General features: G+C 34.3%; 37 protein-coding genes (1 of these 37 cut by a window edge). 16 read left to right on the plus strand and 21 right to left on the minus strand.

Annotation, left to right across the window (positions count from 1 at the left end; all coding sequences use genetic code 11):
- From AVL50_RS20385 to AVL50_RS20410, 6 genes are all read right to left on the minus strand, one after another.
- Nucleotides 1-271, minus strand: partial view of a 4Fe-4S dicluster domain-containing protein gene (locus AVL50_RS20385; protein WP_063850809.1) — the 5' portion only. The gene continues 437 nt to the left of window position 1, outside the view; only the first 271 of its 708 coding nucleotides appear in the window; it begins with the start codon at nucleotides 269-271; the stop codon falls past the left edge of the window.
- A gap of 178 nt (nucleotides 272-449) precedes the next feature.
- The gene (locus AVL50_RS20390; RefSeq protein WP_063850816.1) at nucleotides 450-1,634 is read right to left on the minus strand and encodes an efflux RND transporter periplasmic adaptor subunit; all 1,185 of its coding nucleotides are present in this window, start codon (nucleotides 1,632-1,634) and stop codon (nucleotides 450-452) included.
- Between the two features lie 10 nt (nucleotides 1,635-1,644).
- Nucleotides 1,645-6,003, minus strand: a complete 4,359-nt coding sequence (locus tag AVL50_RS20395) for a CusA/CzcA family heavy metal efflux RND transporter (RefSeq protein ID WP_062618330.1) — start codon at nucleotides 6,001-6,003, stop codon at nucleotides 1,645-1,647.
- 281 nt (nucleotides 6,004-6,284) lie between these two features.
- Nucleotides 6,285-6,725, minus strand: coding sequence for a hypothetical protein (locus tag AVL50_RS20400; RefSeq protein WP_062618331.1), 441 nt, complete (start codon nucleotides 6,723-6,725; stop codon nucleotides 6,285-6,287).
- A gap of 114 nt (nucleotides 6,726-6,839) precedes the next feature.
- Entirely contained in the window at nucleotides 6,840-7,160 is a 321-nt protein-coding gene (locus tag AVL50_RS20405; RefSeq protein WP_062618332.1) for a hypothetical protein, read from the minus strand.
- Between the two features lie 80 nt (nucleotides 7,161-7,240).
- A complete protein-coding gene (locus AVL50_RS20410; protein ID WP_062618333.1) occupies nucleotides 7,241-8,155 on the minus strand; it encodes a hypothetical protein in 915 nt (304 codons plus the stop codon).
- A 171-nt stretch (nucleotides 8,156-8,326) separates the two neighbouring features.
- On the opposite strand from AVL50_RS20410, the gene AVL50_RS20415 reads away from it, so the two are divergent.
- Nucleotides 8,327-8,890, plus strand: coding sequence for a Crp/Fnr family transcriptional regulator (locus AVL50_RS20415; RefSeq protein WP_062618334.1), 564 nt, complete (start codon nucleotides 8,327-8,329; stop codon nucleotides 8,888-8,890).
- 84 nt (nucleotides 8,891-8,974) lie between these two features.
- Complete coding sequence (locus AVL50_RS20420) at nucleotides 8,975-9,664, plus strand: hypothetical protein (protein ID WP_062618335.1); 690 nt, start codon at nucleotides 8,975-8,977, stop codon at nucleotides 9,662-9,664.
- Here the strand turns inward: AVL50_RS20420 and lpxK are convergent.
- The 3 genes from lpxK to topA form a co-directional block, all read right to left on the minus strand.
- Nucleotides 9,619-10,635: a tetraacyldisaccharide 4'-kinase gene (gene lpxK / locus AVL50_RS20425; protein ID WP_062618336.1), complete on the minus strand. Its 1,017-nt coding sequence runs from the start codon at nucleotides 10,633-10,635 to the stop codon at nucleotides 9,619-9,621. The two genes, AVL50_RS20420 and lpxK, sit on opposite strands and share 46 nt — an antisense overlap.
- Before the next feature lie 70 nt (nucleotides 10,636-10,705).
- Nucleotides 10,706-11,896 carry an ADP-forming succinate--CoA ligase subunit beta gene (gene sucC, locus AVL50_RS20430; RefSeq protein ID WP_062618337.1) on the minus strand — a complete coding sequence of 397 codons (1,191 nt, stop codon included), beginning with the start codon at nucleotides 11,894-11,896 and terminating at the stop codon, nucleotides 10,706-10,708.
- Nucleotides 11,897-12,158: 262 nt separating this feature from the next.
- Entirely contained in the window at nucleotides 12,159-14,600 is a 2,442-nt protein-coding gene (topA, locus tag AVL50_RS20435; protein ID WP_062618338.1) for a type I DNA topoisomerase, read from the minus strand.
- A 409-nt stretch (nucleotides 14,601-15,009) separates the two neighbouring features.
- On the opposite strand from topA, the gene AVL50_RS20440 reads away from it, so the two are divergent.
- From AVL50_RS20440 to AVL50_RS20450, 3 genes are all read left to right on the plus strand, one after another.
- Entirely contained in the window at nucleotides 15,010-16,290 is a 1,281-nt protein-coding gene (locus tag AVL50_RS20440) for a citrate synthase (protein ID WP_062618364.1), read from the plus strand.
- Between the two features lie 79 nt (nucleotides 16,291-16,369).
- Nucleotides 16,370-17,767, plus strand: coding sequence for a hypothetical protein (locus tag AVL50_RS33410; RefSeq protein ID WP_062618339.1), 1,398 nt, complete (start codon nucleotides 16,370-16,372; stop codon nucleotides 17,765-17,767).
- 78 nt (nucleotides 17,768-17,845) lie between these two features.
- The gene (locus AVL50_RS20450; RefSeq protein ID WP_062618340.1) at nucleotides 17,846-20,758 is read left to right on the plus strand and encodes a glycosyl hydrolase; all 2,913 of its coding nucleotides are present in this window, start codon (nucleotides 17,846-17,848) and stop codon (nucleotides 20,756-20,758) included.
- 59 nt (nucleotides 20,759-20,817) lie between these two features.
- Here AVL50_RS20450 and AVL50_RS20455 read toward each other — a convergent pair whose 3' ends face one another.
- The 6 genes from AVL50_RS20455 to AVL50_RS20480 all read right to left on the minus strand — a co-directional run bounded on the left by AVL50_RS20455 (nucleotide 20,818) and on the right by AVL50_RS20480 (nucleotide 25,580).
- Nucleotides 20,818-21,186 (minus strand): DUF983 domain-containing protein, encoded by a 369-nt coding sequence (locus tag AVL50_RS20455; RefSeq protein WP_062618341.1) that lies wholly within the window; start codon nucleotides 21,184-21,186, stop codon nucleotides 20,818-20,820.
- A 9-nt stretch (nucleotides 21,187-21,195) separates the two neighbouring features.
- The gene (locus AVL50_RS20460) at nucleotides 21,196-21,900 is read right to left on the minus strand and encodes a cell division ATP-binding protein FtsE (RefSeq protein WP_062618342.1); all 705 of its coding nucleotides are present in this window, start codon (nucleotides 21,898-21,900) and stop codon (nucleotides 21,196-21,198) included.
- A 2-nt stretch (nucleotides 21,901-21,902) separates the two neighbouring features.
- Nucleotides 21,903-22,106 (minus strand): hypothetical protein, encoded by a 204-nt coding sequence (locus tag AVL50_RS20465; RefSeq protein ID WP_044204043.1) that lies wholly within the window; start codon nucleotides 22,104-22,106, stop codon nucleotides 21,903-21,905.
- Between the two features lie 146 nt (nucleotides 22,107-22,252).
- Complete coding sequence (gene fsa, locus AVL50_RS20470) at nucleotides 22,253-22,909, minus strand: fructose-6-phosphate aldolase (protein ID WP_062618343.1); 657 nt, start codon at nucleotides 22,907-22,909, stop codon at nucleotides 22,253-22,255.
- A gap of 177 nt (nucleotides 22,910-23,086) precedes the next feature.
- On the minus strand, nucleotides 23,087-24,412 hold the full coding sequence (hemG, locus tag AVL50_RS20475; protein ID WP_062618344.1) for a protoporphyrinogen oxidase: 1,326 nt from the start codon (nucleotides 24,410-24,412) through the stop codon (nucleotides 23,087-23,089).
- 235 nt (nucleotides 24,413-24,647) lie between these two features.
- Nucleotides 24,648-25,580 (minus strand): malate dehydrogenase, encoded by a 933-nt coding sequence (locus AVL50_RS20480; protein WP_062618345.1) that lies wholly within the window; start codon nucleotides 25,578-25,580, stop codon nucleotides 24,648-24,650.
- Nucleotides 25,581-25,774: 194 nt separating this feature from the next.
- On the opposite strand from AVL50_RS20480, the gene murF reads away from it, so the two are divergent.
- Complete coding sequence (gene murF, locus AVL50_RS20485) at nucleotides 25,775-27,055, plus strand: UDP-N-acetylmuramoyl-tripeptide--D-alanyl-D-alanine ligase (RefSeq protein WP_062618346.1); 1,281 nt, start codon at nucleotides 25,775-25,777, stop codon at nucleotides 27,053-27,055.
- Nucleotides 27,056-27,063: 8 nt separating this feature from the next.
- On the plus strand, nucleotides 27,064-28,182 hold the full coding sequence (locus AVL50_RS20490; protein WP_062618347.1) for a DegT/DnrJ/EryC1/StrS aminotransferase family protein: 1,119 nt from the start codon (nucleotides 27,064-27,066) through the stop codon (nucleotides 28,180-28,182).
- 32 nt (nucleotides 28,183-28,214) lie between these two features.
- On the opposite strand, the gene AVL50_RS20495 is transcribed toward AVL50_RS20490, so the two are convergent.
- The 3 genes from AVL50_RS20495 to pdxA are packed head-to-tail and all read right to left on the minus strand — an operon-like array spanning nucleotide 28,215 to nucleotide 30,492.
- On the minus strand, nucleotides 28,215-28,679 hold the full coding sequence (locus AVL50_RS20495) for a Fur family transcriptional regulator (RefSeq protein WP_062618348.1): 465 nt from the start codon (nucleotides 28,677-28,679) through the stop codon (nucleotides 28,215-28,217).
- Between the two features lie 3 nt (nucleotides 28,680-28,682).
- Nucleotides 28,683-29,171 (minus strand): hypothetical protein, encoded by a 489-nt coding sequence (locus AVL50_RS20500; protein WP_062618349.1) that lies wholly within the window; start codon nucleotides 29,169-29,171, stop codon nucleotides 28,683-28,685.
- Nucleotides 29,122-30,492, minus strand: coding sequence for a 4-hydroxythreonine-4-phosphate dehydrogenase PdxA (gene pdxA / locus AVL50_RS20505; protein WP_063850811.1), 1,371 nt, complete (start codon nucleotides 30,490-30,492; stop codon nucleotides 29,122-29,124). The genes AVL50_RS20500 and pdxA overlap by 50 nt, the downstream gene beginning before the upstream one ends.
- 370 nt (nucleotides 30,493-30,862) lie before the next feature.
- Here pdxA and AVL50_RS20510 point away from each other — a divergent pair, with 370 nt between their 5' ends.
- The 6 genes from AVL50_RS20510 to AVL50_RS20535 all read left to right on the plus strand — a co-directional run bounded on the left by AVL50_RS20510 (nucleotide 30,863) and on the right by AVL50_RS20535 (nucleotide 42,606).
- Nucleotides 30,863-34,375, plus strand: a complete 3,513-nt coding sequence (locus AVL50_RS20510; protein ID WP_062618350.1) for a T9SS type A sorting domain-containing protein — start codon at nucleotides 30,863-30,865, stop codon at nucleotides 34,373-34,375.
- 130 nt (nucleotides 34,376-34,505) lie between these two features.
- On the plus strand, nucleotides 34,506-35,288 hold the full coding sequence (gene rsmA, locus AVL50_RS20515; protein ID WP_062618351.1) for a 16S rRNA (adenine(1518)-N(6)/adenine(1519)-N(6))-dimethyltransferase RsmA: 783 nt from the start codon (nucleotides 34,506-34,508) through the stop codon (nucleotides 35,286-35,288).
- A gap of 130 nt (nucleotides 35,289-35,418) precedes the next feature.
- Nucleotides 35,419-36,534 carry a DNA-processing protein DprA gene (gene dprA, locus AVL50_RS20520; RefSeq protein WP_062618352.1) on the plus strand — a complete coding sequence of 372 codons (1,116 nt, stop codon included), beginning with the start codon at nucleotides 35,419-35,421 and terminating at the stop codon, nucleotides 36,532-36,534.
- A 7-nt stretch (nucleotides 36,535-36,541) separates the two neighbouring features.
- Nucleotides 36,542-37,687, plus strand: a complete 1,146-nt coding sequence (locus AVL50_RS20525) for a glycerate kinase (protein ID WP_062618353.1) — start codon at nucleotides 36,542-36,544, stop codon at nucleotides 37,685-37,687.
- A gap of 259 nt (nucleotides 37,688-37,946) precedes the next feature.
- On the plus strand, nucleotides 37,947-40,286 hold the full coding sequence (locus AVL50_RS20530) for a M1 family metallopeptidase (RefSeq protein WP_062618354.1): 2,340 nt from the start codon (nucleotides 37,947-37,949) through the stop codon (nucleotides 40,284-40,286).
- A gap of 58 nt (nucleotides 40,287-40,344) precedes the next feature.
- A complete protein-coding gene (locus tag AVL50_RS20535; RefSeq protein ID WP_062618355.1) occupies nucleotides 40,345-42,606 on the plus strand; it encodes a M1 family metallopeptidase in 2,262 nt (753 codons plus the stop codon).
- A gap of 95 nt (nucleotides 42,607-42,701) precedes the next feature.
- Here AVL50_RS20535 and AVL50_RS20540 read toward each other — a convergent pair whose 3' ends face one another.
- Both AVL50_RS20540 and gldG read right to left on the minus strand, forming a co-directional pair.
- The gene (locus AVL50_RS20540) at nucleotides 42,702-43,337 is read right to left on the minus strand and encodes a hypothetical protein (protein WP_157491463.1); all 636 of its coding nucleotides are present in this window, start codon (nucleotides 43,335-43,337) and stop codon (nucleotides 42,702-42,704) included.
- Nucleotides 43,338-43,510: 173 nt separating this feature from the next.
- The gene (gene gldG, locus AVL50_RS20545; RefSeq protein ID WP_253764309.1) at nucleotides 43,511-45,178 is read right to left on the minus strand and encodes a gliding motility-associated ABC transporter substrate-binding protein GldG; all 1,668 of its coding nucleotides are present in this window, start codon (nucleotides 45,176-45,178) and stop codon (nucleotides 43,511-43,513) included.
- 207 nt (nucleotides 45,179-45,385) lie between these two features.
- Between gldG and AVL50_RS20550 the strand changes: the two genes are divergently transcribed.
- From AVL50_RS20550 to AVL50_RS20560, 3 genes are all read left to right on the plus strand, one after another.
- Nucleotides 45,386-46,801: a CCA tRNA nucleotidyltransferase gene (locus tag AVL50_RS20550; protein WP_062618365.1), complete on the plus strand. Its 1,416-nt coding sequence runs from the start codon at nucleotides 45,386-45,388 to the stop codon at nucleotides 46,799-46,801.
- A 37-nt stretch (nucleotides 46,802-46,838) separates the two neighbouring features.
- Nucleotides 46,839-47,864, plus strand: coding sequence for a uroporphyrinogen decarboxylase (gene hemE / locus AVL50_RS20555; RefSeq protein ID WP_062618358.1), 1,026 nt, complete (start codon nucleotides 46,839-46,841; stop codon nucleotides 47,862-47,864).
- Nucleotides 47,865-48,646: 782 nt separating this feature from the next.
- Nucleotides 48,647-50,992, plus strand: a complete 2,346-nt coding sequence (locus AVL50_RS20560) for a carboxypeptidase-like regulatory domain-containing protein (protein WP_062618359.1) — start codon at nucleotides 48,647-48,649, stop codon at nucleotides 50,990-50,992.
- A gap of 210 nt (nucleotides 50,993-51,202) precedes the next feature.
- On the opposite strand, the gene AVL50_RS20565 is transcribed toward AVL50_RS20560, so the two are convergent.
- The gene (locus tag AVL50_RS20565) at nucleotides 51,203-52,081 is read right to left on the minus strand and encodes an Rpn family recombination-promoting nuclease/putative transposase (RefSeq protein WP_062618360.1); all 879 of its coding nucleotides are present in this window, start codon (nucleotides 52,079-52,081) and stop codon (nucleotides 51,203-51,205) included.
- Nucleotides 52,082-52,256 lie beyond the last annotated feature (175 nt).

Consider the following 52,256-nt stretch of genomic DNA (forward strand, 5'->3'; position numbering starts at 1 on the left):
TGTCACAGACAATACAATCATCTATCTCAAGATCTAATTTATATCTACCATTATCAGGAACGGGAAGTACCTCCTCAGGATACTTAAGAGTTACAATAGCATTTTGTTTCTCAAAATAATTATCATCACTCGTTCCAACGGGATCTCTCCTCTCATTTTTCAAAGCATCTTTAAGGTGGTCGATTGTTAGTTTAAGACCGTGTTTGGATGTTTTGAATGCTTCTTTAATATTTCCGAAGTATGAATTATTTGCTCCTATTTTTTTACTCATTCGCAAATCTTTATAATAATTATTGTAAAGTTAATAATTTCTTGGAGTAAAGTAACCGTTTGATGGGAAATTATGTTTTAGTGGCAAAAGAGATAGATTGACTTTGAATACAAAAAGTAAAAAAAACGCATCAAAAGAAATAAATCCTCAGATGCGTTGTGGATAGAACTAAATAATATTAATGATGATGTTCGGCTTCTGCCTTTTTCATCTCAGCCATCAAATAATAAGCATTATTTAAGGCTACCTTTTGATTTTTATCTATGTCTTCTAAGAATTTTACTTCAACAAAACCATTATCTTTTTCTCCAATGACTACTTTATGGGGTTGGAAAGTGTATTGATCATTTTCAATTTTTGCTGTAAAGAAATACATAGAGTCTCCTTCTCGAACAATAGCATCTTCTGGTAATGCTGGGGTATAATCATTATTAATCATGATCTTCCCTTTACAATACGTTCCTGGAATTAATCCATTTTTATCACCTTCAATATCAGCATGAAGATGAATTGCTTTTGGTCCTTGTTCAAAAGATTTCCCTACATTAAAAACACTCGCTTTCATCTTTTGATTAGGGTTTGCCTCTGTTGTAAAGATTACTTGCTGACCAACCTCAATCTTGGAAATATCTTTTTCAAAAACCATCAAATCCACATGAATATCGTCTAAATTGATGACTTCAAACATTTCCTTCTGAGGATCTACATATTGTCCTGTTTTTACTTCTACCAATTTGATGTAACCACTCATTGGACTTACCACCGGAATATTCTCGAAAATCTGTCCTTCTTTTATCTTATTTAAGTTTAAATGAAGCATTTTTAGCTGTGCTTCCAAACCCCTCACTTCACCCTTGGTTGAGTAATAAATAGAGCTAGCTTTTTGATATTCTTTTCCAGATCCCACCTTTTCATCATAGAGTTTTTTCTGTCTTTTGAATTCATCTTCCAAATAATTAAGCTCATTTAGTTTAGTGACATAATCAGTTTGAATTTTAATCAAATTGGGATGGTTTAAGTAAGCCAAAACCTGTCCCTTCTTGATTTTTTCTCCTTCAATCACTTTGATTTTTTTGATATTGGCTCCAATAACGGCTGTGATTGAAGCTTGATTTTGTGGAGGAACTTCAAGTGTGCCATTCGTCAAAACATACTCACCTATATTCATTGTAGGTATTTCTGCAATTTCCATGGCTAAACTTTTAAATTGTAGTTGCGAAAGGTGTACTTCATTAGCATGGTCATCATGTCCTTCGCCATGTTGGTGTTCATCTTCTGTATGATGATGTTTTGCGGAAGTTTGACAGCTTTCCAGAAAAATACTTAGTAATAGTAAAACGAATATATATTTATACTTTTTCATTGTTCCTTTTTTATTGTCCAGTGATGTATTCCATCTCAATCATAGTTTGATTGAAATTATTGAGTGTTTGTAAGTAATTATATTTCATTTCCAGACTCTGGTTAATATTCTGGAAATACTCTATATAATTGATAGCCCCATGCTCAAAACTTTTTTGAGCATTTTCTATGATTCTATCCACTTGAGGAAGTGCCTTAGATTCATAATAATTTAAGCTTCCATTTAGTTGATTGATCTCTTGTTCAAGCCGAATATAATCCCCTTCTAACTGAATTTTATATTGTTGTTGTTGAGTAACTGCATTTTGTGCTTTCAATTTTGAAGCATTAATTTTTGCTTTGTTAGAGCCATAGAAAATAGGAATAGCCAACCCAACAGAAACACCCTGAAAACGGTTAGAAGAACTTGCTATCCCTCCTTCATTTGAAAGCGGAACACCGTTCATTGAATTATTAAAATAACCCAAATTGATTTCAGGCAACATTTCAGCAGATGCAATCTTTTGTTGAGCTTCTGCCACGTTGATTTGTTGATTGATATAGGCTAAAGTCGGATTGCTTTCAAGTGAATTAGTATTCAATCCCGACCTCTTTTGAAGTTTTTCTGGCTTGAAGCTTAAACCAATAGTATCCTGTAATAATACTCTAAGCGTATTTTTCTGGATATTTATTTCAGATTGTAATACAAACAGCTTGTTTTCAATTTCCATCACTTGAGTTTCAGCTGATGCTTTTTCTAAATAATTGGTAGCTTCTGTTTCAAATCTAATGGTAGACGCGTGTAAGAACCTCTTAAACAAACTATCTTGAAATAACATCAGATCCATTTCTTCATTCAGATAACTTAATTGATACCAGGCTTTTTTAATCTCTCTTTTGATTTGATTTTCTGTCATTTTAAACTTCAACTGACTTCCAATTAGATTCTCTTTCGCTAAATCTTTTCTTTTAGAATAAACAGTTGGAAACTCAATATTTTGAGAAACTTCAAAACCTAAATCATTTCTAAAAGAGTTGTATTGACCATAGGTGGTGTTGAATTGTGTCTTTTGAAGATTAATAGCTTCTTTCTTTCCTAATTCTGCAATTTCAATTTCTGAACTAGCCATTTTCATATTCCCATTTTGTTCTAATCCAATCGTAATCGCTTGATCTATAGAACCTATTATTTGGGGCTGGGTTTGAGCATAATTTTTATTGCTTGAAAAGAATAAAATAAACCCTAAAAAGACGGCGACAATTGGTTTTGGATTCAATTTCACAACATCAGGTTTTTCAATCATTGAGTACAAAATTGGCAAAACAATCAATGTCAATAATGTAGAGGTGATCATTCCTCCAATCACCACAGTAGCCAAAGGTTGCTGTACCTCTGCTCCTGCTGATGTAGAAATGGCCATTGGAAGAAACCCTAAAATGTCAGTCAGTGCTGTTAATAAGATAGGTCGGATTCTTCTTTTTGCACCGATCTTAATTCTTTCTTTAAGATCTAGTATTCCTTCGGTTTTCAGTTCTTTCCAACCTTCAATCAATACAAGTCCATTGAGTACTGCTACTCCAAATAATACTACGAATCCTACTCCTGCTGAAATACTAAATGGCATTCCTCTGAGCCATAAAGAAATAATACCTCCGATGGTTGCAAATGGAATCGCCATGGCTATCATGAGTGTTTCTTTGATTGATTTTAAGGCTAAAAAGAGTAAAATAAAAATAGATAAAAGTGCTATTGGTACTACAATTTTCAGCTTCTTAGAAGCTCTTTCCAGGTTCTCAAATTGTCCTCCATAGCGAATAAAATAACCAGCGGGCAACTTTAATTCTTGATCTAGTTTCTCTTTAATATCATTGACAACAGATTCAATATCTCTTCCTCTAACCATTAAACCAACATATGTTCTGCGTTGGGTATTATCTCGACTGATTTGCATTGGACCAGGCTCATAAACCACATCAGCAATTTGATGAAGTGGAATTTGTCGTCCATTATGCAGGCTTACATAAAGACTTTTTAAATCATCAATATCACTTCTTTTATTTTTTTCGAACCTCAAAACCAAATCAAATCTTTTTTCACCTTCGAAAATCACTCCGGCTGATTTGCCGGTAAAAGCCGTTTGCACTAATTCATTCAACTCATTGATGTTGAGTCCATATTGTCCTAATTTATCACGATTATAATGCACAACAATCTGAGGTAAACCAGCAGTGGCTTCGACTCTTTTATCTGCTATTCCTTCAATGTCCCCGATAATGGTACTGATTTCCTCTGCCTTTTCCGCTAAAACCTCTAGATCTTCTCCGTAAAGTTTGATGGCAACATCTTCTCTTACTCCAGAAATCAATTCATTAAAACGCATTTCAATAGGCTGGGTGAATTCAAAATTAACACCAGGCACAACGGAAATTTTCTCTTTAATTTTATCAATTAATTCTTCTTTTGATGAAGCAGACGTCCATTCACTTTTAGGTTTCAAAATCACAAGGCAATCTGCTACATCCATTGGCATTGGATCTGTTGGGACATCTGCTACACCAATTCTACTCATTACTTGCTCAATTTCGGGAAAGTTGGCTTTCATGATGTTTTCAATTTCTGTAGTCGCCTTAATTGTCTCATCTAATGACGTACCGGGCTTCATAATTACATGATAGGCTATATCACCTTCATCTAATTGCGTCATAAATTCACCTCCTAAAGTGGAGAAAATATAAAAGGAAGCAATAAGTACAGCTACCGATGATACTAATATTACTTTGCCTTTTCTCAAAGAATTTAATAGAATGGGTTCATAGAGATTCTCAATACGTTGAATAATCTTATCTCCAAATGATAAAGAGTTTACATTTTTGACGTTGATAAACAAGGATGAAACCATAGGGACATAAGTCAAACAAAGGATCATCACACCGATCATGGCAAACATAAATGTCAATGCCATGGGGATAAACATTTTTCCTTCTACTCCCTCCAATGTTAAGATTGGAGCAAAAACAATTAAGATGATCATTTGTCCAAAGAATGCAGAGTTCATCATTTTTGTTGAAGCTTCCTGACTTATTTCATCTTTCTTTTTCTGAGAAAGCCCAATAGTACCTACCACATTTTTATGCATCATAAAAACAGTTGCTTCAACAATAATGACAGCTCCGTCAACAATGATCCCAAAATCGATAGCACCAAGACTCATTAAGTTGGCCCAAACATCAAATTGATACATCATCATAAAAGCGAAAAGCAATGATAATGGAATAGTTGAAGCTACTACTAGGCCACCTCGCCAGTTACCTAACAATAGCACAAGGATAAAAATGACAATGAGTGCACCTTCAATGAGGTTGTTGGATACCGTTGATGTTGTTTGTTCAATTAGCTTATTTCTAGCAAGAAACTCCTTGATTTGTACTCCTTCAGGTAATGAAGCTTGAATCAATTCGACTCTTTCTTGAACCGCCGTGATGACTTGATCAGAATTAGCTCCTTTAAGCATTAATATCATACCGCCAACAGCTTCACCTTTCCCTTCTTTTGTCAAGGCTCCGTATCTAACTGCATGTCCAAATTGTACATTGGCAATATCACCAATTCTAACAGGAATATTCCCTTCTTTTTTTACAAGAATATTTCTAATGTCATCAAGTGATCGTATTAATCCTTCTCCTTTGATATAATTGGCCTTATAGTCTTTTTGGATATAAGAAGCACCAGAATTTTGATTATTTAAAGTAAGTGCAGTATAAACATCACTAATTGTAATACCCATTGCATTCAGCACATCCGGGTTCACCGCTACTTCATATTGTTTTATATATCCCCCAAATGCATTGACCTCTACAACACCAGGAACCATTGCCATTTGTCTTCGAATGATCCAATCTTGAATTGACCTCAGATCAGTTAATGAGTACTTGCTTTTATAAGCAGGATCAACTTCAAGAGTATATTGATAGATCTCTCCCAAGCCAGTACTTATTGGGCCAACGAATGGTTCTCCAAAACCAGCAGGGATATTTTCTTTCACTTCATTTAACTTCTCGACAACTAATTGCCTAGGTAGATAAGTACCTACTTCATCTTTAAAAACAATCGTAACTAATGACAAACCGGAACGGCTTACTGATCTGATTTCTTCCACATCTGGAAGGTTTGACATGGCCAACTCCACAGGGTAAGTAATAAATTGTTCTACCTCCTCTGTACCCAAACTTGGTGCTTGAGTGATAACCTGTACTTGATTATTGGTGATGTCTGGAACGGCATCAACAGGTACTTTTGTTAATGACCAAATACCACCGCATATCCAAACGGCAATAAATAGAGCAATAATAAGTTTATTCTTGATTGAAAAAGATATGATATTATTTATCATCTTTCTTCTGTATTATTAATTGTGTATACTACCCCCATTTCCGGTTTTTAATAAAAATGCTAAGTGTTTTTGGAAAAAATAAAACTGTAATAGCAGTATAAAATGACCTTATGTTTTATTAGAGGTCTATTCATTGGACTACTTTTAAACCTAAATATTATTACAGTTTCCTTCTATTTTAGCACTTATTTTTGAAAACCTGATTAGGAGAAAAAAATTAGATATAGCAACAAAGGCTAATCTTTTCAGAGAAGCTTAATATTGTATATCAAAAAAAGAAATTAAAGTAATACAGGAGGTCCGCGTTTACCGGAGCTGGTAATGTAGAGGAGTGATTTTACAGAAATATCATCATCAACAAAATGTGAAATGGTTTCTGTAAAAGTTTTGGGGATACTCCAAATGACATAAAAAGCGATGGCTTCTCGAATCACTTTGGGAGCTTTCAAGATCATTTCATTGTCGGTAGAGATCTTTGTATCTACCACGGCAGAATGATTAATGTGACCTAAAAGGCATGCTAACAAATCATACAAATCTAATTCTGAATGATTGGTAAAGTTATATGACTTATGGTCCTGACTATCATTTTTAACGCAACAGCCCTTCTGCTCTGCTGAGCATTGTATATCAAAATCTGAATGTTCAATAAAAGTATGAGCTACTCCAATCGAATAGATTAATAATATAAAAAATGATATGTACTGTTTAGCATTATTCATCACAACAAATTTAGAAATTAATAATGTGCAACAGTTAGGCAATAATATAAAAAGAATTTAAATTTATGTTAAAACAAAAGCATCTACCCTTTTAAAGGATAGATGCTTATCTGTTTATATAATTTTTATATGCTCAATATCATTCCCAAACTTCACTTCATCACCATCTTTTTTGTTTTTGAAAAAACGATAAAATGGCGAGTCGGTTGTTAGGCCAATGATATTCTTACCTTCATATTTCAGTGCAGGTAGTTTCACTCCAACAACAAATAAAGAGCTCTCCGTTTCAAAAATACTTCCTTTTCCAATGCCTTCATTGAGGTAAGGCTGATGCATTAGCCTTACAACATTGTTAAAATTGGTTTGTGTACTTTCTTTAGATTCTTTGATTTTAGATTGTAAGAATGATAGTATCTTTTCTTTTGACGTTTTCATTTCAGTGTACTTCGGTTAATTGATATTATATATACTCTAATTGGTCAACCTTAATATACTAAATCAAACATCAAAAAACACTATTTTTTTATCCAAATTTCGATATTGGAAGCGTCTCTCCATAAATAGTTCAATCCTTTAGAAGAATAGGACTTATTCGGATCGTTGTTGAAGAAGATGGCAACTTCTGGTACTTTTGTACCCCATTTTGATGACATTTTTCCTTCCCCTTTTCTGATGAATGAAAGTTGGATAAATCCTTTAAAAGCATAAGCTACAACAACTAACTCATCATTATTAGCTTTCTCAATAGCTTGAGCTAAAGTACCTTTATCACTTGCTTCTCCCAACATTTTCCAGTTTGAATCTGCAGCAATTTTATCATAGGCTTCAGTCATTGTCAAAAAGCTTCCGCCAACATAAGGATCTTTAAAATCATCAACATTAAAAATCTCAGTAATAGCTCTTGAAGTATATTGACGGCATTTCATAGGATCTATTCCTTTTTGATAGCACTCTTTATATTCTTTGATGTATCGGTCTAATATATCAGAGATTTCTGTTTCCGTTAAAGACTTCTTTGTTGCAGTTGTTTCGGAATTTGTTGTTTTAGGAGTCGCATTGGATAAGATTGCTTCATCTTCAGCAATAGGTGTTTCAATCTTAGAAAATAAGAAAGTTCCTTGATCTACATTTTCTTTATTAAAAAACTCTCCTTTATACATGTAATTGGCAATTACTTTTCCTTCAAATCGTTCTCCATCACTTTGTCTTAATGTGAGTGTGCCGTCTTCAGTAAATTCACCAGTCAATGTTTTCTTATCTTTTGTATCCATGTAAATACAGTAGCCTTCCGCTTTTTTATCTTCTACGGAAAAACGTAGTCTGACTTTCAGCTCTGTATTGATTAAACCTTCAAAAGAATAATTTGTTTGTTGTGCTTGCACTTGCAATGTATAAACAAGTAAAAAAGGCAGGATTAAATATTTGATCATTGTATTTTTGTAAGTGTTAGATTGCGAAAATAAGGTTTTTTCTTTGTTTTTGACTAGCTTTTGAATTAAATCTATCTAAAATAAAGCATCAATTTGATTTTGTTGATAAGGTATACATTCAGTATTCATTTTAACTTTTAATCTTTTGATGATTTCAATACATCAATTACTATGGATTCCCTATTTCACGCTCTCATTCATGCTAATGAAAATATTTCAGAACTGAAGAATCTTTCCAGAGGAGATTTATTGATTAGAGTTGGTGAGGTAGAAAAACACATTTATATTGTTTTGAGCGGAGCAGTAAGGGTTACTTATTTTGAGGATAACAATGAAGAGGAACACACCATACGTTTTGGTTATAAAAACTCAATTCTAGCTTCTATTCCTTCTTTTTTTGATGAGAGTCCTTCATTATTTACCATTGAATGTATCAGAAGCTCTGAGGTGAAGAAAATACATAAAAAACACTTTTTTGAGATTATTAATTCTTGTGATGAATTTCAGAAGGAGTATAACTTGTATTTACAAAATTATTTTAAACAGCAAGTTGAAAGAGAAATAGACCTGTTAACCACTTCTCCATTGAAACGGTTTGAAAGAGTAATGAAAAGAAGTCCTCAACTTTTCCAGCATGTTCCAAAAAAATATATTGCCTCCTATTTAAGAATGAAGCCAGAAACATTAAGCCGAATCATGAAACGAGAGAGGGACTTGATGAAAGAATCGAGTTAGACTCCTTTTATTTTGAAATTATTTGTAGCTTTAATATTTAAATTAATCTTCTTTACCTGTATTAAGGTTATAAATTGTCAATCAATGAACTATATACTGGACGAGTTTTCAAGAACATGGGTCTCTCCTTCACAATATGATTACTTATTAGCTAAAGGATGGAGACATTTCGGTCCAAACTTTTTTAGATACAATATTAGTATTCATGATGATAAAGTCTGTAACGTATTACCTTTACGTTTAAGAGTGAATGATTTTATGCCCTCGAAATCACAACGTAAAATTTTACGTAAATGTGAAAGCTTTCAGCTTAGCATACAAAAAGTAGACATAGATGAAGTTTCACAAAAACTATTTCACATTCATAAAGAGAAGTTTAAAGATAATGTCCCTCAAAGTATTTTTGACTTTCTCTCGAAAGAGAAAACATCAAGTACGCCTACAACTATTTTAGATTTAAGAGTATTTGATGAAGATCGACTAATTGCTGTAAGTTATTTTGGAATTGGTGAAAATGCATTATCAAGTATCTATGGCATGTTTAATCCAGACTATAAAAGTTACAGTTTAGGTATTTTTACTATGCTAGTAGAAATAATGTATGCAAAACAAATGAATTGTGATTACTACTACCATGGTTATTGCTATGACGTCCCTTCCTTTTATGATTATAAAAAGAAGTTCTCAGCGATGGAGACTTATATTTGGGAAAAAGATAAGTGGGTAGATTATTCTTCTTTTGATAAAGCATTTTCAATAAGAGCCAATAGCTGATCTTTTTGTCCTTCTAATACTTCTGGGAGAATTGGGAGTACAATAAATTGCAGTGAAGAATTTCTCAATAGTGGTCTCAGTTTTACAGCATCTTTTTCCGAAACCATGACTACTTTATTTTTCCCTATTTCATTCTCAATTCTCTGAATTGTTTTTTCAGTGAAAGAATAGTGATCTCGAAATTTAAAATGCCTAACCACTTCACGTTGAAGTTGTTTGTCAATGTATTCAAGCATAGGTTCTGGTTTAGCAATACTTGTCATTACATAAACTTCCTTTTCATTAATTCCTTTTTTTGAAGTTTCATTAATTGGGTACAATTCACCATACTTTATGGAAGTGAAAAACACATTTGCCTTTGGAGCATATTTGTGTGTTTCTTGAACATAGTGTTGAATGTCTTCTTTAGAAAGAGCTTTTTTGACTTTCGTGAAGATGATAATATCAGCTCTTGATGCTCCGTTTCGATTTTCTCTCAATCTTCCTAAGGGTAATACATCATCATTAAAGAAAGGAGCACTAAAATCGGAAAGCATAATATTCAAATCTCTATTAATCGCTCTATGCTGAAAAGCATCATCAAGTACAATTATGTCAGAATTCATAAAAAAAGGCATTCCAAGTACCCTTTGTTCAGCTACAACAACTTCTACATCATTATACTTTGAATGGTATTGCATAGGTTCATCACCAATCGTTTTCGCAGTTGCTATTTCATCAGCATATATTGGTCCTTTGGTCGTTCTGCCATATCCTCTACTCAAAATTCCAACTTTATATTTCTTTGAAAAGTTTTGAATCAAAAACTCAACAAAAGGTGTTTTCCCAGTTCCTCCAACAGATAAATTTCCTACACAAATAATAGGTAAAGTAAAAGAAACAACACGGCTTCTGCCATTGTCATAATTTTGGTTTCGAATACTAGTAATGTAATCGTATAAGGTAGAAAAAGGCTTTAATATATACTTCATGCCTCAAAAATAGACAATAAAAAACCCATCTGAAAAACAGATGGGTTGAAATTATTTTAAAAAAAAGCAATTAAGCTAAAGCAGCTTTTACTTTTTCTGCAGCTTCTTTTAATGTAATCGCTGAAGTTACTTTTAATCCTGACTCGTCAATGATTTTAGCACCTTCCTCAGCGTTAGTACCTTGAAGACGTACAATGATTGGAACTTGAATATCACCAATGTTTTTGTAAGCTTCAACAACACCGTTGGCTACACGATCACAACGAACGATACCACCAAATACGTTGATAAGGATCGCTTTTACGTTAGGATCTTTAAGGATGATTCTAAATCCAGCCTCTACAGTAGTAGCGTTTGCTCCACCTCCAACGTCAAGGAAGTTAGCAGGGTCACCACCAGAAAGCTTAATCATATCCATTGTTGCCATTGCTAAACCAGCACCGTTAACCATACAACCTACGTTACCGTCTAGTTTTACATAGTTAAGACCTGATTCTCCCGCTTCAACTTCTGTAGGATCTTCTTCAGTGATGTCACGCATTGCAGCGATGTCTGTGTGACGGTATAAAGCGTTATCATCGATACCCACTTTAGCATCTACAGCCATTACTTGATCATCTGATGTTTTGAAAACAGGGTTGATTTCAAACATTTCAGAGTCTGTTTCAACGTAAGCGTTATAAAGAGCAGTAACAAATTTTGTCATCTCTTTGAAAGACTTACCTGATGTTCCTAAGTTAAAAGCAACTCTTCTCGCTTGGAAACCTTGGATACCTACAGCTGGATCGATTTCTTCTTTGAAAATAAGTTCAGGAGTTTTCTCCGCTACTTCTTCAATATCCATACCACCCTCTGTAGAGTACATGATCATATTTTTACCTGTAGCTCTGTCAAGCAATACAGACATATAATATTCTTTGATTTCTGATTCGCCAGGGTAGTATACATCCTGTTGAACCATGATTTTGTTAACCTTCTTACCTTCAGGTCCTGTTTGAGGTGTTACTAATTGCATACCGATGATTTGCTCTGAAAGCGTTTTTACATCATCCATACTTTTAGCAACTTTTACTCCACCGCCTTTACCACGGCCACCCGCATGAATTTGAGCTTTAACCACCCAGAAATTGGTGCCTGTTTCTTCAGTAAGTTTTTTTGCAGCCTCCACAGCTTCTTCAGGAGTTTCTGCTACATATCCTGCTGGAACTTTTACTCCGTATTCCTTAAGGATGCTTTTTGCTTGGTATTCGTGAATGTTCATGACAATTGACCCGTTGGGTGCACAAGTTTGTTTACGTATTGCTACTTAAAAAAAACACAATGACTAGCATCATGCTCGTTTGGTAATACAATTCTAATTAAAATAAATGTAAAGTCTAATTTGCTTACGCGAATACACGTCTATGTAATGCATTTTTCTTAACATTTTTAATTGAAAAATAGCGAAAAAAAAGAGTTCGATTAGAAATGAGGCCAAATTTTGACCTGTTTTTTAATCGAACTCCAAAATAAAAATCGTCTAATTATGATTTTTTTGTGGTTGTCTTTTTCCTAGTAGTGGTCTTTTTTGCAGTAGTTTTCTTTGCTGCGGTTGTTTTTTTGGCTGCAGTAGCCTTCTTAGCAGGTTCTTTTTTAGTCGCTGCTGTTTTTTTACCACGTGTTTTAGGTTCAGGAGCTTCTTCTATGATTTTCTTCACCTCTTCATAGGTTAATTCCTTTGCCTTTTCTTTTAATTCTTTAGGAATTTTGATATTAGCCTTGTTATAAGAAATATAAGGCCCCCATCTTCCATTAAGGATCTGAAGGTTTTCTTCTTCTTCAAATACCTTGATTAATTTTTCAGCATCAGCTTTTCTTTTTGCAAGGATAAGCTCAATAGCTGTGTCCAATTCAACTGTTTCAGGTGCATATTCCTTACCTAGAGAAACAAATTTACCATCATGACGGATGTAAGGACCAAAACGGCCAATTGCCACTACAACTACTTTATCTTCAAATTTACCTAATGTTCTTGGCAGTTTGAATAATTCAAGTGCTTCTTCTAAAGTAATTGTCTCTAAGTATTGACCTTTACGTAATGAAGCGAACTTCTTTTCTTCATCATCCTGCTCCCCAATCTGAGCAATAGGACCAAAACGACCTAAACGAACAAGGACCTTCTTCCCCGTTGCAGGATCAACTCCCAATTCTTTCTCTGCGTGAGCTTCTGCTCTGTCAGCATTTTCTTCTGTATCAACAACTGTATGATGGAAAGGTTTGTAGAATTCACCTAGCATTGACTGCCACTCCAAATTACCGTGAGCAATCTCATCAAACTGTTCTTCTACTTTTGCTGTGAAAGAATAATCAATAACGTTAGTGAAGTGTTTCACAAGGAAATCATTTACGACCATACCCATGTTGGTTGGGAACAATTTTCCTTTTTCAGTGCCATATACTTCAGTAAGGTTCTTCTCTGTTACAGCACCATTCTCTAATACAAATTGAGTGTAGTTTCTTTCTTTACCATCTCTTGCTTCCTTTATTACATACTCTCTTTTTTGGATTGTAGAAATTGTGGGAGCATATGTAGATGGACGCCCAATACCTTTTTCTTCTAACATTTTCACAAGACTAGCTTCTGTATATCTTGCAGGAGGTCTTGAGAAACGTTGAGTAGCAGACATCACATTTAAAGGCATATCCTGTCCAACAGACAATGGAGGAAGCATACCCTTTGTCTCTTCATCCTCTTCATGATCATCATCATTTGATTCGATATAAGCTTTTAAGAAACCTTCAAAAATGATAACCTCGCCCTTTGCTACAAACTTTTCAGTTCTTTTAGCGGTTGTGATTTCAGCAGTCGTTCTCTCTAATTTAGCATCCGCCATTTGAGAAGCTACAGCTCTTTTCCAGATCAAATCATATAACCTTGCCTCTCTGTTGTCAGAAAGATCAAGTTTGTGATTATTGAAGTTGGTAGGACGAATAGCTTCGTGAGCCTCTTGAGCTCCTTTATTAGAAGTTTTAAAATGCCTTACTTGTACGTAATCCTCTCCATACACCGTTGCAATTTCATTCGTAGCTGATTGAATTGCTTCTTCTGAAAGGTTTAAGGAGTCGGTACGCATATATGTAATATGTCCCGCTTCATATAATTTTTGAGCAATGGACATAGTTGATGCTACAGAATAACCTAATTTTCTACTTGCTTCTTGTTGAAGTGTAGAAGTTGTAAATGGAGGTGCCGGTGTTTTCTTACCTGGTCTGGTCTTGATATCATTGATTTTGAAATCAGCACCTAAACAGTCATTTAAGAATTGCTCCGCCTCATCTTTAGTGTTGAATTTGGTTGATAATTCAGCTTCTAATGCCTTATTATTACCCAAATCAAATGAGGCCACTACTCTGAAGTAATCTTTCGCCTTAAATGCTTCAATCTCTCTTTCTCTCTCTACCACTAATCGAGCAGCTACACTTTGTACACGCCCAGCTGATAAACCTCTTTGGATTTTCTTCCATAAAACTGGAGAAAGTTCAAAACCCACCAATCGGTCCAAGATCCTTCTGGCTTGTTGAGCATTGACCAGATCAATATCAATAGTTCTAGGAGCTTGGATAGCGGCTTTAATGGCCGTTTTAGTAATCTCTCTAAAAACTATTCGTTTAGTATCAGCTTCTTTTAATTTAAGGGTCTCTTTAAGGTGCCAAGAAATAGCCTCTCCTTCGCGGTCATCATCGGTCGCTAACCATACCATTTCAGCTTCCTTGGATAATTTCTTTAATTCTCTAATTACATCCTTCTTATCAGAAGAAATCTCATAGGTTGGGTTAAAATCATGTTCTACATCGATGGCATCATTTCCTTTCTTCAAATCTCGAACATGACCATAGCTTGATCTTACCGTATAATCACCACCTAAATACTTCTCTATAGTCTTGGCTTTTGCTGGCGATTCGACAATCAGTAAATTCTTAGTCATATATATAAATAATAATCTCTATTAATTCTTAAAAACAACAGAATGATAAATGGTATATCTCCCGCGCGAAACAACTTATTACAAACTTAAATAAAGATCAAAGAATTTTACGTTTTTATTTTTTTTAGGTTGATTTTAGTTCAAATTACCATTTTTTAATGATTAATGTCATTTAAATATAAAAAAAATAAATTCTTCTGATTTTTAGCGTATTTAGCGCATATCTGTTGTGAATTACCCCTGTTTTTTTGCAAAAACGTAATTTCTGAAATATATTTAGGCATTCAAAACGAGTAGCAATTAGTTTTGGAATGAAACACGTGCGAAAATAAAGAATAATTAACACTTTTTAGTTATGCAAGAAGTAGAACTTGACCACAACAAACCTCAAACAAATTCCGACAAAAACATGGATGAAAAGACAGCGCAATTAACATATGCTGGTAACACTTATGACTTACCAGTTATCAAAGGTTCAGAAGACGAAATTGGTGTTGACATCAGTAAGCTTCGTGCTCAGAGTGGATTAATCACTTTGGATGTAGGATTCAAAAATACAGGTTCTACAACAAGTGACATTACTTTCCTTGATGGAGAGAAAGGTATCTTAAGATATAGAGGATATTCTATTGAAGACCTTTGTGAGCATTCTACTTTCTCAGAAGTTGCATACTTATTGATCAACGGAGAATTACCCACTGCCCAAGAATTCGACAAGTTCAAAACAGACATTTCTCGCCACACATTAGTTCACGAAAATGTAAGAAAGATCTTTGATGGTTTCCCAGCAGATGCTCACCCTATGGGAGTTTTATCTTCATTGGTAACTTCATTAACAGCTTTCCACCCTGAATCATTAGATCCTAACAGAGATCACAAAATGGTTGACTTAACAATTCATAGATTGATTGCTAAGCTTCCTACGTTAGCTTCATGGGTATACAAGAAAAGCATTGGGCATCCTCTAATGTATCCTGAAAACAAGTTAAGCTATATTGAAAACTTCATGAAAATGATGTTCGGCTTACCTGTTGAAGATTATGATATCGATCCAGTATTAGTAGATGCATTAGACAAATTATTAATCTTACACGCAGATCACGAGCAAAACTGTTCTGCAGCTACAGTAAGAGTTGTAGGTTCTTCTCAAGCGTCTTTATATGTTGCAATTGCAGCAGGTATCAACGCTCTTTGGGGTCCTCTTCACGGTGGAGCTAACCAAGCAGTAATTGAGATGTTAGAAGACATCCACGCTAATGGTGGAGATGTAGATAAATTTATCGCAAAAGCTAAAGATCCAAATGATCCGTTCCGTTTAATGGGATTCGGTCATAGAGTTTACAAAAACTTTGATCCAAGAGCGAAAATCATCAAGAAGCACGCAGATGCTGTACTTGATAAATTAGGTATCAATGACCCTCTTCTTGAAATCGCTAAAGGTTTAGAGGAAAAAGCATTGAATGACGAATATTTCCAACAAAGAAAATTATATCCGAACGTGGATTTCTATTCTGGAATTATTTACAAAGCAATGGGCTTCCCAACAGAGATGTTTACAGTACTATTTGCTTTAGGTCGTCTTCCAGGTTGGATTGCACAATGGAAAGAGTCAAGAAACTTAGGACAACCAATTTCTCGTCCTCGTCAGGTTTATACTGGTGCTGTTGCAAGACCTTATCCAACAAAATAATATTTGAAAGAAATTCTTTCAGAAAAGCCATCAGAAATGATGGCTTTTTTTTCTGTTCTTTTTCGTCTATTTTTAAGACATGATCCAACTCTATTCAATCTTTATTTTCTTTCTATTGTTCGCTTCAATCACTCCTACTTTTGCTCAAGGAAATTTTTATTGGCAACAACAACAAGGTGCAAATGGTAATTTGCTTGGTGGTTCTCTAGCTTCTGGTGCCACTGACAATAGTGCCATTTACTATAACCCTGGATCATTAGCATTTACAGAAACTCCTAATGTTTCTTTTACGTCAGACCTTTTGAGTTATACTTTTTTTAATATTAAAAATGGTGCTGGTCAGGGGATTGACTTAAAAGGAAATCAATTTGAAACTAAACCTCAGATGATTTCAGGAACGGCGTTCAATTTAAAGAAAAGGCATTTTAAGGTTACTTATGCCATCATTAATTTATTGAATAATAAAAGCGAATATACAAGTTCTAACCAAGGACAAATACCAAATACTAATGATTATTACGAAGGCTATTTTAATTATAAAAGCCAATTAAGAAATGATAGAATTGCAATAGGAACAACGTACAGATTGAGCGAGTCCATTGGTATTGGTATCACCCACTTTATCGATATAAAAGGTTCAGAATTGACAAATATAACCAATGAAACTTGGGTACGAGACAACACTATAACAAACTATAGTAACGATTATAAAAATCTCAGATTTAATCAAGTTTCTTTATTATGGAAAATAGGAATTGCATGGCATTATAATGAAAAACTGAACATTGGTTTTAACTTTGAAACTCCCGATATCAATCTTCGCTTTTTATCTAAATCTAATTCAAGAAGAGTGATTGAAACTTTAGATACCACCGGAGAAGTATTAAAAGAAGTAAGTGATCAGGAGAAAGTCTATTCGAACTATAAATTACCAATTACAGCTGAACTGAATTTAGGATATACAACAAGGAAAACAGAATATTCAGCAAGGATTGGTTTTTTCAGTGGAGTAAAAAAATATGGAATCTTAGAATTAAAGCCTGAAAACTCCATCTTCACTTCAAATGATGATTCTTTTAGTCAATATTTTGTCGCTAATAAACCAATTACAAACATCGCTGTAGGTGTAAAACATAGAATAGTAGAAGATGTCAATATTTTAACAGGTTTTCGAACTGATTTCAATTTTTTGGATTTAGAAAATATTGATCCTATTAAAGATAATAGGTTGTCTTTTGACTATTGGGATTTGTATCATGTATCGGCTGGCTTTGAATGGTTTGGACCAAGGTTTAATATTATAGCGGGATTGGTTTGTGATATGGGTTTTTCTGAAAATGACACACAAATAACAAACCTTACAGCAAGACCTTATTCTGAGATATTTGATCGAAAAACAAATACAAGCACTACTTATCTTCAGTTTAATTTAATACTGGGCATCACCTATCATTTCAAAGATCGCACACAGTTATAATATGCTACAAATTATGAATTGAACTTTTATAACATTCTATTATATTTAACTTATATCAATTCAATTTAAATATTCAACATGAAAAAAACTTATACTCAAAGTTTACTTCTGAGTTTGTTTGTTGCATTAGCCTCTTCTTTTACAACAAATGCTCAAGAAACAAACAAGAGCAGACTTCCTGAATTCGAAAAACATCAAAAGCTCAACAAAAACTCCTATTTAAAAAATATCCCATTTAGGAATGTAGGCCCAACGGTGATGAGTGGTCGTGTAACTGACCTTGATGTAAACCCTCAAAATCCTAATGAGTTTTATGTGGCTTATGCTTCAAGTGGTTTATGGCATTCTATCACTTCAGGAGTAGACTTCTCTCCTATTTTTGATCATGAGGCTACTATGACAATTGGTGACGTGGTGGTAAATTGGAATTCGGATAAGAAAACAATTTGGGTAGGTACTGGAGAAAACAACTCGAGCCGTTCTAGTTATGCAGGTCTTGGAGTTTACAAATCGGAAGATAATGGTAAAACTTGGGAACATGCTGGTTTAGAAAACACACAGCACATTGGTAGAATTGTTTTACACCCTAAAAGTGAAAATACATTATGGGTAGCTTCCATCGGAAATTTATATTCTAAAGATGAAAACCGAGGTGTTTATAAATCAACAGATGGTGGAGTTACTTGGGATAAAACACTATTTATTTCAGATAGTACAGGCGTAATTGATTTAATTATTGATCCTAAAAATCCTGATATTTTGTATGCATCAGCTTGGGAAAGAACACGTAAAGCTTGGAACTTTAAAGCATCAGGTAAAGAATCTGGCATTTATAAATCCATTGATGGAGGAACTACTTGGAAAAGAATTACAAATGAAAAATCAGGTTTTCCTTCCTCTGAAGGTGTTGGAAGAATTGGCTTAGCAATTTCAAGTCAGAATTCTGACTTATTATATGCCTATTTGGATAATCAAGATCCAAAAGAAAAGCAGAAAGATAAGGAAAAACTACCGCTAACAAGAGAACAATTGAAAAGTATCTCTTCTGAAGATTTTCTTGCCCAAGCAGACGAAAATATAGACAGGTATTTAGACCATTATAATTTTCCTAAGGCATATACTTCTAAGTCCATAAAAAAAGACATTAAAAAAGGGAAATATAAACCAATTGCACTTGTGGACTACTTGGGTGACGCTGAAGATGATCTATTTAATACAGAGATAAAAGGTGCAGAGGTGTATCAATCTAAAGATGGAGGCAAGACTTGGAAAAAGACACACAGCAATCATTTAGATAGAGTGGTATATACATTTGGTTACTATTTTGGAAATATCCGTGTGAGTCCTCAAGATGATCAAACGTTATACATTCTTGGTGTTCCAGTATTAAAATCAACGGATGGCGGTAAAACTTGGAAAGACAAGGGAGATCCTAACGTTCACGTTGATCATCATGCTTTATGGATTAATCCTAAAAATCAAGAACACATTGTTTTAGGAAATGACGGAGGCATCAATATCTCTTATGATGGAGGTGATACTTATTTCAAAGCGAACTCAATTCCTGTGGGACAATTCTACGCTGTAAACGTGGATATGGCAGAACCTTATAATATCTATGGCGGTCTTCAGGATAATGGCGTTTGGGTAGGTTCTTCTAAATCAAAAATTGATAGAGGATGGCAGAACTCAGGGAAATATCCTTTCCAAGAAATCATGGGTGGTGATGGTATGCAAATCGGTGTTGATACAAGAGATAATGAAACTGTTTACACAGGTTATCAATTCGGTAATTACTATAGAATTAACACGAAGAAAGGCGTTGAAAAATATATCACACCAAAACATGATTTAAGTGAGAAACCTCTACGCTGGAACTGGCAATCACCTCTTCAGGTATCAAGTCATAATGAAGATATTATCTATTTTGGATCAAATCGTTTTCATAGATCAATGAATAAAGGGGAAGAATTTGAAGCACTTTCAGATGATTTAACGAACAAGGGAATAAAAGGAAATGTACCTTATGGAACTCTAACTACAATTTCAGAGTCTCCTATTCAATTTGGTTTGATTTATACAGGTTCTGATGATGGTAAAATATTCGTTTCTGAAGATGTTGGAGCTAGTTGGAAAGATATTTCAAATGGTTTGCCTGAAGGTTTGTGGGTTAGTAGAGTCATTGCGTCAAAATATGATTTAAATACCGTTATTGTTTCTTTAAACGGTTACAGGAACGATGATTTTAATGCTTATCTCTATTCTTCAAATGACAGAGGAAAAACTTGGAAAAAGTTAGGCACAGATTTACCACTCGAACCTATTAACGTGGTAAAGGAAGATCCAAATAATGAAGATATACTTTATATAGGGACTGACAATGGACTTTATGCTTCATATGATAAAGGAACATCTTTTATGATTTTAGGGAACCTTCCAAATGTTGCAGTTCATGATTTGGTAGTTCACCCAAGAGAAAATGAAATTGTAGTAGGGACTCATGGTAGAGCAATCTATGTTGGAGACCTTTCCATTAGTCAAACTTTCAAAAAATCTGACTTTGAAACACCATTAAAAGTATTTTCGATTAATGAGGTTACAGAAAACTCAAAATGGGGAATGATTGAAGGTTATTTTGAATGGGGAGAACCTATAGAAAGTAAAGTTCAGATTCCTATTTACAACAAGTCCGAAGGGACTATTACGATCAATATCTTGTTGGGAGATAAGATTTTAAAAACGTTCTCAATTGATGTAGAAAAAGGTTTTAATTATATTGATTACAATCTTTCTATTGATACTAAAAATAAAAAAGTATTTGAGAAAGCGCTAAATATTGAATTAAAAGAGACGGACAATAAAATCAATTATCTTAAACCTGGTCAGTATACTGTAAGTGTTTCAATGGGTAATAACAAAGTAAAAGGTTCTTTGACCGTTAAGGAAAAAGAAGAACCTTATAAAAGAGTAAAAAAGAAAAAGATACCTTAATCAAATTCTTCCAAAAAGAAAAATGCTCCATTGTAGTCAAAGCTACAGTGGAGCATTTTTTAATTTCCCTTATAATCTATACCTCCAAATAAATGAAGATAAATAGACCTGGATAATCTGAATGTAAACGGTAGTAATACAATCATAGGTATTACTGCCATGATGATATAGGTGATTGTATCTTCAGGTTTAATTAATACTGCTGTAATTACAAGCATCACAAACATAAGAGCTACATTAATTCCATAGCTCACATACATTGCTCCTATATAGAAACCTGTCTCAGGTTCAAGGTTGGCATTACATTTTGTACATCTGTGATTAATTTGATTGAATTTGAGAGATAAAGCTGAATTTGTAAAAAGATTACCTTCTCTGCATTGAGGGCATTTCTTTTGTACGATAGCTTGAAGCTTACTTTTACTCATGTTTAGGATTTAAGTTAAGTCAAGTTTTTGTTGAACCTGCTCTTTTGAGATATCCTTAATGTTCCCCTCTTCGCATATCAAAGCTCGCTCTGGATTGAGCCTTAAAAATGAATGCTGATGAGTTGCCATTATGATACTGGTTCCACTTTCATTTATTTCTTTAAATAAGTCGAGAATAGCACGTGATACTTTCGGGTCTAAATTTCCCGTAGGTTCGTCTGCTATAATCAAGTCTGGGTCATTGACTAATGCCCTTGCAATGGCAACTCTCTGCTGTTCTCCACCAGACAGTTGATGAGGCATTTTTTCTTTAGTCAATTTAGGAAGGTTTACCTTTTCAAGAAGTTCATCTACCTTGTTATTCATTTTCTGTTGACTCTTCCAACCTGTAGCTTTCATCACAAAGAGAAGGTTTTCTTCTACAGATCTGTCCGTAAGAAGTTCAAAGTCTTGGAAAATGACACCAACGGATCTTCTCAAGAAAGGTATATCTTTCTTATTGAGATCATTTACTTGGAAGTCATTGACTCTAACAACACCCGCTGTGGGGTAAAGATCAGCATATAAAAGACGCAACAAAGTAGATTTACCACTACCTGTTGTTCCCAATAAATATATAAACTCACCTCTCGCGATATCGAAGTTGATATTTTTAAGAATGACAGCACCCTCAAAAGTGACTTTGACATCTCGAATTGTTACAATTTGATCCATTTTTAGATTTCTAGTTTTTGAATTTTACCAAAAGGTAGTTGTTCTATCACTGCTTTTAGAGCTTCTTCTTTTCCTTCAAGACCATACTTTTCAAGTTTAGTTAAAGGTCTATCTGCTCTAAAATAAGCTATCAAGACGAAATCTTCGTCTCTAAGTTGAATGTAGTTCGGAATTTTGGCTTTGCCTTTTACTTTAATAATATACATGTAATAATGATTCTCTTAGAACTTATATACGCCGTTTTCCACAAAAGGCATTGTACAACGTAGGGACATTGTATTCAGCAATGTCCCCATCTATATAGATTACCTCCTATGAGATAATTGTAACCTATTCAAGAAAGAAAAGTTTCCTATTCTTCCATTTTCTTAGCATCCTTGATAAATTGAGCCAAACCTTTATCAGTCAATGGGTGGTTCAATAATGCTTTGATTGCATTTAAAGGACAAGTTGCAACATCAGCACCTAACTTAGCACAATCCAAGATGTGCATAGGGTGTCTTACTGAAGCCGCTAAAACTTGAGTACCGAAACCATAGTTTTCAAAAATAGTTACGATGTCTTCTACCAATTGTAAACCGTCTGTAGAAACATCATCCAATCTACCAATAAATGGAGAAACGTAAGTTGCACCTGCTTTAGCTGCCAATAATGCTTGACCTGCTGAGAAAATTAAAGTACAGTTTGTATCAATACCTTTGCTTGAAAAATATTTAATAGCTTTCAAACCGTCTTCAATCATTGGAACCTTCACTACAATTTTAGGGTCAATTGCCGCTAAAACTTCTCCTTCCTTGATCATCTCTTCATAAGTTGTAGAAAGTACCTCAGCACTTACGTCACCGTCAACAATCTCACAGATTGCTTTGTAGTGAGCATTTACAGCTTCTGTTCCTTTCACACCAACTTTTGCCATTAGCGATGGGTTAGTTGTTACACCATCAAGAACGCCCATTGAGTACGCTTCTTTGATTTCTTCAAGGTTTGCGGTGTCTATAAAAAATTTCATAAGTATTTTTGTCTAAAAATTTATATGTAGCAAACATACATAAATCTCAATGTTTTTTGGTGAAACTAGGGGAGATTTTTGATAGTTTGAATGTTATATTAGTATTTATATAAGGAATAGTAGGAATAGAACAATTTGATTATAAACTGAAATCCAACCTCTTAACTTATTTATCTATTAAAATTGATCTTCTACCAATTTTTTACTTTTTTCAATACAATCCGGTACAGCAATACCATCTTTCCAGTTCACAGAATAATATAAATTTGGAATCGGTTCTTTTTCCATAGTTTCCCAAAGATTTAAAATATTCTGATCATACTGAGGAATCGCTTTTCTCCATTTATGCGTTTTTTGATAGACCGGCTGATCTGTAAATCCTAAGGTAGATTGGAGTTCATTCCCAACACTATTTTTGATATTACCTTCTTCGAGTTTCGCATTTTCAGGTGTATGTGCTCCCCCAACAAAAGATGTCACTAGTACTTCATCATTCGTTGTTCTATTGGGAAAGATACAAGATGACCAAATAGAGCCTGCTGTAAAGGTTTTCTCTACCGATGGATTCAAACCTCCAAATCCTACAGGTGTATTTTGAGAAGCTTCTTTAGAGAAGACAGAATGCACCACACACATAGGTGGGCAGAAAACTTGTTCTAATTTTTCTGCTGTTTTAGGAGAAAGGAATTGAACAATCTTAGAGGTTGCTTCTGGAGGTGTACAGATGATGACTTTATCAAATAAGAACTCATTATTGTATGTCTTTACAGAGAAAATATCATCGACTATAGTCAAGCTCTCAACTTCAGAATTATAACTAACGTCTACTTTATTTGCTAAAGCATTGGTCAGTGTCTGTATCCCATCTTTAAAGCTATATGCTGTTTTTCTTTTCACCGCTACCCCATTGGCTTTATTTTCTTTTCTTAGCTGAATCATTCCTTTTATGATAGAGCCATGATTCTTTTCAGCATTATAAATAGAAGGAAATGAAGCCTTGATCTTCAGTTGTTTAGGATCTCCTGCGTAAATACCTCTTACAAAAGGATCTACAGCGTAATCACACACCTCATTATTGAATCGTCTTTCAAAAAAATCATACAAAGACTCATTTTCAGATTTTGCATTATTTTTTCTGAAATATTCAGTGATGATTTTCAATTTTGTATTCCAACCAAAGAATTTATTACTGAAGAAATTCAAAGGACCTGATGGCAGCACATTATACTTTCCATTTCTTAAGATAAAACGATCCTTATTGACGTCAGCGGCTTCTTGTAATTGATCTTCAAGACCTAATTCTTTTATCAAAGAGAGATGATCATCGCTAAAGAGCAAGGAGTTGGGTCCATTTTCTAAGAGGCGTCCATCTATTTTTTCAGTCTGAATACAACCTCCCGTCCTGTCACTTGCTTCTAAAACAACGCAGGTATGGCCTTTTTTCTGTAAATAATAGGCAGCGGTAAGCCCTGATATTCCTCCTCCTATAACACCGATTCTCATATTTTAGGGAAAAATTCTTTTAGTAATCTAATAAGTTTGTTTCAGCTAAAGTTTGTTTGGGATAAAAATTAGAAGAAACATAAGCTGCTACTCAATTATTATTGTAACAGCCAAATACAAATCTAATAAATCCAATATGAATTCTATCGGTTGAAATACAAAAACTTCTTAACAAAAAAATGTCCACCACTAAATAAATAGCGGTGGACATTTCCTATAAATTCCGTTCTACTGACTAAGCTTTAACGTCTAATAAGCCGTTAGTTTTCTTAACACCTTCAGCTGAAGTATGTAGTTTTGCTTTTTCGTCTTCAGAAAGCTCGATTTCAACGATTTTCTCGATACCGTTTTTACCCAATACTACAGGTACACCGATACAAAGATCATTTAAACCATACTCACCTTCTAATAATGCTGAACAAGGGAACATTTTCTTAGAGTCTAAAGCGATTGCTTTAACTAATTCAGAAACTGCTGCACCTGGAGCATACCAAGCTGAAGTACCTAATAATTTAGTAAGTGTAGCACCACCTACTTTAGTAGCTTCAACGATTGATGATTTTTGCTCCTCAGTTAAGAATTCAGATACAGGAACTGAATTACGAGTAGCTTTCTCGATTAGTGGAACCATTCCTACGTCAGAGTGACCACCGATTACCATACCAGAAACGTCAGATTGAGGGCAACCTAAAGCTTCAGCTAAACGATATTTGAAACGAGCACTATCCAATGCACCACCCATACCGATGATACGGTTTTTAGGAAGACCAGTAGCTTTAGCAGCTAAGTAAGTCATTGTATCCATTGGATTAGATACTACGATGATAATTACGTCTGGAGAATTTGCAATTAAATTCTTCGCTACAGTTTCTACAATGTTAGCGTTTGTAGTGATTAACTCTTCACGAGTCATACCTGGCTTTCTTGGAATACCAGAAGTGATTACCGCTACATCAGAACCTGCAGTTGCAGCATAATCATTCGTTACACCAGTGATTGTAGAATCAAACCCATTTAAAGATGCAGTTTGCATTAAGTCCATTGCTTTACCTTCTGCAAATCCTTCTTTGATATCAACTACTACGATTTCGTCTGCAAAATCTTTGATAGCGATATACTCAGCACAGCTTGCACCTACTGCACCAGCTCCAACTACAGTTACTTTCATTTTATGCGAGATTTAAAAAATTAATTATAAGTTTATTTGTAAATGTTTTACTCTCGCAATTTGCGATATTTTTGTAACTTTTTTGAGTGATTATAGAAATTCATAAACATGACTTTTATCACTTTCTAAATTTCGAGATAATTGCATAATAGAAAATATCTTAACAGATTGCATAAAAAAAATCCATCTTTAATATGAATATTGAAAAACTATATACTATATATCTAGAACACAGTATAATAACAACGGACTCTAGAAATGTACCAGAAGGGTCACTTTTTTTTGCATTGAAGGGCGGTAATTTTGATGGCAATAAATATGCAAAATCTGCACTTGAAAAAGGAGCCGCGTTTTCTATTGTTGATGATAAAGAAGTGGCTATTTCTGACCAATATATTGTAGTTGATGATGTTTTAACCACTTTACAGGAGCTGGCAAAATATCACAGACAGCAGTTCGATATTCCGGTTATAGCCGTTACAGGTTCGAATGGAAAAACAACTACAAAAGAGATTTTGCTTAAGATATGTTCTACTACTTTTAAGACGCATGCCACAAAAGGCAATTTCAATAATCATATTGGTGTACCTCTTACCCTACTTTCAATGCCTTTGGATACAGAAGTGGCATTAATTGAAATGGGAGATAATCATGTGGGTGAAGTCGCTGAATTATGTACTATTGCTTTGCCAAATCAAGGTTTTGTTACCAATATTGGAAAAGATCATATTGAAGGGTTTGGAAGTTTTGAGCAGAATGTTAGAGCCAAGAGTGAGGTATTTGATTATTTGATAAAAAATGATGGACTGATCTATATCAATTCTAAAGATTCTATTTTATATAATATGTCAAAGCGTATGAAATCTCCTGTATACTATGGGCAGGAATATGACTATGCTAATCTTGAGTTTATAGAAGTAAACCCATTTATTGTTTATCAAGACAGACAAGAAAATAGAATTGAAACACAGCTTTTTGGTGCTTATAACTTTGAAAATATACTTACAGCTTTTTGTGTCGGTAAAAAATTGGGCGTTACGGTTGAAAATATGAACAAAGCCATTTCATCTTATAAGCCTACCAACAACAGATCTGAAATTCTAAAAACAGAGAAAAATACCTTAATATTAGATGCATATAATGCTAACCCATCATCGGTTGAAGTTGCTTTAGAAAATTTAGATAAGATCGAAAGTTCAATTCCTAAAGCATTCGTTTTGGGTGACATGTTTGAATTAGGTGAAATCAGTAAAGAGGAGCACCAAAATATCGTTAACCAAGCATTAAAACTGAATTTTGATATTAATATTTTTATTGGTGAGCGTTTCTTCGAACATCAAAATGATCATGCAAAATTCTTTAAAACAAAAGAGGAAGCTTTAGAAGTAATCAAAAACGAAAACATCAATAACCACCTAATTCTTATTAAAGGTTCAAGAAGTATGGGTCTTGAGGTTATTAAAGAGATCTTATAAACACCAAGATGAAGAAAATCCCTTTTGTCTCATTAGAGCATCAAAATGCAATTATCAAAAAAGAGGTTGAAGCTGATATTTTAAATACCATAGCTTCTAATCATTTTATTTTAGGTAATAAGCTTGAGCAATTTGAGAAGGAATATGCCACTTTTTCCAACACCGCATTTTGTGTAGGTGTTGGAAATGGCCTGGATGCTTTAAAACTTTCTCTAATTGCTTTGGGAATAAAGGAAGGAGACGAAGTGATTGCCCCCGCTCATACTTTTATTGCAACAATTTTGGCGATAATGGAAGTGGGTGCAAAACCCATTTTGGTAGATGTTAACCCAGATACATATAACATTGATTGTCTTCAGATTGAAAACTTTATAAGTGCTAAGACAAAAGCAATTATTGTGGTTCATCTTTATGGTAATCCTTGTGATATGGACCTTATTGAATCAATTGCTCGCAAGAACAATATTCTTTTGATTGAAGATAATGCACAGGCACATGGAGCCACTTATAAAGGGAGAAAAACAGGAAGTTTCGGAATTTTAAACGCTACAAGCTTCTACCCTGCTAAAAACTTAGGCTGTTTTGGGGATGGAGGAGCAATAACCACAAATTCCAATACACTTTATGAAGAGCTTCAAAAGTTAAGAAATTACGGAAGTGCTAAAAAATATTTTTCGGATGTAAGTGGTTGCAACTCTAGACTAGATGAAATTCAAGCTGGAATATTAAGCATAAAATTACAGCATATTGAAAAATGGAATGATGAACGAAGAAAAATGGCTTCATATTACCTTTCTTTACTTGATCCTAGAATAAAAAAACAACGTATTTCAAGCTTTAACAGTCCAGTTTATCACCTTTTTACAATTGAATGTAAAGAAAGAGATAAGCTTCAAACTTTTTTAAGTTCAAAAGGAATTGATACACAAATCCACTACCCTATACCTCCACATTTACAAAAAGCATGTCTAAGTTTGGGATATAAAGAAGGAGATTTTCCAGTCACAGAAATGTTATCAAATAGTTTACTTAGTATTCCTCTATTTATTGGTCTTCAGTATAATGAAATTGAATACATAGCTAACCAAATCAATGTTTTTTATAAAAAAAATGACCTATTCATTTAAGAACAGGTCATTTTTCACTGAAAAATATAAAATCAATCTTCAGTAACTTCTTCCTTCTTTTGTTTTCCCTTGCAATTCTCTTTTTTACAGCTTCCGTAGAAATTCAATGAATGACTTTCAATCTCAAAGTCATAAATTTCCTCAACCATTTGCTGAATCTTCTGAATACGTGGATCACAAAACTCAAGAATTTTATTACATTCCTTACAGATTAAGTGATCATGTTGTTTAAAACCATGTGCCTTTTCATAAAGTGCCAGATTCTTACCAAACTGATGTTTTGTAATTAAATTGCAATCTAATAGAAGGTCTAATGTATTATAAACTGTTGCTCTACTTACTCTGTAGTTTTTATTTTTCATATTGATATACAGAGATTCCACATCGAAATGCCCTCCTCTTCCGTATATTTCTTCCATTATTGCAAAGCGTTCTGGAGTTTTTCTTAATTTTTTTTCCTCCAAATATTTTATAAATAATTCTTTTATCTCTTCCATAGATTAGTAATTTGAATTTGCTTCAACAGCTTCTTTTAATTCATATATAAGTCCTGTTTCTTCATCATTCAAATGAAGAACTCCTTTAAAAGTAGCTTCTTCATCCTCTATTTCACGCTCATTTTTAAGGAAAATAGCAATCACTGATTCAGGACCAGCCCCACCACAAAAGAAACAACTCGAAAAAGGATAATAGGAAACAATGATAGAGCCATCCGTGGTTTCTACAGGCAACACGAAACCTCTGATAGTTACTTCAGTACCATTCAATTTCTTTACATCTCTAGGGAAAATTGGAAGTGGCACATCCATCTCAAACTCATCACTGTATTTATATTCCCAATCAACATTCAACAACTTCTTCCACAATTCATAATTTGGATTAGGTCCAGCAAACCCTGCAATTATGAAAACTGAAAGAATTAAAGGTAAAATGAATATTCTACTCTTTAACTTCTTTATTTTGTTTGACTGGTTTTTGTTCTTGATCACCCGCATTTCTATTTCCTCCTTTATTAAAGTTCTTTCTTGGCTTCCAATGCTCTTTATTTTGGTTATGAGGTCTGCGATCTTGTTTTTGATTGCCTCCCTTATTTTTATTTTCAAGCATTTTCTGCTGACGAGTCACTTGTTCTTCTTTACGCTCACCTGCTTCCAACTCACTTAAATCAAACTCCTCTGTGCCTTCCGATGCTACTTCTAATGCTTTTTGCACTTTCATTTGATCCTTTCGATCTTGAAGCATTTGTTTTGCATTTGGACGAATTTGATTTGTGATGACATTTGATCTTACTTTGACAATATCAACTGCCTGCATAAGTGCCGCTCTAAATGATTGCTCATCAGCAATACCTTTTCCAGCAATATTATACGCAGTTCCATGATCTGGAGATGTCCTAACAATACTTAATCCAGCTGTATAGTTCACACCATTTTCAAATGCATGTAATTTAAATGGAATTAATCCTTGATCATGATACATACAAAGAACACCATCATAATTTTTGAAAGACATTGTACCAAAAAATCCATCAGAAGGGAAAGGACCAAAAACTAGGTTACCTCTTTTCTTAAATTCCTTAATTACTGGTGTAATGACATTGATTTCTTCATCACCCAATAATCCACCTTCTCCAGCATGAGGATTAAGCCCCATCACTGCAATCTTTGGCTTAGTAATACCAAAGTCTTTCTTCAGAGATTCTAAAAAGACATTAATTTTAGAAGATAATCGTTCTTTTGTGATACTAGACGCTACTTCTTTCAAAGGAATGTGACCAGTAACAACACCTACACGTAAATCTCCTTCACAAAGCGTCATTAAAGTATCTCCGTTGGTTGCAAAGTTCTCTTGATAATATTCTGTGTGACCTGCATAATTAAAGTCTTCACTTTGAATATTCTCCTTATTAATTGGAGCTGTCACAACAGCATCAATCACCTCAGCTTTTAAATCTTCTGAAGCCTTATTGATGGATAAATAAGCACACTTCCCTGCCGATTCACTAACCTTACCAGGCTCAAGTTCCTGCACATCAGACCAACAATTCACTACATTGATTTTTTGATCATGTAGATAACTATTGTTATTGAACTGGTGATAAGTAAAATCTTCTATCCCTAAAATTCTTTTGTACTTTGTCAAAATTCTACCTGAACCGTATACAACAGGAGTACAAATATTTGTGATACGTTTGTCTTGCAAAACCTTTACGATAACCTCCGGTCCTACTCCATTGTAGTCACCGATAGTGATACCAATACGAGGTTTGTCAGATCTTCTATTATTTTTTTGATTTTTATTCTCTCTCATAACTTAGATAGACTTTATTTTAAGTCTTCATTTCCACAACTAAATGTCCATAATAATAGTCTTCTTTCAAAAGTAATACTTTTCAAGCTTTTTTATTGTATTATTCAAGTAAATTAATGATAAAAAGTCTCTTCCTTATATCTTGATAATTGATTCAAACACTCTTTTTTAGTGATATAAAGAATGGTATATTCTTAATATTTGTGAAATTTAATTTAAAAGCTACATTAGTTTACTTACTTTACAACTTTTACAATCAATTGAAGTTCTTCTATATAAGTTGATCAACATCTGTTCTGACTATAGAAGTACTGACAACTTTTTTTAATAAAAATCTAACAAAGATATTATTTAATAATTTCCAAAATTAATGATCAATCAGAAACGCTTAGGACAGGCATTACTCTTCATCGTGTCTATCGGAATATTTAATTATTTCTATCAAAACAACACTTCAGATGAACAATCAAAAGTGCTACAAACAAAAGATATTTTACACGAGAGATATCTAAAGAAAAAAGCTCAAAAGAATGCTAAAGATTATGTAAAAGCTGATAAACCAGATCAGTTTATTCAGTTAATGAATTCTTTAAAAGTAAGAAAAGATGACAATGAGCATCAGTATACAAAAGGATACAAGCTTAAAGAGACTTTAAAAGCCAAGGCTTATTTTAAAAGTAATAATCGTGTGAGTCAAACGATTACAGATGAGCAATGGGTAGAAAGAGGTCCAAACAATGTTCCTGGCAGAACTAGAACATTAGTTGTTGATAAAAATGACCCCACCAACAATACATGGATTGCAGGTTCTGTAGCTGGAGGTATTTGGAAAACCACCAATAAGGGATCATCATGGACCCCTTTGACAGACGACCTTCCAACTCTTTCAATTTCACATATTAGCCAATCAGAAAGCAATCCAAATATTTGGTATGCTTGTACTGGTGAAGGTTATGGAAACATTGATGGAGTGAAAGGTGATGGTATTTTCAAATCTACTGATGGCGGTAACTCTTGGTTTAGTTTAGAGAACACTTTGAACAATGATGATTTTCAAATTGTGAACCGTTTAATCATTGACCCTAACAATGCGGACAACTTAACCGTTTGTACTTCTGCTAATCCAGGTCGTAATTATCGTTCTTCTATTTTTATCAGTAGAAATGGTGGTGAAACATGGGATAAAATGTATGAAGAAGAATATGGAGGTTATTATACAGCGATCTTACAGGTAGTTGCAAGTCCAGACGATTTCAACGTCCAATATGCTACTATTAAGAATAAAGGAATTCTTAAATCTGAAGATATGGGGGTTACATGGAAAGCCCTTGAGGGATATAATCCTACAGGTAGAATAGAATTAGCAATTTCAGAAGTGAATCCTAACTATATTTTCGCTTCTATTTCCGGGGCTGGTGAAGGTAGTTCTGACGGTAACTTATACCTCTCAAAAGATGCCGGAGATACTTGGGACTTATTAAAATCAGAAGAAGAAATTCGTTTTTTAGGCGGGCAAGGCTGGTACGATAACGCTGTTATGGCCCACCCTTTTGACGAGAATTCTTTTTATGTAGCGGGTGTTGATATTTGGAGAATAAATCTTATCAATGATCAAGATTCTATACAAGCTCAACGCGTTTCAAATGCATATGGAGAAAATGATGAGCTATTGAATCCGTCGCTTTTCATGACGGGTAGTACATTTCTAGAAGGATTCCACCCCGATCATCACTCTTTAGTTCCAGTAAAAACTTCTGTTGATGAATTTTACATTATCAACACAAGTGACGGTGGTGTTTTTTATTCCAATACTGATACTAATCCTGGTGAAAAACATGGCGATTGGACATTTGCTGGATTTGGTTATAACACTACTCAGTTATATAGTGTCGATAAAAAAACAGGAGCAAACCAATATGTTGGAGGATCACAAGATAATGGCACATGGATTTCATTTAGTGATCCAAGAAAGACCTCCAATTATAAAATGTTTTTAGGTGGTGATGGTTTTGATGCGGTATGGCACAGCGAAGATCATAATAAGATGTTGGCTACTGTTTATAACAATCTCATTTACCGAAGTGATGACGGAGGCCGTACATTGTCACGAAGTTATAATGGTATAACTGATTTAAATGAAAAAGCCCCTTTCATCACGAAATTGGCTAACTCTAAACAAAACCCTGAAACTGTATTTACTGTTGGTGCTACAGGTGTTTGGAGATCTCAAAATTTTGGAGAAAGTTGGGAATTAAGACGTATTAGTGAAGAGAACTGGAAGATGTCTTCTTTTGTTGACATTAAAATTTCTGAGGCAAACACTGATGTAATATGGGCTGGTAATCAATTCACAGGTTATTCAATCCAACTATCTAAGGATAATGGACAAACTTTTGACCCTGTTGCAGGTAATACAGGTGACTTGAACATGACAGGTTACATATCTGGTATTACTGCTGACCCAATTTATGAAGAAAATGCTTATATCTTATTTTCTTATGCTAACTATCCAAAGATTATTAAAACTACAGACTTTGGAGAAAATTGGGTGGATATAAGTGGATTCGAAATAAATGGCACTTCTTCTAACGGATTTCCTAATGTGGGTGTGTATGACTTATTGGTATTCCCTTTCAATGATGATTTTCTATGGGCCGGGACGGAAATCGGTATTTTTGAATCACTTGATGGAGGTGATTCTTGGCATCCTCTTGATGGCAGTTTACCAAATGTATGTGTTTGGGATATGAAATACAGCGACAACCAAGTGTATATTGGCACTCACGGTAGAGGTATTTGGTCTGTTGACATACCTGAGAACCCACAACCTAAGGTAATTAGTTACAATTCCACTTTAGCTGGTGTTGAAATCAACGTGAATATTGATACAGAAGCAGACTCTATTATTGTATTCAACAAATCCAAGGAACGCATTAAAGGTTTCAATACTTCCTTTGAAGCCGGTAATCACATTTTATTTGTAGAGAATACGAATCTATCAGAGAAAGAGGTTCAATTTATTAGTTATAAAAACAACCTACCTTATAAAAGCAGGTTTACTACATTAGAAGTGATTGAATTCAATACTGCTTCAAATGAATACTTCAATGATTTCACTAATTTCAATACTTCTGCAGATTTTGTCTCAGATGGAATTCTTTTCAATTCATCCGTAACGGGTTTTTCTTTTGCAGGATTACATAGTAGACACCCTTACGAAGTGAACACTGAAAGCTACTCATACTTGAAAACTCCTATTATTGTGAAAGAAGATAATTCTAATTTCTTCTATAAAGATGTAACACTTGTTTCTGAAGATGATGACTTCGTAACAATAGAGGCTAAAAAAGGCAACGATGAATGGGTTAATATTTCAGGTTCTTATGATGCTAGTTTTAATGAAAACTGGAAACATTATGCAGATCTTGGATCTAATGGTGCTGAGAGTTTAGAAGTTAGGCATCAAATCGATCTGCAAGACTTCTTTAATGCAGGAGATACAATTGCAATTCGTTTTAAATTAACATCAGGTGAGACTTCTCCTAACTGGGGTTGGGCGGTTACTTATCTTAACATTCAGAGTAAAATTGAAGAACCTGTTGTAACAAGTAGTGTAAATCAGGCCTTATTCAACTCTATGAAAGTCTACCCGACTGTTATTAGTAACAACGAGACAAATATTGAGTTCAATTCTACTATTAGTGAAAACCTCAGTTATCAATTGATTGATATCAATGGCAGAGTACTACAATCTTCTACTTTTAAAGTTACATCAGGTAATAATAAAGTTCCTATACAATTGAATAAAGCAAAAGAAGGAATATATATTCTTGTAGTTTCAGATGGAAAAATGAAACAATCTTTCAAATTGGCCATACAATAGTTCTTAAAAGATGGTCATATCTCTGTATTGAATTTGTTTTGTATATTTTAATATCCGTTTTTTGCGGAAAACATATAAGTGCTAGTTATTATAACTAGCACTTTCTTCTTTCAATACATAAATCATACTTATGTCTAAAGTCAAACCTAAAAAACATTTAGGACAACATTTTCTGAATGACCTGCAGATTGCGGATGACATTGTAAATGCAATGACCGCTTTCGGAGGCTACAAAGAAATATATGAAATCGGACCTGGTACAGGTGTTTTAACTACTCGCTTAATGAAAAAAGAGGAGTATAAAACAACCGTCATTGAAATTGATACTGAATCTGTAGTTTACCTTGCTAATGAAGTTGGTTTACCTAAAGATCAGATTATAGAGGGTGATTTCTTAAAACTTGACTTTGGCAATATCGCTCCTCACCCTGTAGGATTAATTGGTAACTTTCCTTATAATATCTCCACACAGATTTATTTTAAGATCTTAGAAAACAAAGATCAAATCACAGAATGTGTAGGTATGATTCAAAAAGAAGTTGCAGAAAGAATTGCTACAAAAAAAGGAGGACGTACTGCTGGTATCCTTACTATTTTAGTACAGGCCTTTTATGATGTAGAATACTTGTTTACTGTCCCTCCTGGCGTTTTCATTCCACCTCCAAAGGTTGATTCAGCTGTAATTCGTTTAAAGAGGAATGATAGAAAATCTCTTCCTTGTAAAGAAGAAACTTTCTTTAAGGTAGTAAAACAAGCATTCAGTACTCGACGTAAAACACTTCGTAATGCCATGAAACCTTATGGTCTTCCTGCCGAGTTATTAGAAGATCCAATCTTCAAGAAACGAGCTGAAGAGCTCTCTGTAGAAGACTTTATAGATCTTACTGTTCGCATAGAAGAATCAAGAAAATAAATTCGAAGCCATTAATCTTTTGAGGTTAATGGCTTTTTTATTGACCTTTTCAACAAATTCACTAAATTGTATTACTAATTATAAACAAAACTATTTCTAGAAGATCTTACATGATTCATAAAACTATACAATGACAGATACTCAAAAAATATATGAACTATGGCTTAATGATATCAATGGCATTGGAGGAGCAACCTGTAAACAACTGATTAGTTACCTTGAAAGTGCTGAAAATGTCTACAACAGTTCTCACAAAGAATTAATTAAAATTCCAAACATTGGCGAATTTCTCACAAAGTCTATTCTTAACTCAAAAAGTAAGCTTGATAAAGCTGAAAAAGAACTGGAACTGGCCAGAGCAAACAATACACGTATCCTTACTTACATGGATAGAGAGTTCCCTAAACGCTTAAAACTTCAGAAAGATGCACCCTATCTTATTTATGTAAAAGGAAAAGCTTTAGCATTAAATGCCAGTAAAAACATAGCCATAGTTGGTTCAAGAGCAGCTACAAATTACGGGCATTATGTCACTAAAAGAATTGTTGAAAAACTTTCTGATCTTCCTGGGATGAATATCATAAGTGGTCTTGCTTATGGTATAGACATACATGCACACAGAGCCGCCCTAGAATACAAAATTGGAACTATAGGTGTAATGGCAAATGGTCTAAAAACTGTATACCCCAAATTACATCAGAAAACTGCAAACGAGATGCTGGCCGACAATAAAAGTGGATTGATTTCCGAAAACAGCATGACTTCCCTGCCCGATGCTCCAAAATTTCCTGCAAGGAATAGAATAATCGCAGCCTTGGCTGATGCAGTAATTGTAGTACAAGCTAAAAAGCGTGGAGGTGCATTGATCACTGCTGATATTGCCAACAGCTATCATAAAGATGTTTTTGCCGTTCCAGGCTTGATCACTGATCCTCTTTCTGAGGGTTGCAATAACTTAATCAAATATAAAAAAGCACACCTGTTCTCTTCTGTCGATGATATCTTAACAGAATTGAATTGGAGTAAAAACTCAAAAAACAACAACCAAATGTCACTATTTCAAAAAAACAATTTAACACCACTGGAGCAGAAAATTACTCAGATAATTTTTGAACATCCCTTACAAATTGAGGAGATTGCAATACAAACACAAATCCCTTTACCAAAGTTAGCAAGCTTACTGTTACAATTGGAGCTAAAAGGAGTTGTGAAGTTAAAAGCAGGAAATATTTACACACTTAATTGATTTACATTTGAATATTTTAATAGCCCCCAATGCCTTTAAAAATAGTATTAATGCATTAGAAACAGGTTTAGTGATCAAGGAAGCTTGGTCAAAGGTTCGTCCTACTGATCATATCGTCATCAAACCTATGGCAGATGGTGGTGATGGTTTTGCTCAAATTGTAGGTGAAGAAAAAAAAGGTCAGAAAGTTACGGTTTCAACAAAAAATGCATTAGGTCAGCCTCATGAAGGGTTTTACTATAAAGTAAACAATGAAACAGCTATCGTTGATTTGGCTTCAAATTGCGGAATGCAAACTATAAAAGATGGAACATTAAATGCATTGGAAGCTAATACTGAAGGTTTAGGGATTGTCATCCAAAAAGCCATCCAAAAAGGATGTTCAGAGATCATTGTTGGTCTTGGTGGAAGTGCTTCAACTGATTTTGGTTTAGGAGCTATTCATGCATTGGGGGCTAAGTTCAAAGATCAAAATAATGATGTAATTGTTCCTAATGGAGGAAACCTTCATCGAATTAAAAGCATTGATCTTTCTGAACTAGAAGACACTATTCAGAATATTCATTTCTATATTGCTATTGACGTTGAGAATAAGCTACTTGGTAAAAAAGGTGCCGCTCCGGTTTTTGCTCCACAAAAAGGTGCTTCTCCAGAGGAAGTCAAACAATTGGATACTAACCTTGAAAAAATTGCTTTTTTGACTCAGAAAATCACCCAAAAGGATGTTGTATCAATGCATGGAGGTGGCGCTGCGGGAGGAACTTCAGCAGGTTTTTGGGCTTATTTGAATGCAGAACCTATGCATGGAAGTCAATTTATGATGAAAGTGATGGGACTTCAACAAGAAATTGAAAAAGCGGATCTTGTAATTACTTCTGAAGGTTGCTTAGATCAACAAACCTTAGCAGGAAAAATTCCTTCAGTGATTGCTGAATATGGTAATCAATTTTTCGTCCCTACAATCTGCTTAGTTGGCAGCAACACTTTACAATACAACGATGAACACCCTTTCTATTCTATTTTTTCAATTAACCAAAAATTCGATGCAATTGAAAAAGCTATTCAAGAAACAAAGAATAATTTGGAACATACCACTTTTCAGATTGCTAAAATATTCCATTTAGGTAAAAATAAGGCAGATCAAGAATTTTAAGATTAACAGATTTTCACACTTATAATAGCGTTAATCATTAAAATTTTATCAAATTGCACTTTAATATGATAGAAAACTGTTTAAAGCACGTAATCTTATCACTAAATTAAGGTTTTAGTCCTATAGACCCCCGTAAATTCAAAACCTTTTACCCTTTTTAAAGTTTTGAATTTCTATCTATTAGTTACGCCAATTAATATTTTAGGCTCAGCAATTAATAATTATTTTAAACTTTCATTTTTTAGCAACTTCCATTCTTATGACTAGAATTACCAAATTATTTATCTCGTTCGTTGTACTAGTGTCAAGTACGGGATTAGTTTTTGGTCAGAAGGAGTTCTACAATAACAACAAGTTCAAACAACTTGATGAAGAACTTCCCACACCGAACGTTTATAGAACAGGTTCTGGTGCTCCAGGGCACGAATATTGGCAACAAAAGGCAGATTATGTAATTGAAGCATCAATTGATGAGAAATTACACCGATTAACTGGTGCTGAAACAGTAACCTACTACAACAACTCTCCTGATGTTCTAACTTACCTTTGGATTCAGTTAGATCAAAACATGAGAGCCACTGATTCTGATACTTACAAAATCAGACAAAACAAAGTGGGAAAAAGTGTCAACATCAACCAATTGGCTGGCATTGACGGTTTCCCTGAATATGATGGAGGTCACAAAATCCAAAAAGTAACGGATGCTTCTGGTAATCCTATCAAATATACCATCAACAAAACAATGATGCGTTTGGATTTACCGCAGGCTTTGAACCCAGGTGAAAAAGTTACATTCAACATTGATTGGTATTATAACATCAACGACCGTCTATTAATGGGTGGCCGTGGTGGTTATGAAACTTTTGCTGAAGATGGTAATACAATCTATACCATTACACAATGGTTCCCAAGAATGGCCGTTTATGATGATTTCAACGGATGGCAACACAAGCAATTCTTAGGTAACGGAGAATTTGCTTTAACATTTGGTGACTATGATGTAAAAATCACTGTTCCTTCTGATCATATCGTAGCCTCTACAGGTGAATTACAAAACCCTGATGAAATTTTAACTGAGGAGCAAAAGAAACGTTTTGAGGAATCAAAAACAGCTGATAAGCCAGTTGTAATTGTTTCTCAAAAAGAAGCAGAGAAAAAAGAGAAAACAGTTGAAAGTGGTACAAAAACATGGCACTACAAGGCGAAAAATGTAAGAGACTTCGCTTTTGGTTCATCTCGTAAGTTTATCTGGGATGCAATGGGTGTTGACATTAATGGTAAAACAGTAATGGCAATGTCTTATTACCCGAAAGAAGCTAATCCATTATACGGACAGTATTCTACAGAAGCAGTAGCACATACTTTAGAAGTTTATTCTAAATACACTATTGATTACCCTTACCCAGTAGCTATCTCTGTTGAGGCATCAAACGGTATGGAATATCCAATGATCTGTTTCAACTACGGTCGTCCTGAAAAAGATGGTACTTACTCTCCTCGTATCAAGTACGGAATGATCTCTGTAATCATTCATGAAGTAGGTCACAACTTCTTCCCTATGATCATCAATTCTGATGAGCGTCAGTGGACTTGGATGGATGAAGGTTTAAATACTTTCTGTCAATATTTAGCAGAGCAAGAATGGGAAGAAAATTATCCTTCACGTAGAGGACCTGCTGAAAACATTGTGAATTACATGAAAGGTGAGAAAAACAATATCACCCCTATTATGACTAACTCAGAGTCTATCAAGCAGTTTGGTAATAACGCTTATGGAAAACCCGCTACAGCTTTGAATATTTTAAGAGAGACTATCATGGGGCGTGAGCTATTTGATTATGCTTTTAAAGAATATGCTCAAAGATGGGCTTTCAAACATCCAAAGCCAGCAGATTTCTATAGAACAATGGAAGATGCATCAGGTGTTGATTTAGATTGGTTCTGGAGAGGTTGGTTCTATACTACTGAAGCCGTTGACATTTCTATTGAAGACGTTACTTTTGTGGAGTTAGATACTCAAGATCCTAAAGTTGAAGAAGCAAAACGTAAAGCAAAACGTGATGCTCAACCAAAAGATATCACTACAATTCATAATGAAGAAATCAACTTATCACGTAGAGTGGATAGAAAACCTGAATTAAAAGATTTCTATAACAGCTACGATGAGTTGGATGCGAATTATGAAGATTATGAGAAGTATAAGAAGTACCAAAGCTCATTAAACAAAAATGATAAGGCCTGGATCGCTTCTAACAAACATCTTTATGAAGTAAAATTCAAAAATGTTGGTGGTTTAGTAATGCCAATTATCATTGAACTTCAATATGAAGATGGTACTTCTGAAAAGAAATACATTCCTGCTGAAATCTGGAAAAAAGATGATATCGTAGTTTCTAAAGTATTTGTATGTGACAAGCCAGTGGTTCAATTTGTGTTAGACCCTAACAAAGAAACAGCTGACATCGACACGGAAAACAACTACTTCCCTCGTCAAAACCAAATGAGTAGATTCCAGCTTTACAAATCAGGTGCTAATCAACCTAGAACATATGATTCTGGAAGATTAAATCCTATGCAGAAAGCAAAGAAAAAGAAATAATTATTGATCAATAATTAGAAGAACGACCATCGAAAGGTGGTCGTTTTTTAGTTTAAATATGAAAACACTCTATACAACCCTAATTCTTACTCTTTTGGCTTCAAGTGCCGTTTTTGCACAAAAAGAGTTTTATAATAACAATAAGTTTAAGCAACTAGACGAAGAACTTCCTACTCCCAATGTTTATAGAACGGGTTCTGGAGCTCCAGGCCATCAGTATTGGCAACAACAAGCAGATTATGTGATTGAAGCTAGTCTTGATGAATCTAAGCATAGACTTACAGGTAAAGAAACGATCACCTATACCAATAATTCTCCTGATATCATCAAGTATTTATGGGTACAGTTGGATCAAAATATGAGAGCTAAAAACTCAAATACCTATAAAATCCAACAGAGTAAAATTGAAGACAAAGCCTCTCTTAAGAAATTACAAAGAATTGAAGGTTACCCTGAGTACGATGGCGGGCATAAAATTGCATCTGTTACTGATACAAATGGAAAGACGATTCCTTTTGTCATTAATCAAACCATGATGCGAGTGGATATTGCTCAACCTATGCAACCCGGTGATCAGTTCACTTTCAATGTAGAATGGAGTTACAATATCAATAACCGTAAATTAATGGGTGGCCGTGGTGGCTATGAACAATTCCCTGATGGTAATACTTTATACACTATCACGCAATGGTATCCAAGAATGGCTGTCTATGACGATGTGAACGGGTGGCAAAACAAACAATTTTTAGGTAACGGAGAATTCGCTTTAACATTTGGTGATTTTGATGTGAAATTTACTGTCCCTGCTGACCATATTGTTGCCTCTACGGGTGTTTTACAAGATTCTTCTGTTTTGACAGAAGAGCAAATCCAAAGAATAGAAAAAGCAAAGACTGCGGAGAAACCTGAGATGATTGTCACTTTAAAAGAAGTGCAAAAGAAAGAGAAGAAAAAGGTGAAAGGAACAAAAACTTGGCATTATACAGCTGAGAATGTAAGAGACTTTGCCATGGGATCTTCTCGTAAATTACTTTGGGATGCAATGGGTGTTGAAGTCGGTGGCAAAACAGTAATGGCCATGTCTTACTATCCGAAAGAAGCATATGATCTTTATAAGAGATATTCAACAGAAGCGGTAGCACATACATTAGAAACTTACTCAAAATATACTTTTGATTATCCTTATCCTGTAGCAATTTCTGTTGAAGCTGAAAACGGGATGGAGTATCCAATGATTTGCTTTAACTACGGAAGAGTTGACGAAAAAGGAAATTACTCAAAGAGAACTAAATATGGAATGCTTTCGGTAATTATTCATGAAGTAGGCCACAACTACTTCCCTATGATTGTCAATTCTGATGAACGTCAGTGGACATGGATGGACGAAGGGCTGAACTCATTCCTACAATTCGTTGCTGAACAAGAATGGGAAGAAGGCTACCCTAGTAGAGAAGGTTTCCCTGAATTGATTGTTGATTATATGAAAGGTGATCCTGCAGGAATCTCTCCTATCATGACCAACTCTGAGTCAATTCATCAATTTGGTTATAATGCCTACTCAAAACCAGCAACGGCTCTTAATATCCTTCGAGAAACTATTATGGGTAGAGAGTTATTTGATTATGCTTTTAAAGAATATGCTCGAAGATGGAAATTCAAGCACCCTACTCCTGCTGATTTCTTTAGAACAATGGAAGACGCATCAGGTGTAGATTTGGATTGGTTCTGGAGAGGTTGGTTCTACACTACCGAACCTTGTGATATTAGTATTGAGAACGTAACGTTTAAAGAACTAAATACTCAAGACCCAGCTATTGAAGAAAAGAAACGTAAGGAATTACGTTCTTCTAAAGCTCCTACCATTACCGAGCTTCACAATGAAGAAGTAGGTCTTGTAACAAGAGTAGAAAAGAAAAAGGAATTGGAGGACTTTTACAATTCTTATGACCCACTTGATAAAACAGCAAGTGAAGAAAAACAATTCAAAAGATACCAAAGCAGTCTAACAAAAGAAGATAAAGCATGGCTTCAAGAAGAGCACTTTGTCTATCAGATTGACTTTAAAAACGTAGGTGGATTAATCATGCCAATCATCCTTCAAAAAGTATATGAAGATGGTACAAGTGAGAAAGTATATATCCCTGCTGAAGTTTGGAGAAAGAACAATGAAAATGTCACTAAAGTATTTGTAGAGAAGAAAAAGGTCGTTTCTTTTGTTTTAGATCCTAACAGAGAAACAGCTGATATTGACACTTACAACAACTACTTCCCTAGAGAAGAACAAGTGAACCGTTTTCAATTGTATAAAGGGAGAAGATAATTTGTAATTTCTCTGTAATAGAAACAGCCACTAGAACTATTGAATTTTAGTGGCTGTTTTTTTATATGAAAGGTTTAAAACCTGAAAATACTTTTTTAGTGGGCTTGAATCTTCCTTTTTCTAAAATCATCTAATTCATTTGTAGAGAACTGTCTGAAAGAAAATTTATAACCCATAGCTAATGCAAAGCCATAAAAAAGCAAATCTCTTGGATCAAATGTTTCAATCAAAAGTTCTGGAATATAGGTAAAATCAATCCAAGTCATCACCTCCATAATTCCAACACCTTCTTCATTAGCGATCAATCCAATAATAGTAAAAACATTTCCTAATATAATGGAAGACAATGCAATCAAAGCACCTACGACACCAAAGATTGTATCAAGGCCTTTCCCAAAATACCGAATAGCAATTCCTATACCTGCACCAATACCAATTGCTAAGTAATTGATTTGATATAACGTTAACACAGAAATACCAGCCCAAATCAAAGCACCAATAAAACCCGTAATTAATCCAGCCATAATAGCCATTGGAAGATTTTGATCCATCTTCAATTCCTCTAATTCTTCAAAAGAAAGGTTAGACTGGATATCCTTAGGTTCTAATTTGATATCATCAATCCCAGAATAGTCTTTGACATTCTCGTCTTTAGTGAAATCAGAACATTCACCACTAAAGTTTGCTTTTTCTCCTGTTAGACTGCAAATCAATCCTTCTTTTGGATTCATTTTTCTATTGGTACATTTCTTACAAAAAACCAATTGTTCGTTTCTAGTCATTATTTTGCTTTAAGTTGAATGAATAAAAAAATGCTATTGAGTTCTTTTATCAATAGCATTCACAATATAGATATCAATTAGAATAATTAGAAGTAGAAGAATTCTAAATTAAATTAACTTAGTTATTTATTATACTTCCTTTTTCTCTGGTAGATAAAACCTATTCCTAAAAGAATAGTAATCGCTACAGGAACTCCAACATTAATCCATTGCCACATCGTCTTCTCTTCTCTGATCTTAAAAGAATCTAATGGACGAATTGTTACTTTCTTATTTCTAGCCAAAATTAAGCCTTCTTCATCTGTCAGATAATCCATAGCGTTCATTAAGAAATCAAGATTGGATAAGGATTGATTACGGAAACGGTCAAACTCTATCGACTCCATTTGACCATTTAAAGGATTGAGCTCATTTTTAATAATATCAGCATCACCCATTACAATTACTTTGCTTTCCTTTTTTCCTTCTTTTATTAAACTCGACTTCGGAATACCCTTTGGAGGAAAACGGTTGGCATATAATGATTTGAATTTACCTTCCAAAAGGTAAGCGACTGGAATATGAGGTGTGTTGAACAACTCTTTTTGACCTGCTTCTTTAATTTCATCCAAAGAGATAATATTAGGCATTTTTCGAATTCTAGAGTAGTTGGAAGTATAGATTAAAGGAGTTTTCTTAATTCCTTTTGATTTCACTGTATCCAAAGTACTCACAAACTTTCCGTATACCACATCCATATTTCTTACAATGGGATGTTCTGAAAAAGTATTTAAATACATAAAATAAGGCCAAGGCAGTTTTTTCAAATTGGCTTTATCTCCAAAATTCCCTGCCACTACTTCAATTAAGCCTGTTTGCTGATCTTGGATCAAATCAATATTTGGTCTTACTCCTAACCTGAATAATAAATCTTCAATATTTAGATCATAACCAAATGCGTAAGTTCCTCCTAAAGGAATAGAGTCTTTGTTCATCTGCACTCTGTCCATTAGGAACATAACATTTCCTCCATTCATTAAATACTGATCTATATAATATTTATCTCTATTTGGAAATTTCTTTTTAGGTTGAGCCACGATAATTCCATCAAACTGATTTAAAGTACTCATATCATTTACTTCAGCAACGTAGTATTTCTTCTTTAACGCTTGAATCGCTTCTGTCATTTCTGTAGGTGTCAATTCATCATGCCCTTGAATAATGGCAATTTTCTTGGATTGCGTTTGAGAAAGTTCTTTGATTGCACTGGCTAACTCAAATTCTACACCTTCTATAGATTGATTGATCTGCTCTTGAGAAGATCTTGCTTTGTTACCTTTTAATAAAAGAACTCCTTTCTGTTTTCCTTTGTATGAAACTAAAGCACCTGGATAAATCAGACGCTGTGTTTGTTCTCCATTTGCGGAAACATCAAAAAGAGTAGTTTGAGGAATACCTTTTTTGATAATGGATTGCTGGAAGGCTCTTTTTTGTCTTTGATCAGCAAAGTCATTAGGGTCAACAAAACGATAGTCTAATTGTCCATTGGATTGGATTTTAAACTCATCTAAAGTTTCTTGGATAGATTGCTTCAAATGCTCGAATTCTGCATTCAAGGGGCCATCTAGATAAACATCAATTTGTACTTCATCAGGAAGATTATTCAATAACCTTTCCGTAGCAGGATTGATGCTAAATCTCTTTTCTTCGGTTAAATCCCAACGGAAAAAAAGTTGATCTGAATGTATATTAAGTAATATAAAAAAAAGTACTACTGCAGAAAAAGATAATAGGTCCTCCCACTTACGCATAATCATTGAACAAATTTGCCTGTCATTAAATTTCTCGCAAAATCGGATGTTTAGGTGATTTTGCAAAATAATAAATCAAGATTACACCAATTTTTCGAGTTGATTTGTCAATTATCAATTATTAATCTCTTTTCTAGCATAAAATAATGTATTTTTGCATTTCAGTTTGAATTTATAGTTTTTTAGTACTTTTTGATTGTGTCAGAAATCAATTTTAAAGATACATTAGATAAAAATCCAATTTTCCAGATCGTTGCTCAAAGTGCGCAGGAGGTTGGTTTCAAAACTTACCTAGTAGGTGGTTTTGTCAGAGACTTACTTCTTAAGCGTCCTTCCAAAGACATTGATATAGTATGTGTAGGTAGTGGAATCGTTTTGGCCGAACAAGTGGCTAAGAATGGTGGTAACCTTCCTTGCAATACTTTCAAGAGCTTTGGTACAGCTATGGTAAAGTTCGATGATTACGAAGTAGAATTTGTAGGAGCAAGAAAAGAATCTTACCGTAGAGAATCACGCAAGCCGATTGTGGAGGATGGTACGTTGGAAGACGACCAAAACAGAAGAGATTTCACTATCAATGCTTTAGCAATCTCTCTTAATCTTGAGGATTTTGGCGATTTGGTTGATCCGTTTGGAGGTGTAGATGACTTGAAGAAAAAGAACATCATTACACCTTTAGAACCTAACATTACTTTTTCTGATGATCCCCTAAGAATGATGAGAGCGATCCGTTTTGCCTCTCAGCTTTCTTTTGATATAGACCCTGATACTTTCCAAGCGATTACCGATAATAAGGAACGCATTGAGATTGTATCCAAGGAAAGAATCATGGATGAATTGAATAAAATCATCCTCTCTCCACTCCCATCTTATGGCTTTAAGCTTTTGTTCACTTCAGGATTATTGGAATTGATTTTCCCTGAAATGAATAATCTCTACGGTGTTGAACGTAGAGATGGCAAAGGACATAAAGATAATTTCTATCATACCTTAAAGGTGTTGGACAATGTTGCTGAGAAATCAGATGACTTATGGTTACGCTGGGCGGCAATTCTTCATGATATTGCTAAACCTCCTACCAAGCGATTCAATCCTAAAGTAGGTTGGACATTCCATGGGCATGAAGACAAAGGAGCACGTATGGTTCCTGGTATTTTTAAGCGTTTGAAATTGCCATTGAATGACAAAATGAAATTTGTACAGAAATTAGTACGACTTCATTTACGTCCGATTGCTCTTGTGAAAAAAGAAGTGACTGACTCCGCTGTTCGCCGTTTGCTTTTTGAAGCCGGTGATGATGTAGAGGCATTAATGGCACTTTGCAGAGCAGATATTACTTCTAAAGACGATAAAAAGGTAAAGAAATATTTGGCCAACTTTGATTATGTAGAATCGAGGTTGATCGAAGTAGAAGAAAGTGATCAGATCCGTAACTTCCAGCCTGTTATTACGGGTGAGAGAATTATGGAAACTTTTGGGATTAAACCTTCACGTGAAGTGGGACAAATCAAGGATCAAGTTCGTGAGGCTATTTTGGACGGTAAGATCAAAAACACCGAAGAAGAAGCATTTCCATTTATGTTGAACATAGGGAAAGAACTTGGGTTAACTCCTGTTGAATAATAAAAAGAACTCCAAACAACTTAATTGAATATATAACATGAATGATTTAATTCTTCGTACTGCAAGAGGTGAAAAGACAGAAAGAACACCTGTATGGTTAATGCGTCAAGCAGGTCGTATCCTTCCTGAATATAGAGCAGTAAGAAATAGCGTTTCTGGTTTTGTGGAATTATGTCAAACACCTGAATTAGCGGCGGAAGTTACAATTCAACCAGTAGATTTATTGGGCGTTGATGCGGCAATTATTTTCTCAGATATCTTAGTGATTCCTGAAGCGATGGGCTTGCCTTATGAAATGGTCGAGAAAAGAGGTCCCTTCTTCCCTAACACGATACAGTCAGAAGCTGATCTTCAAAAAATCAGAGTAGCAGATGTTGAATCTGATTTAGGTTATGTTTTAGAAGCAATTAAGTTGACAAAGAAAGAGTTAAATGGTAGAGTTCCTTTGATTGGTTTTGCAGGTGCTCCATTTACAATTTTCTGTTATATGATTGAAGGACAAGGATCAAAAACATTCTCTAAAGCAAAGAAAATGTTCTATACAAATCCTGAGTTCTCACATCAGTTATTACAAATGATCACTGACAGTACTATTGCATATTTGAAAGCTCAAATCAAAGCAGGTGCTGATATGATCCAAATTTTTGATTCATGGGCTGGTATTCTTTCTCCAGAACAATACAGCGTATTTGCAATGCCTTATATCAACCAAATCTGTGACGCTATCACTGAGGTTCCAAAAACGGTATTTGCTAAAGGTGCTTACTTTGCTAGAGAAGCAATCGGAAGAAGCAACTGTAATACAGTTGGTTTGGACTGGAACATGGATGTTGCTGAATCAAGAATGTTGACCAACGGTAAAGTACTTCAAGGTAACCTTGATCCATGTGCTTTATACGGTTCTAATGCTGAGGTTGAAAAAGCAACAAAAGCAATGTTGGATAAATTCGGTCCTGATAAGCATATTGCTAACTTGGGTCACGGTGTTTACCCAGATATTGATCCTGAAAAAGTAAAAGTATTTATTAATACTGTGAAGGAATACTCTGAAAAAATGAGATAGTCTTTATCGGAATAAAAGCATAGAAAAGTCTGTAAGTCTTCGTGATTTGCAGACTTTTTTTGTTTCAAGCTATTTCTCCTAGTTATATTACTGGTTCAAGTCTTAAGCTGAAAGCGTGACTTGGACCTAAATCTAGAAAAAGTCTGTAGACTTTTAGTTATAAATAGTGTTACTTTAGCTATAAGTCTTCAGACTTATAACAATTGTAAGCACAAGTGACACCTACGGTTTAACACTTGCGCTAGACTGAGAAAATATGAAATTTGAAATAATCTAAAATTAGTAAACTCCCAAACCTGGTATAATACCCGCATTAGTAACAAGATAGATTAATAGGATTGAATAGGATTGATATGAAATAATGAATTATGATAAATTTTAAGGAATACATGTGCTTCTTTTTATATAAAAAAAGAAAAAAAGCAGATGTGCTATTATAAATGCCAACTCAAAAAAAATCATATGTTTTGAACTTTGAGTACCTGATCCATAGAAAAAAAAGACAAGCATCCCGGATATAATTTTTTGAATCACATAATATAATACACTGAGTAATATTATAAACAATAACTTAATTTTCATCTGTAACTTCAACATCTATATTAAAATTATTCCTCTTATTTGAAAGAACTATACATTCTCAATGGCTTCCATATTCATACCAAACGGATATAGTTGTTTTCTCTTTCATATTATTTTTTTCATCACGCATAGGGGTAAAACGTTCTCTTGGTGTCATCATCATGTAAACAAAATTAAATGCTCTTAAATCAATTTTTAAAATGATGAAAAAAAATATTTGCTCTATGCTTTTCTTGCTTTTCGCAACAACTGTCTTTTCACAAGAACTGAAGCAAGTAATCAGAGGTCAGATTGTTGATGCCACTTCTAAAGCTCCCCTACCATTTGCTACCATAATTGTTACTTCCTTGGAAACTCCTCTAGGCACTGTTGCGGATGACCAAGGCAATTTTAGATTAGAAGGCATTCCAGTTGGTCGACAAAATTTAAAAGTAACTTTGGTAGGATATGAACCTGCAATGGTCAATAATTTAATGCTGAATTCTGCGAAGGAATTAGTTCTAACCATTCCTCTTAAAGAAAGTACTACTCAGATGGAAGAAGTAGTGATTCGGGCTTCAGAAGGAAATGGTAAAACATTAAATGAAATGGTCAGTGTGAGTGGACAGTCTTTTACGGTGGAACAAACAGAAAGGTTAGCTGTCTTTGATGACCCTGCGAGAGTTGTAGCTTCTTTTGCCGGGGTGACTACAGGTAACCTAGATGATAATGGTGTGGTGATTAGAGGAAATGCTCCCAAAGGTGTTTTATGGAGATTAGAAGGTGTAGAAATTCCCAACCCCAACCATTTTGGTGGTCTTGGTTCCTTTGGTGGCGGAGCAATATCTGCACTAAGCGGTCTGATGTTAGGTGATTCTGATTTCTTAACAGGCGCTTTCCCTGCCGAATATGGAAATGCGATGTCAGGCGTTTTTGATATGCAGTTTAGAAATGGGAACAATGAAACTTCTGAACATGCCGTTCAATTAGGAACATTAGGATTGGATATCTCTTCTGAAGGTCCTTTTTCAAAAAATAGTAATGCGTCTTATCTCTTTAATTATAGATATTCAACGCTCGCACTAATAAAGCCTATTCTTCCTGAAGATAATGGTATTCCAACCTATCAAGATTTAAGTTTTAAAATTAATGTCCCCACAAAAAAAGCAGGTGTATTTTCTATTTGGGGCTTAGGCTTATTAGATGGTATTGATTCAAAAGCCAATAAAGACACCACCGAATGGGTTTCTGAATACGATAGTTATTCTGATCTAGGTACATTCAGAACTGGAATTTTGGGTTTAACGCATAATTATTCCTTTAGCAATAAAACCTTCTTAAAAACATCTGTTGTGGCTTCACAGGAGTATAAAAGATACGAAGAAGAGCGATATGATTTCCTTTTAGATACCTACCCGACTGCTGATCTGAGTATTAAAAATAATAAGTGGACAGCCTCAACGGTATTGCAACATAAATTTAATGCTTCTCATTTTAATCGAACGGGAGTAATTGTCAATCAATTGCATTACAATTCTAAATTAGCTTTCTCTCCCGAATTTAAAGATCCTTTGTATACCTATTTAGATGAACAAAGTACCATTAATACTTATCAGTTTTTTACACAGTCACAGTTTGATTTAACCTCTCACTTAAAATTAAATGTAGGTATTCATAGTCAATATGTAAATTTCAACGAAGAGTTGACATTTGAACCAAGAGCAAGCCTATCCTATCAAATCTCTCCCAACAGGTCCATCGGATTTGCTTATGGTAAACATTCCAAACTAGAGCCTTTGCCATTGTATTTTAGTGAAATTGAAGAAAATGGTGTAGTAACTCAACCAAATACTTCCTTACCACTATCTAAATCTCATCATTATGTTTTTTCATATGATTGGAATATTAATGACAAAATTACACTTAGTATCGAACCCTACTACCAACTCCTCTATGACGTCCCTGTAATTCCAGATAGTTCTTACTCGGCCATTAATATTGATGCTCAATGGCTGTATGAAGATAAAATGGAAGGAACTGGAACAGGTGAAAACATGGGAATAGACATCACTTTATCAAGAAGTTTAGATCAAGGCTTTTACTATATGTTTACCGGTTCTGTCTTTGATTCAAAATACAAGGGAGGTGATGGTATTGAACGTAATACTAGATTCAATAGAGGATTTGTGATCAATGCAATTTATGGCAAAGAATGGGTCGTTGGAAAATCAAAAAACAAAGTGTTAGGCCTTAGCGGTCGTTTGAATCTTCTTGGTGGAAAATATACCACTCCTATAGATACTGAGGAAAGTATGGATCAAAAAGAAACCATCTATGATGAATCAAAAATTTATACGGAGAAACAAGATCCATCTTACCGTTTAGATATTTCGTTCTATTGGAAAATTAATAAAAGAAGACATACGGGCACATGGAAATTACAGCTATTAAATGCCCTTGGCAGTAAGGATGATTATGGTTATTTATACAACTATCAAACTCAAAACCTTGAGAAAGCTGATGCACAAATTGTCATTCCTTCATTAGCTTATAAAATAGAATTTTAATTTTTTGCTCTGGTGGATTGTGAGATGTGAGGCATTTTGTCTTTACAGAATTAGTAATAATTATTGCTTTAGTGAATAATTGAAAGGTTATAACTCTGTAGGGCCACAATGCATTATAGCTCACGATCCACTAGAAGTTATCGATAATAATTAAATCTACCCATTGGTACAAGTACTAATCGGAAGTCGAGAGATTTCCCAATCATTCAACTATTTCTTAGCCAATGCTTCTATTTCTTGGAGTGTTAAACCTGTGCCTTTTGCTACTTGTTCTATAGATAATCCCATTTGAAGGAAGTTTTTAGCAGTTTCAAACGCTTTTTCTTTCTTACCTATCTCTCTTTCTTTAATAATAGCCTCCATCTCCAAAGTACGCTCTCTGCTTGCTTCATCCATAAGATTTATAATATGATTCTTATAGCTTACCTGTTCAGATTTAGACATTTTATCTACTTTTAAAATTTCTTTGGCTTGTTCTAACCCTTTCGCTTTAAAGTCATCTTTGATTTCATTGTTTTTGAAGTAGTAGATCCATTCATCTAGCGTATTTCTGGCTACATCATCAAATTGATTTACTTTGATGATGTAATATTCAGGAAATAAATCAGAAGGAGTTTTATCTTCACCTAAAAATACTTTCTGTTTACCTGATAGGTCTAATTTATCATTCTGATGAATGCCCTCAAAATTAGTTTTACCATGATAAACATAATCGGCTCCTTGACCCAAATCAAAATATACAATATTCACAGAATAAACCTTCTTGACATGTTGGTAAGATTCTCCTAATGAAATATACTCCGTTAGTACTTTTGAGGTACCGTAAAGCATACGTTGAAAGTAATTGTATTCTAGTTGATTCTGCACTTCAATAATAACGTATTCTCCTTTTTGGTTTTTCACCAGAATATCAACACGATTGAATTTATCGGAAGCCGTTTCTTGATTTCCTTCACTTTCTAAAATACTATCTATCGTAAGGTCCTCCTGCATCAATTCAGAAAGAAACCCTTCTAAAATTACATAATCCGCCTTATTTCTTAAGAGGCGTTTTATCGCCCAATCAAAACGTATTAAATCATTTTTCATAATAGTATCTTATTTTTTTGTAAAGGAAATAATAGTGTTTTCATGGGTAAAGTTAAGAAGAAAATTATTTTTAATGCTTGTTGAAAAAATATTATTTTAAGGAAAATAGAGGAAGTATTTTTAATATAACAAGCCAATCTACGTGAGGGTAGTTTGGCTTGATTTGTTGTTATGA

The sequence above is a fragment of the Flammeovirga sp. SJP92 genome, assembly GCF_001583495.1.
Lineage (GTDB): Bacteria > Bacteroidota > Bacteroidia > Cytophagales > Flammeovirgaceae > Flammeovirga.

Coding starts and splice junctions, on each gene's coding strand:
- rsmA (WP_062618351.1), top strand. CDS start 34,506: ATGTCTAAAGTCAAACCTAAAAAACATTTAGGACAACATTTTCTGAAT.
- AVL50_RS33410 (WP_062618339.1), top strand. CDS start 16,370: ATGATCCAACTCTATTCAATCTTTATTTTCTTTCTATTGTTCGCTTCA.
- hemE (WP_062618358.1), top strand. CDS start 46,839: ATGAATGATTTAATTCTTCGTACTGCAAGAGGTGAAAAGACAGAAAGA.
- AVL50_RS20455 (WP_062618341.1), bottom strand. CDS start 21,186: ATGAGTAAAAGTAAGCTTCAAGCTATCGTACAAAAGAAATGCCCTCAA.
- AVL50_RS20510 (WP_062618350.1), top strand. CDS start 30,863: ATGATCAATCAGAAACGCTTAGGACAGGCATTACTCTTCATCGTGTCT.
- murF (WP_062618346.1), top strand. CDS start 25,775: ATGAATATTGAAAAACTATATACTATATATCTAGAACACAGTATAATA.
- AVL50_RS20465 (WP_044204043.1), bottom strand. CDS start 22,106: ATGTATATTATTAAAGTAAAAGGCAAAGCCAAAATTCCGAACTACATT.
- AVL50_RS20480 (WP_062618345.1), bottom strand. CDS start 25,580: ATGAAAGTAACTGTAGTTGGAGCTGGTGCAGTAGGTGCAAGCTGTGCT.
- hemG (WP_062618344.1), bottom strand. CDS start 24,412: ATGAGAATCGGTGTTATAGGAGGAGGAATATCAGGGCTTACCGCTGCC.
- sucC (WP_062618337.1), bottom strand. CDS start 11,896: ATGAACATTCACGAATACCAAGCAAAAAGCATCCTTAAGGAATACGGA.
- AVL50_RS20460 (WP_062618342.1), bottom strand. CDS start 21,900: ATGGATCAAATTGTAACAATTCGAGATGTCAAAGTCACTTTTGAGGGT.
- lpxK (WP_062618336.1), bottom strand. CDS start 10,635: ATGAAGTATATATTAAAGCCTTTTTCTACCTTATACGATTACATTACT.
- AVL50_RS20415 (WP_062618334.1), top strand. CDS start 8,327: ATGGATTCCCTATTTCACGCTCTCATTCATGCTAATGAAAATATTTCA.
- AVL50_RS20395 (WP_062618330.1), bottom strand. CDS start 6,003: ATGATAAATAATATCATATCTTTTTCAATCAAGAATAAACTTATTATT.
- AVL50_RS20440 (WP_062618364.1), top strand. CDS start 15,010: ATGGATGAAAAGACAGCGCAATTAACATATGCTGGTAACACTTATGAC.
- AVL50_RS20530 (WP_062618354.1), top strand. CDS start 37,947: ATGACTAGAATTACCAAATTATTTATCTCGTTCGTTGTACTAGTGTCA.
- AVL50_RS20535 (WP_062618355.1), top strand. CDS start 40,345: ATGAAAACACTCTATACAACCCTAATTCTTACTCTTTTGGCTTCAAGT.
- gldG (WP_253764309.1), bottom strand. CDS start 45,178: ATGCGTAAGTGGGAGGACCTATTATCTTTTTCTGCAGTAGTACTTTTT.
- AVL50_RS20450 (WP_062618340.1), top strand. CDS start 17,846: ATGAAAAAAACTTATACTCAAAGTTTACTTCTGAGTTTGTTTGTTGCA.
- dprA (WP_062618352.1), top strand. CDS start 35,419: ATGACAGATACTCAAAAAATATATGAACTATGGCTTAATGATATCAAT.
- AVL50_RS20400 (WP_062618331.1), bottom strand. CDS start 6,725: ATGAATAATGCTAAACAGTACATATCATTTTTTATATTATTAATCTAT.
- AVL50_RS20490 (WP_062618347.1), top strand. CDS start 27,064: ATGAAGAAAATCCCTTTTGTCTCATTAGAGCATCAAAATGCAATTATC.
- topA (WP_062618338.1), bottom strand. CDS start 14,600: ATGACTAAGAATTTACTGATTGTCGAATCGCCAGCAAAAGCCAAGACT.
- AVL50_RS20405 (WP_062618332.1), bottom strand. CDS start 7,160: ATGAAAACGTCAAAAGAAAAGATACTATCATTCTTACAATCTAAAATC.
- AVL50_RS20540 (WP_157491463.1), bottom strand. CDS start 43,337: ATGAATCCAAAAGAAGGATTGATTTGCAGTCTAACAGGAGAAAAAGCA.
- AVL50_RS20410 (WP_062618333.1), bottom strand. CDS start 8,155: ATGATCAAATATTTAATCCTGCCTTTTTTACTTGTTTATACATTGCAA.
- fsa (WP_062618343.1), bottom strand. CDS start 22,909: ATGAAATTTTTTATAGACACCGCAAACCTTGAAGAAATCAAAGAAGCG.
- AVL50_RS20560 (WP_062618359.1), top strand. CDS start 48,647: ATGATGAAAAAAAATATTTGCTCTATGCTTTTCTTGCTTTTCGCAACA.
- AVL50_RS20390 (WP_063850816.1), bottom strand. CDS start 1,634: ATGAAAAAGTATAAATATATATTCGTTTTACTATTACTAAGTATTTTT.
- pdxA (WP_063850811.1), bottom strand. CDS start 30,492: ATGAGAGAGAATAAAAATCAAAAAAATAATAGAAGATCTGACAAACCT.
- AVL50_RS20420 (WP_062618335.1), top strand. CDS start 8,975: ATGAACTATATACTGGACGAGTTTTCAAGAACATGGGTCTCTCCTTCA.
- AVL50_RS20495 (WP_062618348.1), bottom strand. CDS start 28,679: ATGGAAGAGATAAAAGAATTATTTATAAAATATTTGGAGGAAAAAAAA.
- AVL50_RS20565 (WP_062618360.1), bottom strand. CDS start 52,081: ATGAAAAATGATTTAATACGTTTTGATTGGGCGATAAAACGCCTCTTA.